General features: G+C 42.0%; 68 protein-coding genes and 1 pseudogene (2 of these 69 running past the window's edge). 54 read left to right on the forward strand and 15 right to left on the reverse strand.

What is annotated here, in order from left to right:
* Positions 1–42: the 3' end of a hypothetical protein gene (locus M1J35_RS14090; protein WP_179126100.1), read on the forward strand. It extends 96 nt beyond the left edge of the window; the window shows 42 of its 138 coding nt (coding positions 97–138); its start codon lies off the left edge, out of view; its stop codon occupies positions 40–42.
* Between the two features lie 35 nt (positions 43–77).
* On the opposite strand, the gene M1J35_RS14095 is transcribed toward M1J35_RS14090, so the two are convergent.
* Together M1J35_RS14095 and M1J35_RS14100 are read right to left on the reverse strand one after the other, a co-directional pair.
* The gene (locus M1J35_RS14095; RefSeq protein WP_229595208.1) at positions 78–464 is read right to left on the reverse strand and encodes a sporulation protein; all 387 of its coding nucleotides are present in this window, start codon (positions 462–464) and stop codon (positions 78–80) included.
* On the reverse strand, positions 464–598 hold the full coding sequence (locus M1J35_RS14100; RefSeq protein WP_079532558.1) for an FbpB family small basic protein: 135 nt from the start codon (positions 596–598) through the stop codon (positions 464–466). Before M1J35_RS14100 ends, M1J35_RS14095 begins: the two co-directional genes overlap by 1 nt.
* A 347-nt stretch (positions 599–945) precedes the next feature.
* Between M1J35_RS14100 and M1J35_RS14105 the strand changes: the two genes are divergently transcribed.
* From M1J35_RS14105 to M1J35_RS14115, 3 genes are all read left to right on the forward strand, one after another.
* Positions 946–1,371, forward strand: a complete 426-nt coding sequence (locus M1J35_RS14105; protein WP_254651518.1) for a DUF1801 domain-containing protein — start codon at positions 946–948, stop codon at positions 1,369–1,371.
* Positions 1,372–1,569: 198 nt separating this feature from the next.
* Positions 1,570–2,205, forward strand: a complete 636-nt coding sequence (locus M1J35_RS14110; RefSeq protein ID WP_254651519.1) for an FMN-dependent NADH-azoreductase — start codon at positions 1,570–1,572, stop codon at positions 2,203–2,205.
* A gap of 121 nt (positions 2,206–2,326) precedes the next feature.
* Positions 2,327–2,512, forward strand: a complete 186-nt coding sequence (locus M1J35_RS14115; RefSeq protein WP_254651520.1) for a hypothetical protein — start codon at positions 2,327–2,329, stop codon at positions 2,510–2,512.
* 64 nt (positions 2,513–2,576) lie between these two features.
* Here M1J35_RS14115 and M1J35_RS14120 read toward each other — a convergent pair whose 3' ends face one another.
* Positions 2,577–3,089 carry a CAP domain-containing protein gene (locus tag M1J35_RS14120; RefSeq protein ID WP_061809276.1) on the reverse strand — a complete coding sequence of 171 codons (513 nt, stop codon included), beginning with the start codon at positions 3,087–3,089 and terminating at the stop codon, positions 2,577–2,579.
* Between the two features lie 339 nt (positions 3,090–3,428).
* Here M1J35_RS14120 and M1J35_RS14125 point away from each other — a divergent pair, with 339 nt between their 5' ends.
* Genes M1J35_RS14125 through M1J35_RS14140 form a run of 4 tightly spaced genes read left to right on the forward strand, consistent with a single transcriptional unit; the run spans position 3,429 to position 5,318 of the window.
* On the forward strand, positions 3,429–3,632 hold the full coding sequence (locus tag M1J35_RS14125; protein ID WP_254651522.1) for a hypothetical protein: 204 nt from the start codon (positions 3,429–3,431) through the stop codon (positions 3,630–3,632).
* Between the two features lie 15 nt (positions 3,633–3,647).
* Positions 3,648–3,818, forward strand: a complete 171-nt coding sequence (locus M1J35_RS14130) for a tRNA U-34 5-methylaminomethyl-2-thiouridine biosynthesis protein (RefSeq protein WP_254651523.1) — start codon at positions 3,648–3,650, stop codon at positions 3,816–3,818.
* A 44-nt stretch (positions 3,819–3,862) separates the two neighbouring features.
* Positions 3,863–4,627 carry an HAD family hydrolase gene (locus M1J35_RS14135; RefSeq protein ID WP_254651524.1) on the forward strand — a complete coding sequence of 255 codons (765 nt, stop codon included), beginning with the start codon at positions 3,863–3,865 and terminating at the stop codon, positions 4,625–4,627.
* Positions 4,605–5,318: a nucleotidyltransferase domain-containing protein gene (locus M1J35_RS14140; protein WP_254651525.1), complete on the forward strand. Its 714-nt coding sequence runs from the start codon at positions 4,605–4,607 to the stop codon at positions 5,316–5,318. The genes M1J35_RS14135 and M1J35_RS14140 overlap by 23 nt, the downstream gene beginning before the upstream one ends.
* A gap of 52 nt (positions 5,319–5,370) precedes the next feature.
* On the opposite strand, the gene M1J35_RS14145 is transcribed toward M1J35_RS14140, so the two are convergent.
* Positions 5,371–5,751: a sporulation protein gene (locus tag M1J35_RS14145; protein ID WP_061809274.1), complete on the reverse strand. Its 381-nt coding sequence runs from the start codon at positions 5,749–5,751 to the stop codon at positions 5,371–5,373.
* 366 nt (positions 5,752–6,117) lie between these two features.
* Between M1J35_RS14145 and M1J35_RS14150 the strand changes: the two genes are divergently transcribed.
* From M1J35_RS14150 to M1J35_RS14180, 7 genes are all read left to right on the forward strand, one after another.
* A complete protein-coding gene (locus tag M1J35_RS14150; protein WP_254651526.1) occupies positions 6,118–8,238 on the forward strand; it encodes a peptidoglycan D,D-transpeptidase FtsI family protein in 2,121 nt (706 codons plus the stop codon).
* Positions 8,239–8,318: 80 nt separating this feature from the next.
* Complete coding sequence (locus M1J35_RS14155; protein ID WP_254651527.1) at positions 8,319–8,483, forward strand: hypothetical protein; 165 nt, start codon at positions 8,319–8,321, stop codon at positions 8,481–8,483.
* Between the two features lie 152 nt (positions 8,484–8,635).
* Positions 8,636–9,202 carry a nucleotidyltransferase family protein gene (locus M1J35_RS14160; RefSeq protein ID WP_254651528.1) on the forward strand — a complete coding sequence of 189 codons (567 nt, stop codon included), beginning with the start codon at positions 8,636–8,638 and terminating at the stop codon, positions 9,200–9,202.
* Between the two features lie 119 nt (positions 9,203–9,321).
* A complete protein-coding gene (locus tag M1J35_RS14165) occupies positions 9,322–9,828 on the forward strand; it encodes a YjdJ family protein (RefSeq protein WP_254651529.1) in 507 nt (168 codons plus the stop codon).
* Between the two features lie 116 nt (positions 9,829–9,944).
* A complete protein-coding gene (locus M1J35_RS14170) occupies positions 9,945–10,355 on the forward strand; it encodes a MerR family transcriptional regulator (RefSeq protein WP_254651530.1) in 411 nt (136 codons plus the stop codon).
* Positions 10,356–10,397: 42 nt separating this feature from the next.
* A complete protein-coding gene (locus M1J35_RS14175) occupies positions 10,398–11,666 on the forward strand; it encodes a hemolysin family protein (RefSeq protein ID WP_034759390.1) in 1,269 nt (422 codons plus the stop codon).
* Positions 11,667–11,729: 63 nt separating this feature from the next.
* Positions 11,730–12,551 carry an EcsC family protein gene (locus tag M1J35_RS14180; protein ID WP_254651531.1) on the forward strand — a complete coding sequence of 274 codons (822 nt, stop codon included), beginning with the start codon at positions 11,730–11,732 and terminating at the stop codon, positions 12,549–12,551.
* 124 nt (positions 12,552–12,675) lie between these two features.
* On the opposite strand, the gene M1J35_RS14185 is transcribed toward M1J35_RS14180, so the two are convergent.
* Positions 12,676–13,068 carry an SET domain-containing protein gene (locus tag M1J35_RS14185; protein ID WP_034759385.1) on the reverse strand — a complete coding sequence of 131 codons (393 nt, stop codon included), beginning with the start codon at positions 13,066–13,068 and terminating at the stop codon, positions 12,676–12,678.
* Positions 13,069–13,170: 102 nt separating this feature from the next.
* Entirely contained in the window at positions 13,171–14,484 is a 1,314-nt protein-coding gene (locus M1J35_RS14190) for a D-alanyl-D-alanine carboxypeptidase family protein (protein WP_254651532.1), read from the reverse strand.
* A 270-nt stretch (positions 14,485–14,754) separates the two neighbouring features.
* Between M1J35_RS14190 and M1J35_RS14195 the strand changes: the two genes are divergently transcribed.
* The 5 genes from M1J35_RS14195 to M1J35_RS14215 all read left to right on the forward strand — a co-directional run bounded on the left by M1J35_RS14195 (position 14,755) and on the right by M1J35_RS14215 (position 18,959).
* The gene (locus tag M1J35_RS14195) at positions 14,755–15,768 is read left to right on the forward strand and encodes a S66 family peptidase (protein ID WP_254651533.1); all 1,014 of its coding nucleotides are present in this window, start codon (positions 14,755–14,757) and stop codon (positions 15,766–15,768) included.
* Positions 15,769–15,865: 97 nt separating this feature from the next.
* Positions 15,866–16,786, forward strand: coding sequence for an alpha/beta fold hydrolase (locus M1J35_RS14200; RefSeq protein WP_254651534.1), 921 nt, complete (start codon positions 15,866–15,868; stop codon positions 16,784–16,786).
* A gap of 12 nt (positions 16,787–16,798) precedes the next feature.
* Positions 16,799–17,344 (forward strand): GNAT family N-acetyltransferase, encoded by a 546-nt coding sequence (locus tag M1J35_RS14205; RefSeq protein ID WP_224519981.1) that lies wholly within the window; start codon positions 16,799–16,801, stop codon positions 17,342–17,344.
* The gene (locus tag M1J35_RS14210; RefSeq protein ID WP_254651535.1) at positions 17,341–18,369 is read left to right on the forward strand and encodes a serine hydrolase domain-containing protein; all 1,029 of its coding nucleotides are present in this window, start codon (positions 17,341–17,343) and stop codon (positions 18,367–18,369) included. Before M1J35_RS14205 ends, M1J35_RS14210 begins: the two co-directional genes overlap by 4 nt.
* Before the next feature lie 200 nt (positions 18,370–18,569).
* A complete protein-coding gene (locus M1J35_RS14215) occupies positions 18,570–18,959 on the forward strand; it encodes a CBO0543 family protein (protein ID WP_254651536.1) in 390 nt (129 codons plus the stop codon).
* A 72-nt stretch (positions 18,960–19,031) separates the two neighbouring features.
* Here the strand turns inward: M1J35_RS14215 and M1J35_RS14220 are convergent, their stop codons facing one another.
* Entirely contained in the window at positions 19,032–19,538 is a 507-nt protein-coding gene (locus M1J35_RS14220; protein WP_254651537.1) for a GNAT family N-acetyltransferase, read from the reverse strand.
* 119 nt (positions 19,539–19,657) lie between these two features.
* Here M1J35_RS14220 and M1J35_RS14225 point away from each other — a divergent pair, with 119 nt between their 5' ends.
* From M1J35_RS14225 to M1J35_RS14265, 9 genes are all read left to right on the forward strand, one after another.
* Positions 19,658–20,089 (forward strand): HIT family protein, encoded by a 432-nt coding sequence (locus M1J35_RS14225; RefSeq protein WP_254651538.1) that lies wholly within the window; start codon positions 19,658–19,660, stop codon positions 20,087–20,089.
* 11 nt (positions 20,090–20,100) lie between these two features.
* A complete protein-coding gene (locus tag M1J35_RS14230) occupies positions 20,101–21,342 on the forward strand; it encodes an aminopeptidase (RefSeq protein ID WP_254651539.1) in 1,242 nt (413 codons plus the stop codon).
* A gap of 222 nt (positions 21,343–21,564) precedes the next feature.
* Positions 21,565–21,945, forward strand: coding sequence for a DUF805 domain-containing protein (locus tag M1J35_RS14235; RefSeq protein ID WP_034760701.1), 381 nt, complete (start codon positions 21,565–21,567; stop codon positions 21,943–21,945).
* Between the two features lie 183 nt (positions 21,946–22,128).
* Entirely contained in the window at positions 22,129–22,686 is a 558-nt protein-coding gene (locus tag M1J35_RS14240; RefSeq protein ID WP_034759363.1) for a glycerol-3-phosphate responsive antiterminator, read from the forward strand.
* A 331-nt stretch (positions 22,687–23,017) separates the two neighbouring features.
* The gene (locus M1J35_RS14245; protein ID WP_061809260.1) at positions 23,018–23,848 is read left to right on the forward strand and encodes an MIP/aquaporin family protein; all 831 of its coding nucleotides are present in this window, start codon (positions 23,018–23,020) and stop codon (positions 23,846–23,848) included.
* 18 nt (positions 23,849–23,866) lie between these two features.
* A complete protein-coding gene (gene glpK, locus M1J35_RS14250) occupies positions 23,867–25,357 on the forward strand; it encodes a glycerol kinase GlpK (protein ID WP_224519974.1) in 1,491 nt (496 codons plus the stop codon).
* Positions 25,358–25,530: 173 nt separating this feature from the next.
* The gene (locus tag M1J35_RS14255; RefSeq protein WP_254651540.1) at positions 25,531–27,195 is read left to right on the forward strand and encodes a glycerol-3-phosphate dehydrogenase/oxidase; all 1,665 of its coding nucleotides are present in this window, start codon (positions 25,531–25,533) and stop codon (positions 27,193–27,195) included.
* 446 nt (positions 27,196–27,641) lie between these two features.
* Positions 27,642–28,055 carry an NUDIX domain-containing protein gene (locus tag M1J35_RS14260; RefSeq protein ID WP_254651541.1) on the forward strand — a complete coding sequence of 138 codons (414 nt, stop codon included), beginning with the start codon at positions 27,642–27,644 and terminating at the stop codon, positions 28,053–28,055.
* A 28-nt stretch (positions 28,056–28,083) separates the two neighbouring features.
* Positions 28,084–28,527, forward strand: a complete 444-nt coding sequence (locus M1J35_RS14265; protein ID WP_082197404.1) for a DUF4064 domain-containing protein — start codon at positions 28,084–28,086, stop codon at positions 28,525–28,527.
* 227 nt (positions 28,528–28,754) lie between these two features.
* Here the strand turns inward: M1J35_RS14265 and M1J35_RS14270 are convergent, their stop codons facing one another.
* Positions 28,755–28,823 (reverse strand): putative holin-like toxin, encoded by a 69-nt coding sequence (locus M1J35_RS14270; protein ID WP_229595285.1) that lies wholly within the window; start codon positions 28,821–28,823, stop codon positions 28,755–28,757.
* 279 nt (positions 28,824–29,102) lie between these two features.
* On the opposite strand from M1J35_RS14270, the gene M1J35_RS14275 reads away from it, so the two are divergent.
* The 8 genes from M1J35_RS14275 to M1J35_RS14310 all read left to right on the forward strand — a co-directional run bounded on the left by M1J35_RS14275 (position 29,103) and on the right by M1J35_RS14310 (position 37,606).
* Entirely contained in the window at positions 29,103–30,200 is a 1,098-nt protein-coding gene (locus M1J35_RS14275) for a M24 family metallopeptidase (RefSeq protein ID WP_305882317.1), read from the forward strand.
* Between the two features lie 150 nt (positions 30,201–30,350).
* The gene (locus M1J35_RS14280) at positions 30,351–30,794 is read left to right on the forward strand and encodes a DUF6376 family protein (protein WP_254651543.1); all 444 of its coding nucleotides are present in this window, start codon (positions 30,351–30,353) and stop codon (positions 30,792–30,794) included.
* A gap of 185 nt (positions 30,795–30,979) precedes the next feature.
* Complete coding sequence (locus M1J35_RS14285; protein ID WP_254651544.1) at positions 30,980–33,142, forward strand: DNA topoisomerase III; 2,163 nt, start codon at positions 30,980–30,982, stop codon at positions 33,140–33,142.
* A gap of 147 nt (positions 33,143–33,289) precedes the next feature.
* A complete protein-coding gene (locus M1J35_RS14290) occupies positions 33,290–33,943 on the forward strand; it encodes a type 1 glutamine amidotransferase domain-containing protein (RefSeq protein WP_371928676.1) in 654 nt (217 codons plus the stop codon).
* A gap of 110 nt (positions 33,944–34,053) precedes the next feature.
* Complete coding sequence (locus M1J35_RS14295; RefSeq protein WP_254651545.1) at positions 34,054–34,434, forward strand: CidA/LrgA family protein; 381 nt, start codon at positions 34,054–34,056, stop codon at positions 34,432–34,434.
* 40 nt (positions 34,435–34,474) lie between these two features.
* Positions 34,475–35,104: an LrgB family protein gene (locus M1J35_RS14300; RefSeq protein ID WP_254651546.1), complete on the forward strand. Its 630-nt coding sequence runs from the start codon at positions 34,475–34,477 to the stop codon at positions 35,102–35,104.
* A gap of 163 nt (positions 35,105–35,267) precedes the next feature.
* On the forward strand, positions 35,268–36,011 hold the full coding sequence (map, locus tag M1J35_RS14305; protein ID WP_224519965.1) for a type I methionyl aminopeptidase: 744 nt from the start codon (positions 35,268–35,270) through the stop codon (positions 36,009–36,011).
* A gap of 308 nt (positions 36,012–36,319) precedes the next feature.
* On the forward strand, positions 36,320–37,606 hold the full coding sequence (locus tag M1J35_RS14310) for a globin-coupled sensor protein (protein ID WP_254651547.1): 1,287 nt from the start codon (positions 36,320–36,322) through the stop codon (positions 37,604–37,606).
* Between the two features lie 47 nt (positions 37,607–37,653).
* Here the strand turns inward: M1J35_RS14310 and M1J35_RS14315 are convergent, their stop codons facing one another.
* Complete coding sequence (locus M1J35_RS14315; protein ID WP_098440347.1) at positions 37,654–37,809, reverse strand: DUF8096 family protein; 156 nt, start codon at positions 37,807–37,809, stop codon at positions 37,654–37,656.
* 405 nt (positions 37,810–38,214) lie between these two features.
* Here M1J35_RS14315 and M1J35_RS14320 point away from each other — a divergent pair, with 405 nt between their 5' ends.
* The 6 genes and pseudogenes from M1J35_RS14320 (at position 38,215) to M1J35_RS14345 (ending at position 45,669) form a co-directional block, all read left to right on the forward strand.
* Positions 38,215–39,027: a 3D domain-containing protein gene (locus M1J35_RS14320; RefSeq protein ID WP_254651548.1), complete on the forward strand. Its 813-nt coding sequence runs from the start codon at positions 38,215–38,217 to the stop codon at positions 39,025–39,027.
* Between the two features lie 305 nt (positions 39,028–39,332).
* Entirely contained in the window at positions 39,333–39,905 is a 573-nt protein-coding gene (locus M1J35_RS22760) for a 3D domain-containing protein (RefSeq protein ID WP_279724037.1), read from the forward strand.
* 742 nt (positions 39,906–40,647) lie between these two features.
* On the forward strand, positions 40,648–42,177 hold the full coding sequence (locus M1J35_RS14330; RefSeq protein ID WP_034759323.1) for a glycine betaine uptake BCCT transporter: 1,530 nt from the start codon (positions 40,648–40,650) through the stop codon (positions 42,175–42,177).
* Between the two features lie 276 nt (positions 42,178–42,453).
* Positions 42,454–42,534, forward strand: a pseudogene (locus M1J35_RS14335) (YjcZ family sporulation protein); the annotation flags it as partial.
* Positions 42,535–42,681: 147 nt separating this feature from the next.
* Positions 42,682–43,323: a lytic transglycosylase domain-containing protein gene (locus M1J35_RS14340; protein ID WP_254651549.1), complete on the forward strand. Its 642-nt coding sequence runs from the start codon at positions 42,682–42,684 to the stop codon at positions 43,321–43,323.
* A 123-nt stretch (positions 43,324–43,446) separates the two neighbouring features.
* Complete coding sequence (locus M1J35_RS14345) at positions 43,447–45,669, forward strand: DEAD/DEAH box helicase (RefSeq protein WP_254651550.1); 2,223 nt, start codon at positions 43,447–43,449, stop codon at positions 45,667–45,669.
* A gap of 53 nt (positions 45,670–45,722) precedes the next feature.
* Here the strand turns inward: M1J35_RS14345 and selD are convergent, their stop codons facing one another.
* On the reverse strand, positions 45,723–46,775 hold the full coding sequence (gene selD, locus M1J35_RS14350; RefSeq protein WP_254651551.1) for a selenide, water dikinase SelD: 1,053 nt from the start codon (positions 46,773–46,775) through the stop codon (positions 45,723–45,725).
* Between the two features lie 279 nt (positions 46,776–47,054).
* Between selD and M1J35_RS22845 the strand changes: the two genes are divergently transcribed.
* Positions 47,055–47,192, forward strand: a complete 138-nt coding sequence (locus M1J35_RS22845; RefSeq protein WP_224521078.1) for an Rdx family protein — start codon at positions 47,055–47,057, stop codon at positions 47,190–47,192.
* A 62-nt stretch (positions 47,193–47,254) separates the two neighbouring features.
* Here the strand turns inward: M1J35_RS22845 and M1J35_RS14355 are convergent, their stop codons facing one another.
* Positions 47,255–47,647 (reverse strand): Hsp20/alpha crystallin family protein, encoded by a 393-nt coding sequence (locus tag M1J35_RS14355; RefSeq protein ID WP_061809248.1) that lies wholly within the window; start codon positions 47,645–47,647, stop codon positions 47,255–47,257.
* Positions 47,648–47,716: 69 nt separating this feature from the next.
* Between M1J35_RS14355 and selA the strand changes: the two genes are divergently transcribed.
* The gene (gene selA, locus M1J35_RS14360; RefSeq protein WP_224519959.1) at positions 47,717–49,159 is read left to right on the forward strand and encodes an L-seryl-tRNA(Sec) selenium transferase; all 1,443 of its coding nucleotides are present in this window, start codon (positions 47,717–47,719) and stop codon (positions 49,157–49,159) included.
* A 44-nt stretch (positions 49,160–49,203) separates the two neighbouring features.
* On the opposite strand, the gene M1J35_RS14365 is transcribed toward selA, so the two are convergent.
* Positions 49,204–49,341 (reverse strand): small acid-soluble spore protein P, encoded by a 138-nt coding sequence (locus M1J35_RS14365; protein WP_034759304.1) that lies wholly within the window; start codon positions 49,339–49,341, stop codon positions 49,204–49,206.
* Between the two features lie 118 nt (positions 49,342–49,459).
* On the opposite strand from M1J35_RS14365, the gene M1J35_RS14370 reads away from it, so the two are divergent.
* A complete protein-coding gene (locus M1J35_RS14370) occupies positions 49,460–49,717 on the forward strand; it encodes a hypothetical protein (protein WP_034759302.1) in 258 nt (85 codons plus the stop codon).
* Positions 49,718–49,892: 175 nt separating this feature from the next.
* On the opposite strand, the gene sspO is transcribed toward M1J35_RS14370, so the two are convergent.
* The gene (gene sspO / locus M1J35_RS14375) at positions 49,893–50,042 is read right to left on the reverse strand and encodes a small acid-soluble spore protein O (protein WP_034759300.1); all 150 of its coding nucleotides are present in this window, start codon (positions 50,040–50,042) and stop codon (positions 49,893–49,895) included.
* 320 nt (positions 50,043–50,362) lie between these two features.
* Between sspO and acnA the strand changes: the two genes are divergently transcribed.
* From acnA to M1J35_RS14410, 7 genes are all read left to right on the forward strand, one after another.
* Entirely contained in the window at positions 50,363–53,074 is a 2,712-nt protein-coding gene (acnA, locus tag M1J35_RS14380; protein ID WP_034759297.1) for an aconitate hydratase AcnA, read from the forward strand.
* Positions 53,075–53,214: 140 nt separating this feature from the next.
* Positions 53,215–53,802 carry a peroxiredoxin family protein gene (locus M1J35_RS14385; protein WP_224519958.1) on the forward strand — a complete coding sequence of 196 codons (588 nt, stop codon included), beginning with the start codon at positions 53,215–53,217 and terminating at the stop codon, positions 53,800–53,802.
* Positions 53,803–53,946: 144 nt separating this feature from the next.
* Positions 53,947–54,093: an FbpB family small basic protein gene (locus tag M1J35_RS14390; RefSeq protein WP_079532604.1), complete on the forward strand. Its 147-nt coding sequence runs from the start codon at positions 53,947–53,949 to the stop codon at positions 54,091–54,093.
* Between the two features lie 104 nt (positions 54,094–54,197).
* Positions 54,198–54,341, forward strand: coding sequence for an acid-soluble spore protein N (locus tag M1J35_RS14395; protein WP_034759295.1), 144 nt, complete (start codon positions 54,198–54,200; stop codon positions 54,339–54,341).
* Positions 54,342–54,421: 80 nt separating this feature from the next.
* Complete coding sequence (gene tlp, locus M1J35_RS14400) at positions 54,422–54,649, forward strand: small acid-soluble spore protein Tlp (RefSeq protein ID WP_034759293.1); 228 nt, start codon at positions 54,422–54,424, stop codon at positions 54,647–54,649.
* 180 nt (positions 54,650–54,829) lie between these two features.
* Positions 54,830–55,246 (forward strand): acyl-CoA thioesterase, encoded by a 417-nt coding sequence (locus M1J35_RS14405; RefSeq protein WP_254651552.1) that lies wholly within the window; start codon positions 54,830–54,832, stop codon positions 55,244–55,246.
* A 56-nt stretch (positions 55,247–55,302) separates the two neighbouring features.
* Complete coding sequence (locus tag M1J35_RS14410; protein ID WP_034759288.1) at positions 55,303–55,608, forward strand: hypothetical protein; 306 nt, start codon at positions 55,303–55,305, stop codon at positions 55,606–55,608.
* Positions 55,609–55,660: 52 nt separating this feature from the next.
* Here the strand turns inward: M1J35_RS14410 and M1J35_RS14415 are convergent, their stop codons facing one another.
* Positions 55,661–55,951 carry a HesB/YadR/YfhF family protein gene (locus tag M1J35_RS14415; RefSeq protein ID WP_224519957.1) on the reverse strand — a complete coding sequence of 97 codons (291 nt, stop codon included), beginning with the start codon at positions 55,949–55,951 and terminating at the stop codon, positions 55,661–55,663.
* Positions 55,952–56,071: 120 nt separating this feature from the next.
* Between M1J35_RS14415 and M1J35_RS14420 the strand changes: the two genes are divergently transcribed.
* Positions 56,072–56,335, forward strand: coding sequence for a hypothetical protein (locus tag M1J35_RS14420; protein WP_224519956.1), 264 nt, complete (start codon positions 56,072–56,074; stop codon positions 56,333–56,335).
* Between the two features lie 64 nt (positions 56,336–56,399).
* On the opposite strand, the gene M1J35_RS14425 is transcribed toward M1J35_RS14420, so the two are convergent.
* Positions 56,400–56,816: the final stretch of a CapA family protein gene (locus M1J35_RS14425; RefSeq protein ID WP_254651553.1), read on the reverse strand. It continues 741 nt past the right edge of the window; 417 of the gene's 1,158 nt are visible here — the last part of the coding sequence; its start codon lies beyond the right edge, outside the window; its stop codon occupies positions 56,400–56,402.

Consider the following 56,816-nt stretch of genomic DNA (forward strand, 5'->3'; position numbering starts at 1 on the left):
ATCATTTCACTACTTGAAGACATTAAGAAAGAAAACACTTGATAAAAATGGCTCGCAGATAATTGCGAGCCAACTTTCTAAACAATTGAAATATAATCTTCATCCACGCTTTCTACCCCCTGATCAAACGTCAGCTTTGTCTTGAATAAATAACGCACGCCATCTTCAGAATATGGGACTCCCATAGGAATTCGATAGGTAAATGACAGTTTGTTGCATTCATCTGCCCGGATGATATCCGATTTTAATACAGTGGTCGAATCAATGAGCATTTCTTCCTTTCCATTCTTATCAATCATAACCAAATCACATTCAACCCGTTTAAGTTTTTGTTCAATGATGCCACCCTCTAAAAAGAAATAACCATGCAGGAGCTCACCTTGTCTAAATGAGGTTTTAGGCAGCACAAGATCAATTTTCGCAGACCCAATACCGAAGAGCGACATATATTTACGCAGTATCATTAGGCATGCTCCTTTTTGCTAGTATATTTCTTATCGATTTTTTCTTCGATTTTATCCATCTCCCGTCGATTTCTAATAATTTCTTCTTTGTTTTCTTCTATTAATTGAGAGAGGTTTGATTTTAATTTTTTCATTGTCCATTACTTCCTTTCAGAGTGAAATAATAAAGAAAAGACCTTTACCAATGGAGGTAAAGGTCTTTTCTGGACATATATAAGCCTTCACCAACTGGTAAAGGTCTCGCTAACAACATGGTTGTCAATAAAGCCGAGAGCGTGCACTCTGTAATGACGACTTTATTGTTACAGCTACTCCCCTTTAGGAGAATATTAAATTATGACACAATCATAATTGAAACAGGGATCGATGTCAACGGATATGAGAAACATATATCATTTCTATATATAAGACTCCATGCAGGAAACTCGAGGACGAAAAGAGAAGTAGTGGGTTAGGATGAAATGGAAAAGGAGCTGGTCATATGTATGAATTGAAAACGAAACAAAATGATGCGAGTGTCATAGAATTTATTGAGGGAGTGGATCACCCCCAAAAAAAGGAGGATGCTTATAGGCTACTGGATATTTTCAGCGAAACAACCGGCTTTGAAGCAAAGATGTGGGGGCCAAGTATTATCGGATTTGGTTCTTATCATTATAAATACAAAACGGGTCACGAGGGAGATGCTCCATTAGTGGGGTTTTCACCGAGAAAGGCCAAGATAAGCTTATATTTTGCCACAGGGGACAGTGAAAGAGAGAAACTTCTAAAGTCATTCGGGAAGCATTCATCCGGTAAGGCGTGTGTGTACATAAATAAAGTAACAGACATTGATGAATCGGTGTTAAAGCAATTGATTCAACAGTCTGTGGCCTTTTTACAAAAAACATATCCTGACAATCATTAAGTTTTTAATAGGGAATCAGTCTTGTTCATGTGACTAATTCCTTATTTTTTTTGAATGAAAGCTTTTTATTTGTAATTAAAGATAATATCCTATAATATTAATCTTGAATTAAAACTATCACGGTTCGAGATACATGATTTCAAATCATTACAAAACCTTGATAAGGATCATTTTACATTCAGAAAGGGACGATTCAACATGACGAAGGTATTATATATTACAGCACATCCACACGATGACACACAATCTTACAGCATGGCTGTAGGGAAGGCATTTATCGATACGTATAAAGAAGCAAATCCTGGTCACGAAGTTATTACTTTGGACTTATACAAGGAAAACATCCCACAAATCGATGCTGACGTATTCAGCGGCTGGGGCAAACTGCAATCAGGTAAAGGATTCGAAGAACTTTCTCAAGAAGAACAGGCAAAGGTTGGCCGACTTGGTAAATTATCGGATCAGTTTGTCGAAGCTGATAAATATATTTTCGTTACACCATTTTGGAACTTCTCATTCCCTCCAGTAATGAAAGCATATATTGACTCTGTGTCAGTTGCAGGTAAAGCCTTCAAATATACAGAGCAGGGACCGGTTGGACTACTGACAGACAAAAAAGCGCTTCACATTCAAGCACGTGGAGGAATCTACTCAGAGGGACCGGCAGCCGCAATGGAAATGGGACACCGCTACCTGGAAGTAATGATGCAATTCTATGGCGTTCCTTCATTCGAAGGATTATTTGTAGAAGGACATGCAGCCATGCCTGATAAAGCGGCTGAAATCAAAGAAAATGCCATCGCAAGAGCAAAAGATTTAGCACATACATTTTAATAATAAAGGGAGTCAACGATTATGTTGGCTCTCTTTTTTCCATTTATTTAAACTTTTTTTAAAAAATGCGAAACTCCTGCCACGATTTATTCGTATAGAGAGAGGAAAGGGAGTGGAATAAATGAAGGATCAGGAATTTATTGATATTGTGTTAGGGGAAGATGAATCACTCGCAGCCCTGTTACAAACGATTGTGACCCATAAGAGGGAAGAATTAGGGACGCATGCCGTTTATGTTCAAGAAGTTATATCTATACATGACAATGGCTTCACGGTTATTCTTGAAATCAGCCGCAGCACTTACTAGATGAAAGAGGGAAAACATTAAAAAGAGACCCCGGTACAGTACCAGGGTCTACAATTATCATTCATTATCTTTTTATGAACATTTGAGTCCAATAATGACCGTACGATCCACCTTTCACATAGCCTACTCCAATTTCTGTATAAGTCGGGGAGAGGATATTTTTTCTATGACCTTCGCTGTTCATCCACGCTTCTACCACTTCAGATGGAGTCCTTTGACCTGCAGCGATATTTTCTCCTGCTGCCTGGTAGGAAATCCCGAAATCCTTCATCATTTGGAATGGGGATCCGTATGTCGGAGATGTATGACTGAAGTAGTTCTTCGCAATCATGTCTTCCGACTTATAGCGAGCGACACGGGACAACTCCCAATTTTCCTTCAATGGGGGTAAACCCACTTTTGAACGCTCCATGTTTACGAGTTTCACTACTTCATATGTATAACTTTCAGCAGTGGCATTTGCTCCTGGGATATTTAAGCTTTGACCAGGATAAATCATATTCGGATTACTGATCCCGGGATTTGCTGAAATCAGCTCGGATACTCCAACCTGATGTTTTACGGCAATCTTCCACATCGTATCCCCATAAGTGACCGTGTAGGTACCAGCAGCAAAAACTTTGGAAGAATGACCAAATCCAATGACAAAAGTGACAGACAACAATAAGATAGATAAAAGTTTTAAAGTTTTCATAGTTCTATTGAAATATAATTCTGTTAATTTTTAAACAGGTAGTTGTTACCACTATGAAGGGAAACCCGTGTTATCAATATATAGTAAATTTTACTAGGATCATTCGACGGTTACTTTCTAATCAGAACAGTACAAATTAATCCCATATTATGGTCTTTCTTTGATATACTTATTAATAATGATGTTTAGATAGCCGGGATACATACTAAAGGAATGTAGCGAATGAACTGGTTGAATTGGAATGATCTTTTAGCCTCGTCCAATCCATATGTTGCCGTTTTTTTCGGGATCATCCTCACCATCGTGGTTGCCTTCAGTATATGGGTTGAAACGCGTCAAATACGACCCCTTTTTATTGCAATGGTCTCAGGCGGTTTAACCACCATCATCGGAGTTGGACTTCTTACGATGGTCGGATTCTATTAGGAAGGATGAAATGATATGAAATCCCTTTTCTTAGTCATATTTGGCGCCATCCTGGGATGGGGAATCACGGGTTTTTTCACGAAAGGTTTTGAAACAGACTATCTGTTTATCCTGATCATAGGAATCGTGATCGGACATAGTTTAGGGCGTAGAAAGGAAAAAGAAGAGTTTACAGAATCCATGTGAAAGGCATGTCTGTTTTTTAAAAAATGACAGGGAAGTATACTCATATGAAGCATTTATCATTGGAAAGATATGATTTAGTGTTATTTGATCTGGATGATACATTGTTCGATCACTCAGCTGCTTATAATAGAGGAGTGTATGAAACTATCCGTCAGTTCCCTATTCTGGAGGAACTCGATCAATTTGAATTTTTGAGGACATTTTCAAACCATAATCATCGTCTTTGGCCAGGGTTTTCCTCTAACGAGTTGAGTTTTCAGGAATTTTCAATCATGAGAATGGAGAACACTCTAGCTGATTTCAATATAAGTGTCACTGATACGGTTACTAAACAAATAGTAAAGACCTTTCAAGCCACCTATCTCCTTTCCATCAAACCTAATATAGAGGTAAAGATGTTCCTAAATGACTTAATGGAAAAGGTAATGATTGGGATTGTGACGAACGGTACTGTGTTTAATGCGTATGAAAAAATTGAGTGTCTGGAATTATCGGATATTTTCCCTGAATCCTCTGTCATTATTTCTGAGAGGATCGGTTACTCCAAACCACATGTAGAGATATTTCAACATGCGCTGGATGTCTTTAACTCAGAGGCTAAGAGAACCCTCTTTATAGGAGATAACTACTTCACTGATATTTTGGGGGCAGATTCCATTGGCATGGATACAGTTTGGATTAATAGATATGATTATGAAATTCCAAAAGAAGTTCACCCTGCCTATACTATCAAACATGTGTTAGATTTGCATGAACTTATCATACAGGGAGAAGGGAAGGCTAGATATGATAAGACTATCACCGATTGAAGCCGCAAAACTTTTCATCCATGAACAATTTCCCACCTGTCAAGCCGCCCTTCTCGGAGGAAGTGTCGTAAGAGGAGAAGAGACAGCAACATCGGATCTTGATATTGTCGTCATCGATGAACACCTCCAGACCGAGTACCGTGAATCCCTTATTTCCAACGGATGGCCGATAGAAGTATTCGTACACAATATGAAAACACTCCGACACTATTTCCAATCGGACTACAAACGGGCCCAACCCTCCTTACAAAAGATGGTGTCAGAAGGAATTCCACTCATTGACCACCCAATCATCGACACAATCAAACGAGAGGCGAATCATATGTTGAGGGACGGACCTCCCGAATGGTCAGCAGAAACCGTTCGGATGAAGAGATATTTTCTTACAGATGCCCTTGATGATTTAATCGGTTCGACGAATAGAGGGGAAAGTATTTTCATTGCGAACTCAATTGGGGAATTGCTTCATGAATTTGTGCTCAGATCGAATCGTCATTGGATAGGCTCTTCAAAATGGATCGTCCGTGCATTACATGAGTATGACCCGCAGTTTTCCAAGGAATTTGTATATGCTTTCGAACAATTTTATAGGGAAGATGACAAAATGGAAATTGTGAGGCTGGTCGATTCTGTTCTCCAAAGACATGGCGGAAGATTATTTGAAGGATTTTCAGTAGGGAAAGATCATTAAACTAGTTAACATTCAAAAGCCCTTCCGAATAGAAGGGCTCACATGTCTATCATTATACAAGAATCTGAAATTCATCGTGATCGACGCTGTTGACACCATCATCAAAGACAAGTCGGGTGACGAACTTATAAGAAACCGTCTCACTGCTTGGTGGAAATGCATCTGAAAGTCTGCACGAAAAGTGAATGGTCCGTTGCTCGTTTGCTTTCATCGTTGATGAGCTTAATATGGTATTCTGATGAAGAACAGAAGAACGTTTATCATCGTATTGTAAAAGATCTGTCTCAATCCTCTTTAATTTCTGCTCTACCCGACCGCCGGTGAGTTCATATTCACCCTTGATGACATCTCCTGGTCGAAACTCCTTCTTATTCAATACCAAATCAATTTTTGTAGCTCCAATACCGAACCTGCACATCAGTTTGCTAAACATAACAGCCTTCAACCTCTCAATCATCTAGTTACCAATTCTACGCATTAAGGAGAGCTTTGGTTTCATTTTTATTGCTTTGAATACGACTATATTCTAAAAGAAACGGAACCGATTTGTCTATACTCCTTCTTCGACATTTTTCGCAGTTAACCTTCACACATATGCATATTAACCCCTATATTTCACCATCAATATCCAACGAAGTAAAATTAATGGGTTTTATTCCATATAGAGGTAGAAATATAGTCGAATTTTCTATAAAATAGGACTAGAACATTATCATATTTTGGTAAAATACGAGCTTAAAAGGGGTTATACAAATTGAAGGAAAAGAAGAAAAAGAAAAAAACCCATGTCCCATTGAGAATGAATTTATTGTTTATTTCGGTCTTTTTTCTATTTTCACTTCTGATTCTTCGTCTTGGAATTGTACAAATCGTGCAGGGAAACCATTATGAAGCAGAAGTCGCAAGAACAGAAAATGTCAAATCTCATAATGGAACACCGCCGAGAGGGAAAATCTATGACCGTTACCGGAATGTCATCGTCGACAACGTTCCACTGAATGCCATTACATACACGAGAACGCAAACGACGAAGCCTAAAGATATGCTGAAGGTCGCTGAGAAATTAGCTGAATTGATTGAAATGGATACGGGTAAGATTACCGATCGTGACCGTCAGGATTTCTGGCTTCTCACTCATCCTGATAAAGCGGAAAAGCTGGTTTCAAAAGAAGAAATAAAGAAGCTGGAAGATGATGAAGAACTGGCGGAGGATGAGAGGAACAAGAAAATTTACGAAATGCAGCTTGAGAGAATCACTGAAAAGGATATCAACTCCTTTTCGAAACAGGAAGAGGAAGTACTGGCAATTTTCCGTGAATTCAATACGGGATATGCCCTTAGCCCACAGATCATCAAGAATAAAGATGTATCGATGGAAGAGATGGCGAGAGTGAGTGAACGATTATCTGAAATGCCCGGTGTGAACGTCACTACGGACTGGGAAAGAAAGTATGTGAATGATAGTACGCTGCGGACTATTTTGGGTAGGGTTTCCACCTCACAACAGGGGCTGCCAAGCGAACTTGTAAAAGAATATAAAGCTCAAGGATATGCTTTGAATGATCGGGTTGGAACGAGTTATTTTGAATCTGAGTATGAAAATATACTTAAAGGACAAAAGGAAGAAATCGAGTACATTACGAAAAATGGTAGCGTCCTTGATACACAGCTTGTAAGCGAAGGACATAGTGGTAAGGATGTTGTGTTGACAATTGACTTGCAGCTCCAGAAAGAAATTGAAAAGATTGTTGAAGAAGAGCTTAGCAAACAAGCCTCAAAATATTGGGAATCTCCGTTCCTGGACCGCGCATTCGTCGTCATGATGGATCCGCACACAGGTGAGATCCTCTCCATGGTAGGAAAGAAGTATGGTAAGGATGAAAACGGAAAGACAGAATTACAGGATTATGCTTTAGGAACGTATACTTCTGAATATGGGGTGGGATCTGCTGTAAAAGGTGCTACTGTGTTGACGGGGTATATGACTGGGGCGTTGAATGTTGGAGATGTACTTTATGATGAGCCGATTCGAATAGGTGATAATGTTAAAAAATCATGGTTTAATTATTCTAAATACTTTTCCGATATTCAAGCGTTAGAGATTTCTTCAAATGGTTATATGTTTAAAACAGCTATAAAGATCGCTAATGCAACATATCGGCCTGGTCAACCAATGGATATTGACGTAAAAGCATTTGACACAATGAGACATTATTATAGTCAGTTTGGTTTGGGTGTAAAAACAGGAATTGACCTCCCGGGAGAAGTTGAGGGATTAAAAGGAACAGAGAAAATTCCTGGTAAACTTTTGGACTTAGCCATAGGTCAATATGACTTATACACCCCTTTACAGCTAGTTCAATATGCATCAACAATTGCAAATGACGGTTATCGAATGCAACCCCATATCATGAAGGAAATTCGCGAACCCAGTCAGGAAAGAGGAAAAGTTGGTCCTCTTTTATATGAAAACTCATCTAAAGTATTAAACAGAATAGATGCAACTGAAAGACAAATTCAACAAGTCCAGCGAGGCTTCTATCAAGTTGCTCATGGTGTACATGGAACAGCAAATAACTTTAGAACAGCACCTTATGACGCAGCAGCAAAATCAGGAACTGCAGAGGCATTTTATTATAGTCCAGAGGAAAAAAGGCAGTATGAAACCTATAACACGACTTTAATTGGCTATGCACCATATGACAATCCTGAAGTAGCATTCTCAGTGGTTCTCCCATTTTCACATCAGGATAAAGATCCGTATGTAAACAAAACCATCGCCAAAAGGGCTATGGACAAATACTTCGAATTAAAAAAGCAATATGAAAAGCAAGGCTACTACAACTCTTCAACAGAAGAGAAAGTTCGTAATGCTGACCAGCTTGAAAACACAGAAGATCCTGAAACAACAGAAGAATAATTCAGTCAAATATGAAACCTGCCGTTTCTTCAAACGTATATATAGGTAAGGAAAGTATTCCTTATGGAGGTGCAGTGCACATGCTATGGTGGATTATAGGAATTGCCGTTGTGTTCGGTGTAATAAGTGGTCTTCTTAGAAGGAAGTTCTCCCAAACTACATTCGAAGCCGGTAATCAACATGAAAGGCAACTGCAGGAAGAAGAACGTGTGAAAGCGAGCAGCTGGTTTAACGGTGGGCAGTGATAGGAAAAATGCCAGGAAAAGTTTCCTGGCATTTTCTTTTGACAACATTGAAGGCTGAACCTAAAAACAATACATATGGTAACTGAATCTGAAATTCAAAGTAGATCGAATAACTTCAAAAGGAAGTAGAAATTGAATGAGGAGAGAAGAATGTGATCAAGTCAGAACATGATATTCTAGAGCTCGTTGAACAAGATTCCTGCATGATGGAAGTTCTTAAAACAGCACATAAACTGCACCTGCCTGACTGGTGGATCTGTGCAGGTTTCGTCAGGACGAAAGTGTGGGATACACTGCATGGGTATTCAAACAAAACGAACTTGCCTGATATTGATGTCGTGTATTTTGATGCTTCGAATACAGATGAACAATTTGAAAAATACGTAGAATCCAGATTGAAGGAGGAAGCTCCCTTCGAACCGTGGTCTGTGAAAAACCAGGCAAGAATGCATATAAAAAATGGAGAGGCGCCATATACCTCCACGATTGATGCCATTTCCCGTTTTCCGGAAACTGCAACCTCTATTGCTCTGAAGCTGAACGAGAAGAATGAGCTTATATTGGCAGCCCCTTGGGGGATAGAAGACTTGATTTCTTTACAAATAAAGCCGACTCCACCATTTAAAGAAAAAGAGGCACTGTCATCCATTTATGAAAAAAGAGTGCTGGAAAAACAATGGGATACCAAATGGCCAAAGGTGAAAGTTCATAGTATCTGAATTGAGGGACGGACCTCAATTGGGCACTTTATGTGGGGTTGAACCCTTAGTATAAAAGGACTTCCTTACATAAATACAGCAATTATTGAGTTCCGTCCCTCAAAGGAAAGGAGAAGGTTATGTCTATTAAAGATTGGTCACAGGTAGGAATCGGATTACTTGTCCTCGGTTTTTCGACTCTGGTTAGTTGGTATGAGGGGAGTGCTTTGTTGGACCATTCCTGGGAGTGGAGGTATTCGGCTCCTTTTAGTGAGATGATTCATGGAAGTGTGACGGGTTCGAGTGATATTGTAGGTCTTGATTTCTTTGTATATGCGGCGAAGTTCTCGCCACTTTACCCGGGGATGATGATAATCAGCGCCAGTTATCTTTTCATACTGATTGGATTTAAGTTATTTAAACAAACAGGTTTCCGGATTTTCCTCGCTCTGCTTGGTGCGATCTATCTTACGTTAAGTGTTGTCATTTCATCATCACCTACTGAGGGTGGGAACACATTATTCTGGTTGTTCCTAGTGGTGGGAGTATTGATGATAGTAGCAGCATGCGTCATGAAGTCCTTACAACCAATAGAGGGACGGACCTCAAAATACTTCACCATTTCAAGTGAAAATCCCTTGATATAAAGCATTTACCTCTAAAAATAGATAGATTATTGAGGTCCGTCCCTCAAACCGTAACGTTTAACTGTACGGTTTTGTTAAAATGCAGTATACTACTCTAGAGGTGATCACTTGGGAAGTTGTATCGAATAGGCGAGCTGTCGAAATTAAGTGAAGTTTCAAAGCGAACGATTGATTATTACACGAAAATGGGTTTATTAAAATGCGGCAGGTCCCGTAATAATTATCGATATTATCATGAAGAGGCATTAGCTGACTTGAAACTGATTGAACAATGTCAGCAGATGAAAATGACCTTACATGAAATCAAAGATCGTATGATTTTATTGAAATCCAATCAGGTGGATCAATCCGTGCTTGAAAAGCAGGTAAAACATATACGAAATGAAATGAAGCATTTGCATAATGAATTGCATGAAGTCCTTCAGGTGATGGATACATTAGGGGATGAAGATAAGAAGCGCATGCTGAAGCAGGTTTCCCCACAGGCTTTAGCCTTATTTCAAACATTAATGGTTTTTTCTGGTTAATCCAGCATAATAGATAAGCAACTACAGGAGAGTGACTTTTTTTTGGACGATATACCACTGAATTCATTAGTATTACTGGGAGCATTAATCCTTTTATCTGCCTTTTTCTCATCGGCGGAAACGGCTTACTCAAGTGTAAATAAGATCAGACTTAAGAATTTCGTAAGTGAAGGCAGAAGAGGAAGCATTAAAGCGCATTATATTGCTGAGAATTTTGACAAAGCCCTGTCTACGATATTAGTCGGGAACAATATCGTGAACATCGCGGCAGCTAGTATTTCAGCAAAGCTTGCGACAGATATTTTCGGAGGGAACACGGGTCTCGTCATCAGTACGTTTGTCATGACGCTGTTAATTTTGATTTTCGGAGAAATCCTCCCGAAATCCTTGGCTAAAGAAAACGCAGAAACGTATTCCCTGACCATATCCGGCGTGCTTTTTTTCTTAATCAAGGTCCTTACACCGATCAACTTCTTTTTTATTAAATTAAAAGAGCTGGTTTCGAAATTCTTCTCGAAAGATCACGAGATGCCGTCTGTCACAGAGGAAGAGTTAAAGGTGATGCTTGATATTAGTGAAGAAGAAGGAGTCATCGATAAAGAAGAAAGGGAGCTGATCCATCGCTCCATGGACTTTGATGATATCCTTGCTACCGAGGTCCTGACTCCCCGTATCGATGTCAAGGCCGTTGAAGTGAATCAGCCGATTGAAGAAATCAAGGAAATGTTCTTTGAAGAACGATTTTCGCGGATTCCTGTATACGAGGATCATATCGATAACATTATCGGAATTCTCTCGGAAAAAGAGTTCTTTACTCACTTGATCAAGTTCGGTGAAGTAAACATACGTGAATTGATCCGGGAACCAATGTTCATTTTTGAATCTGTTAAAATCTCTTCCCTTCTTACTAAGCTTCAAAAGAACAATGTGCACATGGCCATTGTAGTGGATGAATTTGGTGGAACCACCGGAATCATCACCCTTGAAGATATCCTGGAAGAGATTGTAGGGGAAATCTGGGATGAGCAGGATGAGAAAACTCATTCCATGAGGAAAATTAGCGATAAAGAATATCGATTCGATTCTCAATATCAATTGGATGAATTTACAGAGTTACTCGACGTACCAGAGCCTGAAAGCTCTTACCATACACTTGGGGGATGGGTCGTTGAAAGTTTCGAAGATCTTCCTTCAGAGGGTGACAGCTTCGATTATGAAAACTTAAAGGTGAGCGTAGAAGAAGTGGATAACCGCCGGGTACGCACAATCAAAGTGGAAATCTTAGAAGAAAAGACCGGTGACCTGGTTTAAAATACGTTAAAAAAACAGGCTTAGATGCCTGTTTTTTTATACGCAATCGAAAGGAGCTGTAACATGCATCAAGAAGAAACGAAAGAGGTCCTTTTAAAGGAACTGGAGGTGGTCAATGGATGGGCAGATGATCAAAAAGGATTGTGGTTCTGGGAGAAACTCGGCAGGATTCCATTCATGATTCTTGATCGGATCACCCCTCAAATGGTACATAATAAAATCGGGCAGGCCTTGGATGAGATAGGAAGCTACATCCAAAAAGGCGGGAGTCATCTCACAAGTGAGAAGGAAGTCCTAAATCGATTCATCAAAAAAACGGGAGAGTCTGATTTAACCCTCAAGAACATAGAAGCTCTTCCCCTTAGCTACATGGATCAAGTGAGCGAAGGAATTGTGGATCTGAGGAAAAAGGTAGCAATGACTCAAGGTGCCACTACTGGGATCGGTGGTTTTCTTACATTAAGTATCGATATCCCATTCATTCTGGGCATATCACTTAAAACCCTTCAAGAGATAGCCCTGTGCTACGGTTATGATCCCAATGATCAAGAGGAGCGCATTTTCATCATCAAATGCCTACAATTTGTTTCATCAGACATTGTCGGGAAACAAGCCATCCTTCAAGAACTGGAAGATTTTAATGGCGAGAAGAAGGATAAAAGAGAGCAAACCCTTTCCCAGCTGCAGGGGTGGAGGGAAGTGATGATCAGCTTTCGTGACAACTTTGGATGGAAAAAACTCTTTCAGATGATTCCCATCGCCGGTATCCTCTTCGGCTCCTTCATCAACAAATCCATGATCAAAGACATAGGAGAGACCGGTCGCATGCTATACCGTAAACGAAGGATCGTCGCGAAGCTGGAAGAGGGACGGACCTCTAATTAACATACTATTTTTATGATGAATTCAGGTTTTATCGGAATTCTTAATCGCATCTTTCGCATTTATTGAGGTCCGTCCCTTTATAAATGCAAAAAGGGACCTCCACATGGAAGTCCCTTTTTCTTTATTATTCTTCTTCATTCTTATCTTTATTAAACCAAAGTGGTTCATCATTATCCACTTCGCCATTGTAATTAATAAGCAGTTCTTCTCCGGCTTGAATATCTTTATAAGCATAAAAGTCGAAAGTATGATTATCAAAATTGATTTCGTAAACTGTATTCGGTGTATATGAATGGTTGAACAACATTCCGTATCCCAGTAGAAGTGCTGTGTGGTTGATTCCATATTCAAATACGTAATCCGCCAGGAACGTCTTCTCAATATGTTCATGTTCCTCGTTTGGGTATGGGATGACTGGTGCTTCATGAACCAGTTCTCCTTTGGCTATATCTCTTTTTGCAAAAACTCCACGATTAAGATCTCCGTCGCTAAGAGACGATAGTTTTACTTCGATCATTATGCCACCTGCTTTCTAAATCCTTGACTAAATAAGTTTGACACGAACGGGATAGAAAAGCAAACACTAAATCTAACCCGTACAATAAGGTTGGCCTGTCCGTTAGAAGAGATTACCGAAAAAATCCTGGATGCCACGTGCACTTCGGACAATCCAGCTCGCTTTCTTAACGGCTTCTGCAGCATATACATCCACTTTATAATCTGAGGTCTTCCTGTCAAAGATATATTCTTCTTTTTCATTTGTATCAATAACCAATTCCCCAATTTTTTCTCCTTTTTCAATAGGAGCTTGAAGGGACCCATCCTCGTTGACTTTTTGTTCATCAAGATTCAGTGTGGTTTTCACTTTGTCTTTCTCCTCATCCGTTAAGCGGATAGAGAGGGGTTTATCAACCTTTATTGTCACTTCCTGCTCTTTACCGTTCGGAACTGGTAGGCTATGCTTCTTTTTCTTTTCGATGCTGTCCAAGTCATAGGTTACAGTCTTAAATTCATCAAAACCGTAATCGAGGAGTTCTCTTGCTTGAATAAATCGTTGTGCACTGCTTGGCTGTCCATACTCATCCTTGGCGTCAAGAATGACAGTAATGTAACGAACACCATTTCTTTTTGCCGTTCCGGTAAAGGTGGAACCGGCAAATGGAGTCGTACCGGTCTTCAGACCGTCTGCGCCCTTGTAGTGATAGGATTTACCCTTTAACAGACCATTTGTATTTTTCATCACCAGTTCTTCACTCGTCCCAGGTCTGAATACTTTAGAAGTGAGACTTGATGTTTCCAATACTTCCGGAAAATCATGAATGAGGTAATAGGCAAGGGTTGCCATATCTTCTGCTGATACCATATTTTCATCATTCACATCGGTTCCTTCAGGATACATCCCCAGCATATCGTAGTTACTGAGCCCGGAGGAATTGACGAATTGATAATGTTCAAAGCCAAGTTCCTTCGCCTTGGCATTCATCATCTTCACAAATTTCCCTTCAGAACCTGCCACAACCTCAGAAAGCGCAATCGCGGCACCATTGCCGGACTTGATGACCATGGCATCATACAATTCCCTTACTGTATATTCTTCATTTGCCCTCAATGGAACATTGCTTAATCCCGGGGCATTGGCTAATTGATAAACTTTATCGCTTACTTTATACGTTTGATCCCATGTTATCTTTCCTTTTTCAATCGATTCTAACACAAGGTACTCCGTCATCATTTTCGTCATGCTCGCGATACCGAGTGCCTTGTCCTCATGTTCACTATAAACTATCTTTCCTGTATCTGCTTCTACTAATATTGCAGCATCTGCATTGATTTCAACTGTTGATTTACCATGCGCCGTCTGCTGAAAGGGCGTCATGGCCATAAATGATATCATCAAAACCGCCAGGCTTTGTTTCACCGTCTTCTTTTCCAAAATAGTACCTCCATAAAACCAATTTTACGCAACCAAATCATTCTACCATACAAACCTCCCAAACACCCCAAATCCCATGAACCTTTTCAAATCGTTCAAATTATTGTAAATAATTGTTGTACTGAGTGTACTGGGGGACGGACCTTCATCTATCAATCTGGGTTTACCATAATATGAACGGAGAAGGTCCGTCCCTCAAAATGGAAAATAATTCTTGTCCCCTTTCTACCAATCTGGTAAAATCGGGTAAACCACTGGGAGGGAATAAAGTTGATTACATATCCAATACTTAAGAAACATTCTAATGTGGGCGTAACAGCACCTTCTTCTGGCGTGCCACATGAGCTCCACGATTCACTGAAGAAAGCGATAGCAAAAATGGTTGAAGAGGGGTACAGGATAGAATGTGGTGAAACCGTTTGGAAGCAGCACAAGGCAAAGTCTGCTCCTGCTCACGAGAGAGCGGCCGAGTTAAATAAAATGCTTCAGGATGATTCAATCTCACTCATCATTCCTCCATGGGGAGGAGAGCTCCTTATAGAGGTCCTAGACTTAATCGATTATCAACAAATCAAGCCTAAGTGGGTACTCGGATATTCCGACATCAGTGCCCTCTTACTTGCATTAACTTTAAAGACAGGGATGGCGACGGCACATGGGACCAACCTCATTGACTTGAGAGGAGAGGCAACTGATCCTACAACTAAACAATGGGAGAATGTCCTTTCCACAGAAAGAGGCTCTTCAGTCACCCAATTCTCATCCCAGAAGTATCAAAAAGAATGGAATCATGAAAAGCCTTCACCACATGTATTTCATTTAACGGAGCCCACGGTCTGGAAAACGATTGGAGGCGGGAAGGTAGAAATGGAAGGACGAGTTCTTGGAGGCTGCATTGATGTGACCAGAAACCTTATCGGTACACCGTATGGGGATGTGGCTTCTTTCAGGGAGAAACATATAATCAATGAGCCGATTATGTGGTATTTCGAAAACTGTGAGATCAATACGGCAGATTTACGCCGTACACTGGTACAAATGAAACTCGCAGGATGGTTAGACCATACTGCGGGGTTGTTATTCGGAAGAAGTGCCGCAAATACCACGGTGGACGGCTATACAGCAGAAGATGTTTATCATGAAATCTCCGACGAATTACAAATTCCGGTTGTATATGATATCGACTGTGGTCATCAGCCTCCACAGATTACATTCATCAATGGGGCTTACGGGAAAGTAGAAGTTCAAGAGGGACAAGGGAAGGTAACACAAACCTTCCGATAAACATTCAATTAGAGGGACGGACCTTCATGAAACGGTTGCAGTTTACCATAATTAAAAGTATGAAGGTCCGTCCCTCTTAAAATAGGAGGTTTATGAAATGAAGGCGAATATGATGAGGGTCCGGGGAAAGGGTCTTCATGTTGAAACGTACGGATCTATTGAGAACCCGGCTTTGTTGTATTTACATGGTGGACCGGGGGAGAGCTGTTATGATTTCTCGTTTCATCAGGGTGAAAGGCTCGGAAAGGATTTATTTGTTGTCGCAATTGACCAGCGGGGTGTCTGCCGGTCGGAAGCCATTGAGGAAGGAGAACCTTTTGGCTTTCAAGATCTTGTTGAAGACTGTGAATCACTGAGGAGGGAGCTGGGAATAGATCGCTGGTCTGTCCTGGGGCATTCATTTGGAGGGTTCCTTGCTCTTGCTTATGGATCAAAGTATCAAGACTCCATCGACAGCCTTATCTTTGAATGTCCGACATTCGACTTTACCTTGACTTCCAAGGGGCTGCTCAAGAAAACGGCAGGCTTATTCGGAAAGTACAATCAACCTGAGCTTCAAGATAAAGCGATGAGTCTGGTGGATAAAGAGCTTACTCCGAAAGAATTCACAGAAATCTATATGAGTCTCAGTGATGAGCTCAAAGAACACAGAATGGAAATCTACACCCATAATTTTGATAACACAACAGATTACTATTCTACCTATACAGATGAAGAGTGGGATACCTTCTACGACCGTTCGGATTATCACTACCAACTTCTTCGTGAAGAAGGAATCATCTTTTCTAACTTATTAGAGAAGATTAAAGCCATCAAACTTCCTATGCTCCTTCTAACAGGGGAATATGACCCGGTCACATGTGATGAACATATACAAACGTTTCAACTGGATGCCGTTAACGGTAAAAGGGTCCATTTTAAACATAGCGGTCACACACCGCATTACGAAGAAGCAAATCACTTCACAGAAGTGGTGAAGAGGTTCATAAACACCAATAATCTTATAAAACAAAGATAAGGGGAAATAAAGATGTTTACGTATCAATTAAGCGATAAACTGGAATTAAGACTGCTTGATGTACAAGACGCAGAAAGGTTATTCGAACTGACAGATGGCTCCCGCTCCTATTTACGCGAGTGGCTCCCTTGGGTGGACTACTCAAAAACGGTGGAGGATTCGAAGGAATTCATTAAGGCGACCCGTCAAGGTTTTGCCAATAATAAGAGTTTGACAACTGCGATCGTTTATCAAAATGAAATCGTCGGTGTTGCGGGATTCAATGAACTGAATTGGTCTAATAATGTCGCCTATATCGGCTATTGGCTGGGGGAAGGCTATCAAGGGAAAGGAATCATGACGACCGTTGCAAAAGGGCTGACGAGCTATGCCTTTGATTATTATAAAATGAATAAAGTCGAAATAACTGCTGCTGAATTTAACAAACGGAGCCGCAGCATCCCGGAAAGGCTCGGATTTGTAGAGGAAGGGAAGCTGAGACAGAGGGAATGGCTTTACGATCACTATGTAGATCATGTTGTTTATGGAATGTTAGCGGAAGAATGGGGAAGAGAGTGAATGAAATCGAACACCGTGCAGAGGAACTGATTTCCTGGGTGGAAGATATCAAAGAAAAAAATGGAAGCTCTGCCGGCGCACTCTATATCCTTAAAGATAATCATGTAGTCGTTGAGCATTATAGCGGACATCATTCCCACGAAGAGGATGCGAGGAATGTCCAAGCCGATTCACAATTCAATGTGGCTTCTGCACGAAAGAGCTATTTAGGACTTGCCGTTTCCCTTGCGTTGTTTGAAAAATACATCGAGAGCTTAGACGATCCCATTTCTAATTACATGCCTGAATTGGATCCTGACAAGGTGAGTGGTACGACCATCAGGCACCTTGTCACTCATTCTCACGGACTTCATATCGATGAGAAGGGGGATTGGTACAGAGAATTCGAGGCAGGGACCGGCTGGGCTTATCGTAACATCGGAGTGGAGATTTTGACCGAAATGATTCAGCGACTTTACGGAAAAGGGTTTCCTCAACTATTGGACGAACGGATATTTTCACGTATCGGATTAAAAGAAACGGGCTGGCGGACTGAACCCGCCGCAAACCTTGTGAACATTATCGGAGAAGTAACGGAACCATCTCTTTCCGGACTGGGGACGACCAAAGATGGTAAAGAAAAAAATCTATTCGTTTCGGCGCGGGAATTTGCCCTTTGGGGACAACTCCATCTGCAAAAGGGCAGGATGCACGATGAACAGGTTGTTCCACCCCAGGTGATCGAGTTATCTACCTCGATCCAAAATGGATCGTATCATGACCCGTCGCTCCCCGATAATGGCCTTTTTTGGTATGTACAAGGAGATGCACGAGCGAGAAGCGAAATGGGGGAACGGGTACCTCATGATTCGTATCAAATACTTGGTGTGACGGGACCAACACTTCTTGTCATCCCATCTTTAAACGTTGTGGTGGCAAAGATGTATAATAAGCGCTATAACTACGGTGGGGAGGACTATCTTCACTACCTAAGAGAGTTCAGCAACAAAGTAGCGGATTTATTTACAGGCAGCGGGCAGCCGTGAAAATAACCCAAATTCAAATTTGGGAATGAATTTCCATATTGAAGGGTACACTATGACCAATTATATGTATCATACTATGGGGGGATCCCATGTTTCATATTGCCGTGATTGTATTGGTTGTTCTTAGTTCCTTGAAATGGGGATCTTGGAGTAGGTGGAGGGAGTTTCTTCCCACCATCTACTATTTTAGTTTTTTTAATATGTTTTATCAGTATCTGAGCTACACAGTGAAGGCCGTGTGGGAATTAGACGGTTTTTTTGTCAATATGTTTGTGACGGATACGCTTTATACAATGGTTGCTTATCCTTGCCTTGTCGTTCTGTTCTTGAGCCATTATCCTGAAGAATGGAGAATCAAGTTCGTCTATTATCTGAAATATATCGGTGTTGCCACGTTGATTGAATGGGCTGCGGGGAAAACCGATTCCATAGAATATTTTGAAGGATGGAATCTATGGTGGACGGTGCTCTTTTATTGTATTATGTTCCCAATGCTTCGCCTTCATTACCTGAATCCGATAAAGGCCTTTATTGCATCCATTTTCGTTGTCACTTTTCTTTTAATCAGCTTCGATTACCATGTATTATGAAAAACGGTGAATCTCTTTTTTGAGACCCACCGTTTTAAAAATGATGCACCATCCGCTTTTTCAATCAGAGCATCACGATAAAAACATAACCATCAACTCTTCATCGTAGTACTCCTCATTATATTTCAATGCTCTCTTTTCAGTACCATATGGTTTGAAACCACACGAATGATAAAGTCCTTTTGCTGTTTCATTGGTGGTGACGACTGTGATCATCAGCTGTTCAATGCCTTCTGTTTCCTTTGCAAGGTTTATGGCCCTTTCCAGAAGTCGTCTTGCCAATCCTTGCCCCCTTTGTGCCGGTGTGACATACATGGCATAAATGGAAGCTTTATGGTTCATTTTTAATGCCGATTCCCGTACCATCGTAACTGCCCCTGCCAATTTTTTTTCAACAAAGAGGCCAAAGGTGAAACTTTCATTGCTCGAAAGCCTCTTTTTTGTCATTTCTATTGGATTTTGACGCTGGAGTGCCTCTTCATAGCTGCTGCCAAAGCTAGAAGGACTCTCCTTCAGCATCTCTAACCTAAGGTTCCAATAGTCTTTCGCATGTGTTTCATTAAGTAATGTAATTTCCATTATTTTCTGATATCCTTTCCATTACGTGATATGATGATAGAAGAAATGCTGCTATGCAACAATGTTCGACACTGTTTATAAAAGTCCTTTAAAATCCACTGTGTATTGGAGGAGTCCAAATGAAAAATTGTCTCGGTTGCCGACTTTCAAATCAGGAAGAGAACGTACATATCATATATGAAAATGAATTTGTCACCTGTATACTGGATCATGTTCCCCACCATGCAGGTCATACACTAATCCTTCCAAAGAAACATAAAGTGGAAGTGACAGAACTGGATGAACAGGAAAGTCTCTCTGTTATCACAGCCTCACAATTGGTTGCACGTACCATCCATGCATTATATGAACCGAATGGCGTGACAATTTGTCAAAATGGGGGTACCTACAATGAGTTAACACATTATCACATGCATGTGATTCCACGAAATGAAGAAGCAGATCACTTTGGTGATATGTTTTATGGACATGCCCGGGTAGAAGAACCCAACGAATCGTTGGAGGAAACACACGGAAAAATGAAAACATACATCACTGGATTACTAGAATAGGAGAATTCAAAATGGCTATACATAAAGATTTTCAAGAAAAAGTTAAACAATATGCAGAGCTTGCGGTTAAGGTCGGGGTGAACGTACAAGAAGATCAACCGTTGTGGATCTCGGCACCGCTCGGAACAGAAGACTTTGTTCGCCTTGTGGTAAAAGAAGCCTATCTTGCTGGCGCAAGAATTGTACATGTTCAATGGTACGATGAAGAAATTATGAGAATGCATTATGAATCTGCACCACATGATGTGTTCCATGAATATCCGAGCTGGCTGGCTGCTGCTCATGAATGGGTAGTGGATCTAAAAGGAGCGTTCCTGCAAATAGAAGCCAATGACCCGGACCTTCTGAAAGGTATCGATCCTGACCGGATCCTCAATTACGAGAAAGCGAGTGGGGATGCACTTGATCGATTCTATGAAGCGATTGAAAAGGATGAAATCAGCTGGTCCATCGTCGCCATTCCCTCACAGAAATGGGCGGATAAAGTGTTCCCTGAACTTCCACCATCAGAAAGGGTCCCCAGTCTGTGGGAACGGATTTTCACTTCGGTTCGCATCGATCGTCCAGACCCTGTTTCCGCATGGAAATCCCATATCCAAACCTTGACCGATAAAGCCACCCAACTGAACGCACTCCATCTAGAAAGCCTTCACTACAGCGCGATAGGGACGGACCTTTCCATTGAACTGCATGAAGATCATATTTGGCTAACCGGCGCAAGCAAAACCCCACAGGGGACAAGTTTCATTGCCAATATGCCGACAGAAGAGGTATATACAGTTCCTGTGAAGACTGGAGTGAATGGGACCGTTACAAGCACCAAGCCACTTGCTTACAATGGAAATGTGATAGACGGTTTCACTCTCACATTCGTTGACGGAGAAATTAAGGAAGTCTCCGCTGAAGAAGGAGAAGAAATACTACGTAAATTAATCGATACCGATGAAGGGGCAGCTTATCTTGGAGAGGTAGCGCTTGTTCCTCACCATTCACCCATCTCAGACTCCGGTGTCTTATTCTTTAATACATTGTTTGATGAAAATGCATCAAATCATTTAGCGATCGGTTCCTCATACCCGACTTGTATGAAAGATGGAAACATATTATCCGACGAAGAACGCGAAGAAAAGGGTCTTAATGAGAGTGTCGTGCATGAAGACTTCATGATCGGTTCTGCCACTATGAATATTGACGGAGTTTGTCGCGATGGAAAAAAGATCGCCATTTTCCGTAATGGGAATTGGGCGATATAAGTTTAGTACGTTCTTTATGTTTCGGTATGCGTCGAAAAAATTGAAGAAGAGCAAAAACCCTGTCCTAAAGTGACAGGGTTTTTCAATTGATTTTCAATACATTCTATAAAAATGGTAAAAAAGGTTTATATTATTATTAAAAGAGGTAAATTGGAAATAATTCAATTAATTGTAAATTTCGTTAACTCTATTAAACAACAAATAAGGAGGAAGGATTTGAAAATGCATTGGTACTTAACCGCATTAAAGAAGTATGCTGATTTCACAGGTAGGTCGAGGAGAAAGGAATTCTGGATGTTTTCATTGGTCAATTTCGTTATTATGTTCGTACTTAGTTTTGTAGCTAACTTAGTCGATTCCTCAGGCACTATCTTCATGGTACTGTACGGGATTTATGCATTAGCTGTTTTCGTCCCTTCTTTGGCCGTCTCAGTCAGGCGTCTGCATGATACAGGCAGGAGTGGTGCGTGGTACTTCATTGCTTTTGTTCCTTTTGTAGGAGCTATCGTTTTACTTGTCTTTATGTGTTTTGATAGTGATCATGGGAGCAATCAATACGGACCGACTCCGAAAAACTTTGAGAACATCACAGTCACGACGTAGGTTTCGAAGGGAGAACCCTAAACCATGTGGGTTCTCTTTTTTGTTTATTATTCCATCTAGTACGTTTATGAACAGTTGTTTATATTCATCTGGTTAATAGCCTATAATGATTGAGCCTACACCCCATGACATTTGTGGTAAAATCAATTTAAATGCAAGCATATACATAAGGAGTGAAAGACATTGAGTTTTGAAGGTCAAAACATATTACCTGCCATAAGGTCCATGAAGGACTTTGATAAAATGCTCGAAACCTCTTTCCAGTACGGGGTGTTCCTCGACCTTCATGTCGGGATGTTGAAAAGTGTTTTTGAATATGCCCGGAACGAAAATCGGAAGATGTTTTTGCATCTGGATCTCATTCATGGTTTATCCAGTGATGAATACGCAGCAGAATATGTCTGTCAGGAAATCAAACCATACGGGATCATATCAACTAAGGGAAACGTCATAAAAAAGGCAAGGCAAAAGGGCGTTTATGCCACCCAGCGAATGTTTGTCATAGATTCGAGCGCCATGAACCGAAGTATTGAATTAATCCAAAAGACGGACCCGGATTTCATTGAGGTCCTTCCTGGTGTGGTTCCGAAAATCATTAAGGAAATAGGCACCAAGACAGGTAAGCCCATCTTTGCCGGCGGGCTCATTGATACAGTGGAAGAAGTGGAAGCAGCACTTGAGGCAGGAGCGACGGCCATTACTACCTCTGATCGAGTCCTATGGAAACATTTTGACAGATAAAAAATCATGAAAACCCATTGACACCGCTTTCATAGTGGAGTAATATGAATGACAAGTTAATACGTTGTGAAAGAGATGAAGAGACTCACGTGAAGTGCCTGCAATTGAGGGGCATATTCCGTGAGTCTCTTTATTTTTGATTCAACGGGCTCTGATGACATGGTGAGTGACTGATAGGATTATCATAAGCATTTATGGGGTAAACGAGCTAAAAAGCCCCGTACAAGCACGAAAATCGATGGTAGTGCAAGTTCTTCGTGTATGGAAAGAGATTGATGATGTCGGCTCATCGTGATTCAAAGCAAAATCTAATTGAAATGAGGGATGATGCATGAATGCATTTATAGGAGAAGTGGTAGGTACAGCATTGCTCATTATTTTCGGTGCCGGGGTTTGCGCCAATGTAAACTTGAAGAAATCATTTGCGTATAACGCCGGTTGGATCGTCATTACATTTGGCTGGGGATTGGGTGTGGCCATGAGTGTATACGCCGTAGGGCAGTTTAGTGGTGCACATTTAAATCCTGCCGTCACATTGGGACTGGCGTTCAATGGTGATTTCCCATGGAGAGATGTACCAGAGTATATCCTCGCACAAATGATCGGGGCAATCATCGGGGCAACCATCACATATTTACACTTTCTACCCCATTGGCACGCAACAAAGGACCCTGGCGTGAAATTAGGAGTTTTTGCTACAGGTCCAGCCATTCCGCATTATTTTTCAAATTTATTGAGTGAAATCATTGGAACTTTTGTATTAGTAGTAGGATTATTATCCATAGGGGCGAATACCTTTACAGACGGATTAAATCCATTTATCGTCGGATTCCTGATCATCGCGATCGGTATATCACTTGGCGGTACAACAGGATATGCGATTAACCCGGCTCGTGATCTTGGACCGCGTATCGCTCACTTCATCCTTCCGATTCCCGGAAAGGGACCATCCAACTGGGGATATTCATGGGTTCCTGTAGTAGGACCGGTATTAGGGGGATCTTTTGGAGGCGTCTTTTATAAAGCGGTTTTCATTGGACAAGTAACGACAAGCTTCTGGGTGGTTCTTGTGATTCTTCTAGCCGTGCTTGGACTTGCCTATGCAAGTGACAGAAAGACCAGTTTAGCTAAAAAAGTACATCAATTATCTACTGAAAATTAATCATTGGAGGGGTTATCAATGGAAAAGTTTATTTTATCTTTGGATCAGGGAACTACAAGCTCAAGAGCCATCCTTTTTAATAAAAAAGGGGAAATCGTTCATACTGCTCAAAAGGAGTTTACTCAGCATTTTCCTAAACCGGGCTGGGTAGAACATAGTGCAAATGAAATTTGGGGATCTGTCCTTGCCGTCATTGCAAGCGTTTTATCGGAATCCAGTGTGAAACCCGATCAAATCGAAGGAATCGGAATCACGAACCAACGTGAAACAACCGTTGTATGGGATAAAGAGACAGGCGACCCGGTATATAATGCGATCGTGTGGCAATCACGACAAACAGCCGGGATCTGTGAGGAATTAAAATCACAGGGACTAAACGATACCTTCCGTGATAAAACCGGATTGCTGATTGATGCCTATTTCTCCGGTACGAAGGTGAAATGGATCCTCGACAATGTCGAAGGTGTAAAGCAAAAGGCGGAAGAAGGAAAGCTTCTGTTCGGAACGATCGACACGTGGCTGATCTGGAAAATGTCTGGTGGAACGGCTCACGTAACGGACTACTCAAACGCTTCACGTACCCTTATGTATAATATCCATGACTTGAAATGGGACGAAGAGCTCCTTGATATTCTCGGTGTACCTGCAAGTATGCTTCCAGAGGTCCGTCCCTCATCAGAAGTGTATGGGAAAACGGTTCCGTATCATTTCTTTGGTAGAGAAATCCCGATTGCAGGTGCTGCAGGGGATCAACAGGCCGCATTATTCGGACAGGCCTGTTATGAGAAAGGGATGGCGAAGAATACGTACGGGACAGGCTGCTTTATGCTCATGAATACAGGTGAGAAAGCGGTGAAGTCTGACAATGGTCTATTAACGACCCTGGCATGGGGAATCGACGGAAAGGTGGAATATGCCCTTGAAGGCAGTATTTTCGTTGCCGGTTCTGCCATCCAGTGGCTTCGCGATGGACTCCGGATGCTGAAAGATGCGAAGGATAGCCAGGAGTATGCAGAGAAAGTAGACTCAACAGATGGCGTATATGTTGTCCCTGCATTCGTTGGCCTGGGCACTCCTTATTGGGATAGTGACGTCCGGGGTGCAGTGTTTGGATTAACCCGCGGTACCTCTAAGGAACATTTTGTAAGAGCCACTTTGGAATCCCTTGCTTATCAGACAAAGGATGTATTGACAGCCATGGAAGCCGATTCAGGAATTTCCCTTAAGAAACTGAGAGTCGATGGAGGGGCAGTCAAGAATGATTTCTTAATGCAATTCCAAAGTGACTTACTATCCGTACCGGTAGAGCGTCCAGTGGTCAATGAAACCACCGCATTAGGTGCTGCCTACCTTGCAGGGCTTGCCGTCGGTTTCTGGAAAGATCGCGAAGAAATCTCCAAACAGTGGAATAAAGATAAACAGTTCGAACCTGAAATGGCCGTTGAGACACAGGAAGAACTATATGGCGGCTGGAAAAAAGCTGTAAAAGCAGCTATGGCTTTTAAATAATTAGAACTTATGATATAATGAACCCAAGTTAATAAAACGGTTAGAGATCAAGAGAGACCAAACTCGCATTATGGCACATTTAGGCCATGATGTTAGTTTCGGTCTCTTTTTTTATGGTTAAACAGTAGAGTAAGAGCAGAAATCATTTCTTTAATTCTTAGGAGGAACCAACTATGACATTTTCAAGTACTGCACGAGAAGAAGTAAAACATACACTGTCATCCAATCATTTCGACCTGATTGTAATCGGGGGAGGTATTACAGGTGCAGGGATTGCCCTTGATGCATCCAAGCGTGGAATGAAAGTCGCCCTTGTGGAAATGCAGGATTTTGCCGCAGGTACATCCAGCCGTTCCACAAAATTGGTTCACGGCGGACTTCGTTACTTAAAACAATTCGAAGTCAAAATGGTGGCCGAAGTGGGAAAAGAACGTGAAATCGTATATGAAAACGGGCCACATGTCACTACTCCTGAATGGATGCTGTTACCCCTTCATAAAGGAGGAACATTCGGTAAATTCAGCACATCAATCGGCTTGAAGGTCTATGACTATCTTGCGGGTGTCAAGAGAAGTGAAAGGCGATCCATGCTGTCGGTATCAGAAACATTAACGAAAGAGCCACTCGTCAAAAAGGATGGGTTGAAGGGCGGAGGTTATTATGTAGAATATCGTACCGACGATGCCCGTTTAACCATTGAAGTCATGAAGGAAGCAGTTGCACATGGGGCAACGGTTCTAAACTACATGAAATCCCAAAGATTCCTGTATGACAACAAGAAAGTTGTCGGGATAGAAGCAGAAGACCTGGTATCAGGGGAAACGATCGACATTCGCGGATCAAAAATCGTCAACGCTGCCGGTCCTTGGGTCGATGATGTCCGTGGCAAGGATTACAGTACGAATAATAAACAACTCCGCCTGACCAAGGGAGTCCACCTTGTCATCGATCAAAGCAAATTCCCTCTCCAACAGGCCGTCTATTTTGATACACCTGATGGACGTATGGTATTTGCGATTCCTCGTGATGGGAAAGCGTATGTAGGGACTACGGATACATTCTTTGACTCTGATAAAGCATCTCCTCATATGACATCAGAAGACAGGGATTATATCTTGAATGCGATTCACTTCATGTTCCCCGATGTGTCAGTGGGGAAAGAGGATGTGGAATCCAGCTGGGCAGGCGTGCGCCCACTGATATTCGAAAAAGGAAAGGACCCTTCTGAGATTTCGCGTAAAGATGAAGTGTGGGAAGCGGAAAGCGGACTGATCACCATTGCAGGCGGTAAGCTGACAGGGTACCGTAAAATGGGGGAACATGTTGTCGATCTTGTTTCTAAACGGCTAAAAGAAGAGAGAAAACAGAAATTCCCTGCTTCTGCGACGAAGCATATGCCGATATCCGGCGGTCATGTAGGGGGCTCGAAGAATTTCCAATCCTTCATTGACCAAAAGACAGGGGAAGCCCTTCAATATGGTTTATCAGAGGCCGAGGGCAGGAAGCTCGCAGGAATGTACGGTTCTAATGTGGATCAACTATTCAAGCTAGCTCATGCCTACAGTGGATCAACGGATGAAAGGTCCGTCCCTCCTTACTTGTACGCCCAGCTGATTTATGCGATTCAGGAAGAGATGGCTGCGACACCCGTGGATTTCTTCATTCGACGGACGGGCGCATTGTTCTTTGACCGTGAGTGGGTAGAGAAGTGGAAGGAACCAGTCATTGAGATGATGTCCAAATTGTTGAATTGGACTTCGGTACAGAAGGACAAATACACTGCTGATTTAAACGAGGAATTAAAAAATGCAGTAGTTCCAGTAGATTTGCAGTCATAAGGTTAAAAAACGGCAGAAAAAATTTTCTGCCGTTTTTTTAGTCATTCGATCACTTTCATCAAACATGCATGATGAATTATGCTTACAATTATATAAATATATGAAATGAAGCTGAAACCGCCTAAACCGTGCATTTCATTTATTGAGAGAACTTTAGATCCGTGCAGAGGGAAGTTGAGGGAGCGGGGGCGTTACGGTAGAGTAAGAGTAGAAATTGACACGACTCCTCGTTAAAAGGCAGGCTTCAATGGGATGAAGCCTGCCCTTTTTTTGTATTCTAACTACTAACGTATCCCAGTGAACGAACCAGTAATGGCTAAATTAATAAAGGGATGAAAAGGAACAGGTTGAAGTCTGAAAATAAAGAATTTTATCCTGATAAAGGAGAATTTTGTCAATAGGGCGAATATGAATTAAGGAGATTCAATCTGAAGTGAGGTGAATGAATGAACGAATGGAAAGGGGCATCTGCCCTATGTATGAATGATGGGCGTTTATTAATGGTTTTACAGGGAAAAGAAGAGGAAGAGAAACAATGGTCGGTCCCTTCTGGTGGTCTTGAAAAAGGGGAAACCCTCAGGGAGTGTTGTAAGCGGGAAGTTTGGGAAGAGACCGGCTATTGGGTGGATGTAGGAAAACACCTTTATACCAAGTGGGGGTGTGAAGGCAGAATTTCCACTACCATTCACTATTATGAAGTCCAGCTTCTTGGAGGAGTAGCCACGCTTCAAGATCCCGATCAATTAATACATAGAATTGAATGGATCTCCCTCCAAGAGTTAAAAGATCTGCCCCTGGGCTTTCCTGAGGATCAATCCATCCTGGAGGCCTATATGAGCAAGAAACACAATATACTATAGAGAACTCAATTATTAAGGAGAGATTTGAATGGTGAAGCGTACTGGTGAAGTCATTATGGGAGTGATCGGAATTGTCTTATCCGCATTATTTTCCATCATTGGAATCGTACTGAACATGGGCATGAACAGCCCGGAAGTGATGTCCCAAATCGAAGAAGGAATGGAAAGTGACCCGAATTTGCAGGAATCAGGGATGACTGCAGGGGATATGAGTGCCATCATGGAAACGGCTGAATCAATGGGTTCTTATCTGGTGATATTAGGAATCATTGCATCCATCCTAGGTATCATTGCTGTTATGACCATTGTCAAAAATAAAAAGCCTGTACTATCCGGTATCATGTTTATCCTTGCCGCACTTGTGGTCGGACTTGGAACAATAGGATTCGGGTTCATTCCTGGACTTTTATTCTTAATCGCCGGCATCATGGCCTTTGTTCGTAAACCCAAAAGAACCGAAACTGTTTATTAAAGTGAATAGCTTAGGGAATCCTCTCTGAGCTTCTTTTTTTACTCGTCCATATCTTGCTTTCCGTTAGAAAATATACTATCTTAAAAGGAGAGTATAAAGTAAAACAAGAGACACTGGCGGCAACCAATGTCTCTTGCTACACAGCAAACTGCAAGGAAAGCAGTGGCCCAATAGAGAAAGGAATATAACTCTACCCTTCAAAGTTTAGGCGCTTCATGAGGGTGGGGTTATTTCTTTTTGTCATGTGAAATAACTATGGCAATGATGGAGACAATTAAAGAGCCAAAGGTAATCATTAGCGTTAACGCCTCATACGTTGTCACTATAAGCACCACCTCCTTCTATAAGGAAGTGGCCACTCCCACCCTACATTCACTGTATAATCAGATTATATCACAAACGCCCTCCATCCTTTATAGGCAAGAGGTAGGAAAAGCCTGCCCCATCAAAAACACACACCCGGCAAGACCTTTTCCACACTAGAATCATTTCAAACTTTCTTCGAAATATGTTAGCATAGAAATGCTCACATTAAACGATTACATAACATCATGACACTCAAGGAGGAATACACATTGAAACACCGCATAGAAATGGTGAAAAATTGGTTGAAAGAAGAGAACATTGATGCAGCATTTATCAATTCAACTGAAAACGTATTTTACTTAACAAATTTCCACACAGATCCACATGAAAGATTAATGGGATTGTTCGTATTTCCGGAAGCCGAACCTTTTGTAGTGGTTCCAGGAATGGAAGCGAGACAGGTGAAGGATGCCGGTTGGGATAACGAAGTAATTGGCTACTCAGACCACGAAAATCCCTGGGACTTTATTGCGGATGCCATTCAGGCAAGAAAAATCACCGGCAAAAAAGTGGCATTTGAGAATGAGGTCGTCACTTATGGACGCAGTCAGGCGTTTTTAAACATATTCGATTCACCACATGTGGTGAACGTTGAAGACAAATTAAATGAAATGCGCTTAGTCAAGGATGAGGGTGAGATCGCGATCATGCGCCGAGCAGCGGAAATGGCTGACTATGGGGTAGAAGTAGGTGTGAGTGCACTTCAAGAAGGCATTACTGAAATGGAAGTCCTTGCGAAGATTGAGTATGAATTAAAGAAAAAGGGAATCCGTGAAATGTCATTCTCTACTATGGTTCTCTTCGGTGAGAAGGCTGGAGATCCACATGGTAATCCGGGAGACCGTAAACTGAAAGCAGGAGACTTAGTCCTGTTTGATCTAGGGGTTGTCCTGGAAGGATATACGTCTGATATCACCCGTACAGTCGCTTATAAGTCAGTGTCTGATAAACAGAAGGAAATCTACAACACTGTTTTAAAAGCGGAGCTCGCTTCCTTAGAAGCAAGCAAGCCGGGTAATCGCATAGGCGATCTGGATCAAGTTGCACGTGACATCATTACAGATGCAGGGTACGGTGACTACTTCCCCCATCGAATCGGGCATGGATTAGGTATCAACGTCCATGAATTCCCTTCCATGAGTCATTTAAATGATGGCATATTAAAAGAAGGCATGACATACACAATAGAGCCAGGTATTTACGTGCCGGAAATCGGTGGTGTCAGGATTGAAGATGACGTCCTCATCACAAAGGACGGGCATACTACTTTAACCAACTACCCAAAAGAACTTCAAATCATTGAATAAACACAGAAGGCTAACGTATAAGCGTTGGCCTTCTTTTTTTGCGTGACCCCGAATCTTCATTTAGATCGACCTTACAACAAAAAAAGTGAAACTTTTAATGAGAACGTGCGTATATACAGGGGAAGGAACATAACAGGGAGGACCGAGTACATGAAAAAATTACTGATTCTCATATCATTCAGTTTCATTACACTGACTGGCTGCGGCATATTGGAAGAGGCCAATAACAGTTTAACCTATGTAGACGAAATGACCGACTACCTGAACGAGGCAGAACAATTTGCCAATGATCTTCCCGCTTTAATGGAAAATGCTGCTGCTGATTCATCTTCTATTCCGGAACTTGAGACGAGACTTATTGATATGAAAAATGAAATCAAGGAAATCAATGATTTAAATCCTCCTAAGCTAGCTGACGATATTCACCAAAAAGTGGAGGGATATAACCAACAAGCGTTGGAAGGAATCGATCGGGCTCTAGTGGAAATTGATAAAGGGGAAGTTCAAATATCCGAGCTCAAGAATCTTGAAATCGTGAATACATTCAACCAATTACAAGACATCAAAGGAAACTTGGAAAATCTAGGGCAATAATGGACGGGTGTTACAGATACAAAGTCTGTAACACCTTTTTACATACTGAATGAACAGGTAGAACCCTCATATGGAACAACGGGCTTATGATTCATGACATACACGTCTGATTTTCATTTTTATAGAACAGCCGTTCTTAAAAAATGGTATAATGATAAAATCAATAAAGTGAAAAGGAGAATGTTATGAAAGTCGTAATAGCTGAAAAACCCGACCAGGGAGCGACCCTTGCCAAGCCTTTTTCTCATAGGAAACGACAAGGATATATCGAGATCCATCCAAACGATGTGTTCCCGAAAGGTGCTTATATTACGTGGGCAGTAGGACATCTTTTTCAGCTTCAAGCCCCTGAGAAGTATGAAAGCAAATGGAAGAAATGGACACTGAACGACCTTCCGATCATTCCTATCAGGTTTCAATATGAGTTGCAGAGGGCGAAAGCGAAACAATTCTCCGTCATCAAAGAGCTTCTTAAAAAAAACGAAGTCACAGAGATCATTCATGCAGGTGATGCGGGGCGTGAAGGGGAATTAATCATCCGGAATATCATTTCCATGTCCAAGGTTCAGAAGCCCATGAAGCGACTATGGATTTCATCCCTGACTGAGAAAGCCATCATTCAAGGATTCGAGAGTCTGCGGGAAGAAGCAGAAATGAGAAGCTTATATTATGAAGCCTATTCCAGGGCATGTGCCGATTGGCTTGTGGGTATGAATGCTTCAAGGGTGTACAGTATCCTGCTAAAAGAGCAGGGTATGTCCGATGTATTTTCTGCAGGCAGGGTTCAAACTCCCACTCTGGCCCTCATCGTGAGAAGGGAAGAAGAGATTGACCGATTTAAGAGCGAACCCTTTTGGGAAGTGAAAGCAACCTTTCACATCGGCGATCACACTTATGAAGGGGTATGGCAGAAAGATGGAGAAAGCCGGATTCAATCACGGGAGCTTGCTGAAAGAATCGCTTCTTTTTGTCAAAACAAACCTGCAACGGTCAGTAAATTGAACACCGAGAGGAAAGAGTTCGCACCACCCTTACTATTCAACCTTTCAGCCCTGCAGGCAACCATAAATAAAATGTATAAGTTCTCCCCTAAGAAAACATTAGATGTGCTGCAGAAACTGTATCAAAAAGGGATCGTCTCTTACCCAAGATCTGATTCCCAATATGTCACGAAAGGTGAAGCTGAAAGCTTTCCTGAAATATTGAACAAACTGAAAGAGTTCAGCCCTTACAATCATTGGATCCCGACTCCCCATGCAAGCATCATAAACAATAAACGTTTTGTGAATGAAGCAAAGGTATCGGATCACTACGCGATTATCCCTACTGAGCAAGTAACTGATCCCGATTCCCTATCAGAAGATGAACGGAAGATCTATGATGTCGTTGTTAAACGCTTTATCGCGGCTCACCACGACAAAGCGATCATCCATTACACGACCATCTCAACGGTGGTAGATGAAAGGGCTGAGTTTGTTTCGAAAGGAAAGCAGATTTTACAGGAAGGCTGGCGTAAGGTTCTCATGCAAAACGAAAAAGATGAGGAACCCCTCCTGCCACCTGTTGAAGAACAGGATAAAGGCGTCGTAAAGAAGGTCGTGACCAAAGAAGGGAAAACACAGCCCCCGAAACGCTACACAGAAGGACAACTCATCACCTTAATGAAGACGGCCGGGAAATATATGGACAATGATGAGCTTGAAAAAGTGTTGAAACAAACAGAGGGCCTTGGGACGGAAGCGACACGGGCAGGCATCATCACCATGCTCAAAGATCGCAAGTACATTGATATCCAAAAAAATATAGTCTTTCCCACTGATAAAGCGAAGGTATTGATACGAGCCATAGGGGATAATGTGTTAGCTTCTGCAGAAATGACGGCTAAGTGGGAGCAGCGCCTCCAGGAAATAGGAAAAGGACGGGCATCTGCACCTGAATTCATGGAGCAAGTGAAGAAATTAAGTGAACGACTCGTTCAAAACGCCCTCCAGGAATCCACCGCATGGAAGTTTGAGGATTTGGATACAGATTCTATCCAGAGAACGAAGGGACGAGGCGGAAAACCAGCTTCCAAAACAAGTATCGGCAGCTGCTTGAAATGTGGCGGGAAAGTGATTGATAAAGGAAAATTCTATGGATGCTCCAATTATCAACGAACGAAGTGCAGCTTTACCATCTCCAAAACCATCTTATCAAAAAGAATTACCCAGAAAATCGCAAAACAAGTATTAACCGAAGGCAAATCCGATCGAATAGACGGATTTAAAAAAGGAGAAAAGGAATTCTCCGCTTACCTGAGCTGGGATGCCAATCAGAAAAAAATCCAATTCCAATTTGATATCAACTAGTGTAAAACGACTCCTTCTTGCAAGGGTCGTTTTCTTATATCAGAACCCCTATAAAGTCACCAATGCTTCAAAAGAAGTTTAATTTTATGTGAAATGGATAAAACAATAGAGTGATAAGAAAACAGAGAATTAAATGGAGGGTATACATTGAAAAAGATATTAATGGTCTTAACAAATGAAAGTAAGATTGATGACGAACACGAAACTGGTCTGTGGTTATCCGAGTTCGCAGAACCATATGAAGAATTTAAGAACCAAGGTTTTGGAGTGGATGTGGCAAGTTTAAAAGGTGGCCGCATCCCGTTGGATCCGAACAGCCTTGATGATGAACAGGTGGAGAAGTGGAAAGGGGTCACGAAAGAACTGGATCAAACGCTGGTCCTTTCCCAATTAAATGTAAATGAATATGTCGGTATCTTCTTACCAGGTGGCCACGGGACGATGTTTGACCTGCCTGAAAGCCCTGAACTTCAACAGGCATTAGTCCACTTTGCTGAGAATGATAAAGCGATCGGTTCCGTCTGCCACGGTCCGGCTGGGTTTGTCGGGACGAAATTATCCAATGGTAAATGGCTGGTTGAAGGAAAAAGCTTGACTGCCTTCACAAATGAAGAAGAACAGCAAACCGGTCTTGATTCACTGATGCCGTTCTTATTAGAAACAAAATTGAGGGAACAGGGAGCTCAATTCGAAAAATCGGATGCATGGAGCAATCATGTCATCACTGACGGTAAGTTTGTGACAGGACAAAATCCACAATCGAGTCAAGCAGCAGCAGAAGCGTTCATTAAAGTATTATAATACATTACGATTACAGAGCATGGACCAGGTCCATGCTCTTTTTTATTACACTCATACTCCCCATCAATGTGATAAAATCAGGAGAAGAATATAGTTGAAGGGTGAAGCATATGCAGGCAATCCGGGTCCTTATCCAAATGGCGATTCTTTGTTTATTTTATGAAGCAGGAAAATGGTGTACCGCCTTCTTCCATTTACCGATACCCGGCAGCATTATCGGGATGCTATTATTATTCCTTCTGTTAGTAACGGGTGTACTGAATGAACGGCTTCTATTGGACGGTTCAGGATTCTTTCTAAGGCACTTCTCCTTCTTTTTCCTGCCTTTATCTGTCAGTGCGATTGTTCTTGGACCCTATTTTATCGACTATGGCTGGAAACTCCTTATCATCCTCATTGTCAGCGGGGTGATTGGCTTTTTGGCCACTTCCGTTTCAGCAGAAGGGTTCATTAAATGGAAGGAGAAAAGAAAATATGACCGGTCTTTTTAATTCTCTACTTACAATAGGTATTACTCTCCTTTATTTTTCTTTGGGTGTAAAGATTCATAAACGCTGGCCGAATCCTTTAACGATTCCAATATTTTTAAGTACGATTGCGATTATTGCCACATTACTTACTTTAGATATATCCTATAAAAAATTTGCCCACGACACTTCATTCATCACGTATTTGCTTGGCCCTGCGACAGTATCTCTTGCATATCCCCTTTATCAACACCGGCAATTGCTTATGAAAAACTTCCAGCCGATCCTGGTGGGCATCCTGTTTGGAAGCGGCTTGTCCATGCTAGTATCCTATACCTTCAGCATGTGGTTGGGGATTCCGGATGAGTGGAACCGTTCATTGCTGATCAAGACCATTACGACGCCTGTCGCAGTTGAGATCGGAAGCGTAATCGGGGCTAAGATCGAGGTCATCCCCACGGTCGTCATCGTTACAGGGATGATAGGGGCCATGACCATCCCGTCCTTCTTGAAGGCGATGGGAATCAAGCACCCCATAGCAAGGGGACTCCCATTCGGAGTCATTTCCCACGGGGTTGGTACGGCACAAGCCATCAAAGAAGGGGAAAAAGAAGGAGCCGTCAGTGGTGCCGCCATGGCGTTGACCGCTACCATCATGTCCTTTGTCATTCCCTTACTCTTTCTATTGATTTAATCATTCTCCACGGAGGAAGCTACTGATAGAATGCACCTCAAAGCAGGAATCAGGGCTTGCCAGGGAGTGATACATATTCATCAACACAGGGGCTTTCCCTTTAAAAATGGATGAGGTTTCTGTATAGTAAGGGGAGGAAATTCAAAAAGAGAAGGAAGATATTATGATAGTAAAAACTGATGAAGATTTACAGGCATTAAAAGAAATTGGCCGTATTGTCGCAATGATCCGCGATGAATTGCGCTCTCAAACAAAGCCCGGCGTAACCACGAAGGAACTTGATGATATCGCAGGGAAAATGTTTGAAGAAAATGGTGCGATTTCAGGTCCTAAAGGAGAATATGACTTCCCGGGGTATACATGTATCAGTGTGAATGAAGAAGTTGCCCATGGGATTCCCGGAGAAAGAGTGATAAACGAAGGGGATCTTGTCAATATAGACGTTTCAGGATCAAAAAATGGATATTATGCGGATACAGGCATTTCATTTGTTGTCGGAATGGGTGATCCCAAGCTTCAAGATTTATGCGACGCTGCATTAAAGTCTTTCCAGGCAGGTCTTCAAAAGGCAAAAGCCGGTTCTAAACAAAATGGGATTGGAAAAGCCGTGAATAATGAAGCCAGAAAAAATGGCTATACGGTCATCATGAACCTGACCGGTCATGGTGTGGGGCGTTCCCTGCACGAGAAGCCTGATCATATCCTTAATTACTTCGATCCATGGGATAACGCTCTCTTGAAGGAGGGCATGGTCATAGCCTTTGAACCATTCATCTCCACCAAAGCGCAAAACGTAGTGGAGAAAGGGGACGGTTGGACTTACATCACACCAGACAACAGCCTGGTCGCCCAAATTGAACACACCATCATCATCACCCAAAACGAACCCATCATCATCACAGAATAAGGCGTGAGGGACGTACCTCGATTCCCAGGAGCAGCTCCTGGGAGTCAAGGTACGTCCCTCTCTTTGTATATGTTTTGTACAACCCTGCACGGGATCGTGAGGCAAGTGGGGAATCCTGCCCTATAAATGTCCCCAGGGTATCATGAAGGGTGGGGAGGACTAATATAATCCATTGTATCAGGACATTGAAATTTTTGAAATTTTACAAACAAAATGATTGTCATAGGAAAAAAGTTGGGGTAAAGTAAAGATATCGATATTGTACAAAATTTATACATACTAACTGAAAAATCGGAGGCACCCCCAAAATGGCTGTATTATTTTCAAGAAAACCTAAGACCGAACCCGTAGTGATACCTGAATCAAATGTCATTGTCTTAACCAATCAGAAGCTGAATGAACGGCTTCATTACATGCAGTTTCAGGAGCACCATTTACAGGAATTAAAAGAAATCCTCCCTGTCTACGATCAAATTTCCGATACCCTGCTCGATACTGTACTTGATCATTTATACAAGCATCCAAGCTTAGTGGAGATTGCCGAGAATCATTCAAGCCGGGAGCGATTAAAATCCGTATTCAACGATTATTTCCGTTCTTTATTTTCAGGTGAGTTGAATGAAGAGTATTTCTCAATGAGGGAACGTATGGGAAAAACCCATAATCGGAATGGGGTTACAATCGATTGGTTTATTTCGACTTACACTACCATTCAACATTTACTCATCCCAAAAATTGTAGAACTGTACCAAAACGAACCCTCTAAACTTGCATCTGTCCTTGTAGCAATCGACCATGGTATCCATTTGGATGCAAGCATTGTTTCAGAATACTATATTCAGAGCAGGATGGACGAGCTTGAAAAGCTGCATCAGGAAAACCAGGCATTGCAACTGGAAATGCTCAATATGAATACAGAACTGGGTTCATCACTCAGCCAAACGGAACAAAGCCTGAATGAAACTGCCAAAAAAGCTGAAAGCATACGTGCAGAATCGGAAAATACCGAAAAAAGCAGTAAAAATCTTCTTCAACTTTCAAAAATGAATAAAGATCAAACGGATCACATGATAGAAAGCTTTGGCGTCATCACAGAGCAAATCAACACGCTCCTCAAAGAAATTCAGGGGGTAAAAAACATTGCAGAACAAATCACGCCTCTCTCCAACTCAATCCAGCAAATTGCTGAGCAGACGAATCTACTAGCATTGAATGCATCCATTGAAGCAGCACGTGCAGGAAATGAGGGCAGGGGATTTGCAGTCGTTGCATCGGAGGTGCGAAAGCTTGCCGAAGATTCCAAAGAACTCAGCACGTCCATACATCAATTGGTGAATGAAAGCAATAAACAAATCGGAGTTGTCTCAAATCGTGTTCGGAACATGACCGACCTGACCGAAAACTCCCGCAAGGAAATCGGAAATGTGCAAAGCGGGATCATGACGGTCCAGATGGAAATGGAAAACTATATGGATATGTTTAAAAGAAACCAATCAGAATTAAATCATATCGTAGAAGCAATCAAGAAGATCAATCATACTACAGACGAGTTGGTTCAATTTGCTTCAACCATCATTCAGAAAATAAACAAATAGAAAGAAAGGGGAAACCGGATTCAACCGGTTTCCCCTTTCTTTCCTTGCTATACGATTTTGGTTTTCCCGCATTCCTGGCACTTACGATAAAACTTCCCATCCAGTACTCTTGATTTGAAAATATTATTTCCACACTCGCAACGGCCACTATGCTCGTCGGGATCATCTTTATAAAGAACTACAATCTCTTCTTGGTTTTCCATTCCAGTACTCCTCCATTGCAAACCATTCTTCTTTTTATAGTATAGAGGGAACAGTCAAGCTTGTTAAGGAAAAATCGTCACGATCCGCTAATAAATGCGTTTCCTTCAAAGATTTTTATGCCGCTAAGCGGCCTTGTCTCTCCTAATTCCCAGTTAACTAAGTACGAATACTCCACCAACAGTAAATCCATAAATATCCTTAATATCTATATTATTCTAACCATTTTTCCATAGTATTCCTCTACATGATAGTTTATACAGGAAATCGCTTTCTATTACAGTAGTGAAATATTCTTGACGCACGATGTTAAAGTTCCTGTTATTGAATTGAGATTTTACTATGTTAGTATTTTCCCTGTTAGCAAAAATAAATAAACCGCTAGCTACATAAGGAGGAATTTTTCTATGAAACTAAAAAAATCGATTATTTCTGTGGCTGCATTTACAACACTTGCAGTATCTGGTGGAGCTAGCGCTTCAGCACAAGACATAGAAGTAAAAAAAGGCGACACTTTATGGGGACTTGCAAAAGAATACGGAACAACTGTTGATCAACTCATGACATGGAATAACCTGGGTTCATCCATCATTTATCCTGATCAGGAATTACAGGTTTCTTCAAAGGAATACTATACAGTGAAAAAAGGTGACACTCTTTGGGCAATTTCATCTCTATATGGCATTTCAGTAGACAGCTTAAAAGGATGGAACGCACTTGAAAGTGACCTGATTGTCCCTGGACAAGAATTAGTCATCAACTTAGACGATAAAGCACCTTCAGCTACTGCACATACTTCTGAGAAGGCAGAAGCTCCTGCTCCAGAACCAAAAGCAGAAGTAGCTCCAGAAGCTGAAGCACCTGCAGCGGAAACAGCAGAAGCAAAACCAGCACAAGCTGAACCTGCTACAGAAGATAAGGCAGTAAAAGAACTAACAGTAGAAGCAACTGCCTATACGGCCGATTGTGCAGGTTGTTCAGGTACAACAGCAACCGGTGTGAACCTTAAAGAAAATCCGGATGCGAAAGTGATTGCAGTAGACCCTAATGTCATCCCACTTGGATCTAAAGTATATGTTGAAGGCTACGGCTATGCTACTGCAGAAGATACTGGTGGAGCGATCAAAGGGAACCGAATCGATGTTTTCATCCCATCAAAGGATCAAGCTGTTGATTTTGGAAGAAAAACAGTAAATGTAAAAATTCTTGAAACAAACTAATAGATGACAAACCACCGGGACATGTCCCGGTGGTTTTTTTTTATTTATTCCCGCATGGTGTTTTTTCAACATTCCTTCTATTATATTTCTTCTCAAAGAAACGCCTCTGATTCCAACATTTATTCCCTTTACATGAAATAAGTAGGGAAATGGCTGCCGTTTTCTTCGGAATAGTAGAAATATTACACGCTTGTCATCTAATTGTTATTGCTTTATAAACAGTTTGTTATGTGTATGAGGTAAGGCTATGTTACTATTTCAACTGTTGGTCCAAGGACTAAACATAAAAGGAGGAATTTGACAAGATGAAAAAAGGTTTATTTTCCATTTTTTCCTTCGCAGTTTTTCTTTCAATCGGACTTGCTTCTGCTTCTGCAGAGAGTAATGATACTGCTATCAATGATTATCATAATATAGAAGAAGGCGATATCCTTTGGGAAATCGCCAACCGATATCATGTTTCCGTCGACGAGGTCGGCACGCGCAAACAATTGTTAGAAGAAGGGTATTCTGTGAATGATGATTCTAAAAACGGGGAAGCAGTAAAAGCTGCAAAGACTCCCGATCAAGAGAAAAATAATGTCGTGAAAGAATTAGATATCACAGCAACCGCTTATACCGCTCATTGTGAAGGGTGTATCGGTATTACGAAGACAGGTGTGGATCTGATTGAGAATCCTGATGCCAGAGTCATTGCTGTTGATCCAAGCGTCATTCCACTCGGTTCCAAAGTATATATTGAAGGATACGGTTATGCCCGTGCCGAAGATACCGGTGGAGCGATCAAAGGGAACCGCATCGATATCTATATGGAAAAAGAAAAAGATGCCCTTCAATATGGTGTAAGAGATGTGAAAGTCAAAATCATTAAAGAATAGCCAAAAGGACGCTGATCAGCGTCCTTTTTTATTGATTTTCTTTTCCTACATGCTTTACTTAAGTCCTTTTTTAGCGGAGGGAGCGACGGATTTCAATTCGATTTCCTCACCCATCTGCTGTTGTGCCAATTTTTTTGCTGCTTCATGCTGTGTTCGTTTGTTATTATTTTTCATCGGATTTCCTCCTCACATTGTTCTTTTTATTTGTTCCACCAAGAGAGAGGTTTCACCACACTAAATTCATGTCAAAATTACCAATTCATTCTTTTCAATATCCGGCACTGATTGTGTTCCCTTTCGCTATAGACCACCCTATATAGCAATAAACTCTCACCAAGTCATAACAATGACCATTGTTTATACAGCGTTTTCATTTCCAATCAAACGCCATTTAAAAATAGTGATAATAAGACGGAAAGCCATCTAAAAGAAAGGGAATGAAAACGAGAAATTGACAAATACTAATAAAAATAATGATGGTTTTCACTTGCAAAGTTAAACTTCTTTCTGATAGGGTAACAAATGTTGGTTTTATAAGAGAGTGACAAGGGAATAGGTAATAAGTAATCATTCCCTCATCCTCAGAATGCACATTTTCCCATTTGCATTAACCGGGGCTCTTCGATGAGGGGTCTAGTACAGTAGGTGTACATACAGTTTCCAGAACACCTCGAATCCCACTGTAGTTCCCTTCGTTAGGAAAGAGCCAAAACAAAAACCTGAATATGGAAAGGAGAATTTTATGAAGAGGATATCAAATGTTTTTTGGATTACCGTCATTTTGGTTGCTGCTTCCGTTGCATATGGAGCCATCGCACCAAATTCGTTTGAAACGGTAACAGCAAAAATGCAAACTTTCATCACTTCAACTTTTGGTTGGTATTATCTTATTTTAGTTACAGTGATCGTCATCTTCTGTGTGTTCTTAATCTTTAGTCCAATGGGAACGATTCGATTAGGAAAACCGGATGAGAAACCAGAGTACACAAGAGGAACATGGTTCGCCATGTTGTTTAGTGCAGGAATGGGAATTGGTTTAGTATTCTGGGGGGCAGCCGAACCGCTGTCTCACTATATGACCCCGCCAACGGCAGAAGGGGGAACCGACCTTGCGATCAAGGAATCGATGCGTTATACGTTCTTCCACTGGGGGATTCACGCATGGGGGATCTATGCGATCGTTGCTTTAGCACTTGCATACTCTAAATTCCGTAAAGATGAGCCTGGTTTAATCTCGGCGACTTTGAAGCCGATCTTTGGCGATAAGATGAATGGGCCACTTGGGACAATCATCGATGTTCTGGCTGTATTTGCTACGGTTGTAGGGGTAGCCACAACCCTTGGGTTTGGGGCGGCACAAATCAACGGTGGATTATCTTATCTATTGGACATCCCGAATAACTTCACAGTCCAGGCAATCATCATCGGGGTTGTGACAGTGCTGTTCATGATTTCTGCATGGTCAGGGTTAAGTAAAGGAATCAAGTACTTATCCAATACAAATATGGTTCTCGCCGTATTACTTCTCGTATTGGTATTCTTTATTGGACCTACTTTATTAATCCTCAACATGTTTACTGACACAATCGGAGCCTATATTCAAAATATCGCAGCAATGAGCTTCAGGATCGCTCCATTAAATGAAGAGCACCGCACATGGATCAATGGTTGGACCATTTTCTACTGGGCTTGGTGGATTTCATGGTCACCGTTCGTGGGTATCTTCATCGCACGTGTCTCAAGAGGTAGAACGATTCGTGAATTCCTGATTGGGGTATTATTATTACCGGCTCTAGTCAGCTTCATCTGGTTCGCAACCTTTGGGACATCCGCCATTGAAGTTCAGCAAGCCGGCGCGGCTCTTTCTGATTTGAAAACAGAAGAGGTACTGTTTGCCGTCTTTAACGGATTTGAATGGTCAACGATCCTTTCAGTCATTGCCATCACACTGATTGGAACTTTCTTTATCACATCTGCCGACTCGGCTACATTCGTGTTAGGGATGCAAACGACTTATGGTTCATTAACACCTCCAAACTATGTAAAATTAACTTGGGGACTGGCACAGTCTACCGTTGCATTAATTTTGCTTTACAGCGGTGGGTTACAGGCTTTACAGAATGCATTGATCGTCGCAGCACTGCCATTCTCTGTGATCATGGCACTTATGATGGTTTCTCTGTACAAGTCACTGAACCAGGAGAAAAAGGAACTTGGTTTATACATTAAACCGAAGCCAAGAAAAACAAAAGAACCTAAGGAACATATGTAAACGACTTAAAAGCGCCTGGATATTTCCAGGCGCTTTATTTATGTCCTGATAAGGTTCAACTAGACATTTTACTCATTTTTTCATTCAATAATAGATTAAAAAGCCTTTATTCATGCATACTTTAAGCCGTTTACAGAACATTGATAAAAAGTGGTGGATGATTTTAATTAACCTACATTTTGTCCACTACATACATTAATATCGTAGTAAGATAACTGGAGGTGACTGATGATGTATGGATATGGATACCCTGGATATGGATATGGCTGCGGTGGTGGTGGCTACGCTGGTGGTTTCGCGTTAATCGTAGTTTTATTCATCCTTTTAATTATCGTTGGAGCAGCGTTTGTTTGTTAACAATAAATAGATAATGGATAGATGCCCCTTAGCTGCAGAGAGCCTTCTGCTTAGGGGCATCTTTTTTTATACATAATGGATTGTCATAAATGCATTCTCATATTAGAATACAAAGAGCAGCCAAAACCTTGTAAAGGATCGACTTCAATGACAAAAAAACCGGCCAGAAAAAAGCAGTCCAGTAAAAAAAAGCAATCATCACCCTTTAGAATCCTTCTCATCCCCATCACCATTTTAGCTATTTATTATGCCCTCAATTATGACGACCCATCATTTAATCTCTCATCCATCGGAAAAGATGAGATACCTTCTGAGTATATCCCCATCTATAAGGCAGCTGAAGAGGAATACGGAGTACCCTGGTATCTACTAGCTGCCCACCACAGGGTTGAAACGAAATTCTCGACCATGAAGTCCCTCGTCTCTCCAGCGGGGGCAGAGGGCCACATGCAGTTTATGCCCTGTACCTTTGTGGGCTGGTCCCATCCTAGTTGTTCTGGACTTGGAAAAGGGGATATCCCACCAGATCAAAAAACGGACCCTGCCGTCATAGAAAAATATGGCGGATATGGCGTGGATGCAAACGGGGATGGAAAAGCCGATCCTTTTCAGATGGAGGATGCCATATTCAGTGCCGCCAACTATCTCGCTCATAACGGAGCCGCTGACGGAAAGCTTGAACAAGCTGTATATGCATATAACCACAGCGAACAATATGTGGAAGATGTCCTGTATTATGCAGACCGATTCGTGGAAGAGGAAGAGGAAAATACTGGACAACCAATGTAATGGGGGAATCATCAGAAAGAATCATTTCTTTGAAATGGTTCTTTTTTGAATTCCTATACACTCTCTCAATAAATTGTTATGATAAAGGTCTTGAACTTTTATCGGATGACAAAGGTGATTACAATGAAGATAACAGACATGATAGAAGAGTGGAAATCTGCTTTGGATATGGAGATCCTGCAGTTGAAAAAACGGGAAACGAACGGGATCCTCATCGAGGAGGGAAGATGCATCCGTAAAGAAGAAGGTACCTATATTTACTGGTTCACCCTTCACTATCCCACCTCGCTGCCTGAAGGTGGAAGCGTCATATATAAACGGAAACATTCTTCAACCCAGGGGGTCGTGATTAATTCAGAGGAACGGGAATGCATCATAGAGCTCGATCAGTTCCTCGGGGATACAGTATCATACGGACAGATCCTTCACGAACCCTGGGATATTCTTGAGAAGCTGATGGAACGGTTGGATGAAGCAAGGGAACGACACGGGAAAACCCAGCGAATCCGGAAGGTGATGTTTCCAGATCATGCTCAAAGGCATCCAGCAGTCGAATACAAGACCCCATTGCATGAAGCTTTTGTAAGAAGTAAATATAATCCTGTAACGTATCTGTGGGGACCACCTGGAACAGGCAAAACTTATACCCTGGCAAGAGTGGCGTCTTATCATTATTCAGAAGGGAAGAAAGTGCTGCTTCTCTCCCATAGTAATGCAGCAGTGGATGTATTAATAGAAGAAATGCATCACTTTCTAAGCAGCCATGACCGTTGGACCCCTGGAGAGGTGATCCGGTACGGTACAAGCAGGAAAACCTATAGTGCCGATGTGACGGATTTAAGCGCCCTTCAATTACTGGAACAACAGGATCCGACTCTTTCCGAGGAAAAAGAGAAGGTAGAAAAGTACAGGAGAAGGTTAAAAAACAAACTGTCGAAAACCTATTCTTCCTATGATTCAGAGAGATTGTCCCATCTAGAGGTACACTATCAAAAAATCAAGGAAACGTTTAAGAGAAGGGAAGGAGAGTTGATTTCGGAGGCAAAAGTGATCGGAACCACCCTCTCAAAGGCGGCCATTGACCGACTTCTGTATGAAGAGGAATTCGATTTAGTGATTGTGGATGAGGCAAGCATGGCCTATATACCTCAAGTTGCATTCGCTGCATCCCTGGGGAAGAAGATCATTATATGTGGAGATTTCAAACAACTTCCTCCCATCTCCACTTCCTTTCATCCCCTTGCAGCCAAATGGCTGAAGGAAGACATCTTTCATGCAGCCGGAGTGGCAGGATCCGTAGCAAAAGGGTTGGATCACCCGCATCTCTTACTACTCCCGGAACAAAGGAGGATGCACCCTAGCATTTCGGCATTCACCAATCGATATATTTATCATTCAAGGGTGGGGGATCATCATTCGGTCAAAACGATTCGGGAGAACATTACAAATAAGAAACCTTTCCCGTCACATGGAGCGGTGCTATTTTCCCTGAGAGAAGGGACGGAGTGGGCAGATACTCAAAAAGGATCAAGATGGAATCTGTTGTCCAGCTTAGTCACGATTCAGCTGGCGCTTCAGTCCATCCATGATGGGTTACTTTCCGTTGGGATTGTGACCCCGTATCGGGCCCAAGCCAAATGGTATAATCTATTACTGGATGAACTGGTAAAGAGTATTGCCCCTTCAGCCGACTTATACGCCGCCACTGTGCATGGATTTCAAGGGTCGGAAAATGATATGATCCTATTCGATTTAGTCGACGGGGAATCCCATAGCAGTCCGGGTACGTTGATTACCCGGAAGGGCAGCGAGAGGCTGATCAACGTAGCCGTCACCCGCGCCAAGGGGAAATTCATTTTAGTGGGGAATGATGGATTCATTCAGGAAAAGACTCATCCTTCTAAAGCTGTACATCAATTCATTTCTCACCTTAAGCAGGAAGTCCATAACGAAACGAGCGCATCACTCATTCCAACTTCTATAAAGAAAATGAAGTGGTTCAGAAGTGGTGACCATCATAAGCTCAGTAAAGATATGGAAGCTGCGAAATCTGAAATCATAGTGAATGTCAGGGATTTAGAAGAAATCCCACATGATATGATGCGTGTTTTACAAATGGCAGCAAAGGATAAACAGGTGACGATCTTCAGTCAAACAGACAGCGGTTCCCATTTGTCTTCAAGTGTCAAAATAAAAAAATCCACCACCCAGATACCATTCATCGCTTTCGATGAAAAAGTAATCTGGTTCAATTCTTTCACAAAGGAAGCGAATCGATTTCCTTTCCAGGTGAGAATCTTATCAAAAAAAATAATCCGCCAGTTCTTCAAAATGATTGAAGAATAAATAAACGGTGATCCTCCTGAGTTGCTTTCTTCCTCAAAGGAATCACCGTTTTCTTATCTTTCTACCGCTATACTCCATGTTTGCTGTGGTCGGACATGACCAATGACCCCTGCGGAGATGGAATGGCGCTGAAGGTCCTCTACATATTTTTGCCCTTCAGAAATAGGCAGGCTGACAAGTAAACCTCCGGAAGTGATGGCATCAGAGAGGATCCATCGTTCTTCCTGGGTAAGACCAGCTTCATAATGCACCATGTCTTGAAGCCAAGTGGCATTCGCTTTCGATCCCCCGGGAATGACTCCCTGATCTGCTAATTCCTTCGTCCCTTCTAATAGCGGGATGGAGGAATAAGAGAATTCGATTGATACGTTACTTCCTTTCGCCATTTCATATGCATGTCCCATCAATCCAAACCCTGTGACATCGGTCACGGCATTCGGATGAAATTCCTGAAGCAATTCTGCAGCCGTTTTATTCAGCATGCTCATCACCTCGATGACAGCCGCTTCCTGGGCGGGAGTCACTGCCTTTCGCTTGATTCCCGTTGTCAGGATTCCCACACCCAAAGGTTTGGTCAATACAATGACATCCCCTTCCTGTGCACCCGTATTGGTCCAATACTTTTTCGGATGAACGATTCCTGTCACGCTCAGGCCGAATTTAGGCTCTTGATCATCAATGGAATGTCCTCCCACGGTCACGGCACCGGCTTCGATCACCTTGCTTTGTGCCCCTTTAAGGATAGCCGCAAGCATCTCGCTTCCCAGCTTTTTAATGGGGAAGCCTACTATGTTTAAAACGGTTTTCGGTGTTCCACCCATTGCATACACATCGCTTAGAGCATTTGCTGCAGCAATTTGACCAAATTGATAAGGGTCGTCCACAATCGGAGTGAAATAATCAACCGTTTGAACCATGGCTAGGTCATCTGTCAGCTGAAAGATGCCGCCGTCATCGGATGATTCATTCCCTACTAATAATTCTTTCGTAAATGGTTGAGGGGGTAGTTGACGCAAAACTTGCGTCAAGTCACTAGGACTAAGTTTACAGCCTCAGCCAGCTTTTGAAGAAAGTTCTGTTAAGCGGATGATCTCTTCCTTGCTCATTCTATTCACCTCTTTATGTATGGATAAATTCATTGTACAGGATAAAAATACAATTGAGCAAAGAAGAAGTAAGGAGAGATGGGAGTGATGGAGAGAACTGAATATTTGCACAAGTATTCTCACCTATAATAAAATGAACATACACGTGGGAGTGATCCTAAAAGGAGGCAGATATTGATGAAAGCTGTGAAAATGACGATTGAATTCTGTATGATGTGAAACTATGCACCTAAAGCCGCGAGTTTCGCGGAACAATTATTCAACCATTTCAGATCCGATATCAAGGAACTGACGTTAGTACCGTCTTCCGGAGGGGCATTCGAAATTACTGTAGACGGGAAAAAGATTTACTCCAAACTCGATACAGGCGTTTTTCCCGATATCAACGAAACCATTTCAATCATTGAATCGCAGTAAAACACATAGAAAAGGTCATCAGCACGGGCTGATGACCTTTTCTTCTATTTAAAGAGTGAAGGTTATTCACTCGACAATCCCTGAACTCGAATCACGATGGATGAGGGGGTGGAACATGCCTTTTTAGGCACATTGATTTCGATTGTATGATGCTCAATGGAATAGGTAATGGCCCGCTGTTTTAAGCAGAAAGGAAAACGAATGGAGCGTTTTCTGATTTTACTTTCGTCTTTCAGCATGATCAATACCAGCAATTGCGTATCCTTTTTTTTAATAATCAACTCTTCGGGACAAATATTTTCTGTCTCGATCTCCACTATGAACGATTCCGTCGTATCAAGAAAATCCACACGGAATTCTTGTTCATCCAACTGAACCGTTGCAGGATCCAATAACCAATCCTTCATACTCTCCTCCCATTTCTCTAAATAGAAATCCTCCTTATCCTTACTCATTTACACCTGACCCCCAACAACTCTTTTACATATAGTATTCTTTCTACTATAAATGGTGAGGGTGTTATAATGAGGGAAAAGAAAGAAGGGGCAAAAGACATGAACCATCCTGTCAGGCACATTCCATCCATACACGAACTGAAGCAGACCAAACAATTCCATACGTTCCTGCATCATCACAACCTTTCGACGGAAAGAGGGACGGACCTCTTGAAAAAGGTGATCGCGATTAGCAGGGCGAGCATCCTGAATGAAGAGTGGGAGGGACCTCATCCATCTTCAAAAGATTTCATTGATAAGGTATTTGGCCAAACTGAAGTTTTGGCAAGCAAATCTCATTCCCTGTCTCTCAGGAGGATCATAAATGCAACGGGGACCATCTTACATACGAACCTTGGGCGGGCACGGCTAGGTCAGGAAACGATGAACCACGTCCTGGGTGCATCTTGTCATTACAGCAATCTCGAATATAACATCGAGGAAGGGGGCAGGGGATCCAGACATAGTCATGCAGAAAAGCTCATATGTGAATTGACAGGGGCGGAGTCAGCCATGGTTGTCAATAATAATGCAGCCGCCGTTTTTTTTATCCTCACTGCTCTTGCCAAGCAAAAAGAAGTGATTGTTTCACGGGGTGAACTGGTGGAGATCGGCGGATCATTTCGGATATCTTCCATCATGGAAGAAAGCGGTGCTCTCCTTCGCGAGGTGGGGACAACGAACAAGACCCATTTAAGGGACTATGAAGAAGCGGTGACGGATGAAACAAGAATGATCATGAAGGTTCATCAAAGTAATTTTGTCATGAAAGGATTTACTGCTTCTGTACCGACGGAAGAATTGGCTGAATTATGCCGCCTTCATTCCCATGTCCATTATTATGAAGATTTAGGAAGCGGTGCCCTTTATGATTTCGCCCGATTCGGTATCGGTAATGAGCCTCTGGTTAAATCGGTGCTGGATAAAGGGGCAGACATCGTCTCATTCAGTGGAGACAAATTATTGGGGGGACCTCAGGCAGGAATCATAGCAGGGCAAAAGAGTTTGATCGATCAATTAAAGAAACATCAGCTTGCCCGCGTCCTCAGGGTCGATAAAATGACATTGGCAGCCCTGGAGATGACCCTCTTACACTATATAAAGGGGGAGGAACAAGAGAAAAATCCAACCATCGCTGCCATCACACGGACCAAAGAAGAAATCCTCCTTCAGTCCCGGACGTTTGTTGAGGGTGTCCAGGGACTCGGGAACGGTTACACATCCACCATCGTTGAGGGTCAAAGTCAAATCGGGGGAGGAACAATGCCGGATGTGGAATTAGACACGTACATTGTCGCAGTCTCCCACGCTTTTGATTCGCCACAGCTCATTCACGAAAAGCTCAGAAGGGGGAATCCTTCCATTCTTACAAGGGTACAGGACGGTGTCGCCCTCTTTGATCTGCGGACCGTTTCCATGGACGAGCAGATGGAAATCCTCCACGCTTTAAAGACCATACAAGGAACAGACTGAAAGGGAGTGCAGGCATAAAGCGCCGGCACTCCCTGTATCATCTCTTACATATCGTGGTTACTATTATTTTTCTGACGGGTATGATTACGGTTCTTCACTTTATGTGAACCACTTAACGGCTCCGGCTGTCCTGATTGCTTCGGAGCATTCTTACGCATATCTTTGCCATCATTTTTGTTCATGTATCATCCCTCCTACCCATTAGGATGCTAAGTTGATGATCCGTTTATTCACGCGTATAGGTTCCTGGTGGTTTGGTTAAACTAAAGAAGCTAATTTATGAATAAGGAGAGATCATCAATGCCTTACAATAAAAATAAACAACAAGCCTTCCAGGCTGCCGAGCAAAGCGTGACGGAAGTACAGCATACCATCAACGAACTGGTACTGGATGGAGCAAGCTACGGCTCTCAATTGGCCCATCTCAAAAATGAGGTGAATGAGGCTTATCAACAAATAGAAAATGCACTTGAAGTGGCATCGGATACTCAACGGGCACAACTTCAACAATTCAAATCCGACTTGTCATCCATTGTGAATGAAGTGAATGAACAATAACAGAATCAACCTTCTGGCTCCGCCCAAAAATTAAACCCACCCTGCTGAATGATAAGGGTGGGTTTTATATTTGAACGAAGAGGGTAGGGGAAGATAGATGAAATAGTTCCAAAGGAGGGAGGGTGACCATATCTACAATTTTTTTGCAGAACGAAAATAGCCACCCTATTATTTCTTACTGATTGGTTTTTCTTTTTTTATTGAATTGACGTTGTGCTGCAGTCAATGGTTCATTCGAATATTCTTCATTGTAACCGGCACCTTGGCCTTGTCCTTTTGCTGCATTCATTCCATTTATTACATGGTTTGCTTTACGTTTTGCCATTGTAGAACACCTCCATAAGGATAGAATGCCACCATCTGTGACCATCTATAATAGGGAATCGCTAACAGATTCACTTTTTTAAAATAATGTTTTAGACAAGCTGACACGATTTGACAAGGCCAGAAATGTTGTTATACCAATATTTTTCTAGAAACCTTAAGGAGTTTAATCATTTAGATAAGTAAAACTTATCAAAAACAATAACTTTATTGTTATTTACTTATGTAATCGCTTGTATTAAGATGTAAATGTGAGAAAAGTTCGTTTAGAACGAAAACTTTTCGACTTATTGTTTGATGCAGTTTAGAGGGGGAATCGAAATGGCAAAGAACGATGTATTTAATGCACGATCTTCTTTCGAACTAGAAGGAAAACGTTATCATTATTATCGTTTAAAAGCGCTTGAAGAAGCAGGAGTAACAAAAATTAACCGCTTACCTTACAGTGTGAAGGTACTCTTGGAAAGTGTACTTCGTCAATTTGACGGACGTGTCATTAACAAAGACCACGTTGAAAATCTGGCAAACTGGGGATCAACTGAAGTGAAGGATGCAGAAGTTCCTTTCAAACCTTCACGTGTTATCCTTCAGGATTTCACCGGTGTTCCGGCTGTAGTTGATTTAGCGTCTCTACGCAAAGCAATGGCAGATATCGGTGGAGATCCACAAAAGATCAATCCTGAAATCCCTGTAGACCTGGTAATCGACCACTCAGTACAGGTTGATAAATATGGTACGGCTAACGCACTGCAGGCCAATATGGACCTTGAATTTGAACGAAACGCTGAGCGTTACCAGTTCCTTAGCTGGGCTCAAAAAGCATTTGAAAACTATCGTGCTGTCCCACCGGCAACAGGTATCGTTCACCAGGTAAACTTAGAATATCTAGCCAATGTCGTTCACGCTGTTGAAACAACAGAAGGCGATTTTGAAACATACCCTGATACATTGGTCGGTACTGACTCTCATACAACTATGATCAATGGAATCGGTGTACTTGGATGGGGTGTTGGCGGTATTGAAGCGGAAGCTGGAATGCTTGGTCAGCCTTCATACTTCCCGATCCCTGAAGTTATCGGGGTCAAAATGACTGGTGAGCTTCCTAATGGAGCGACCGCTACAGACTTAGCCCTTAAAGTGACACAAGTACTGCGTCAAAAAGGGGTAGTTGGGAAATTTGTCGAGTACTTCGGTACAGGTGTAGCAACTCTTCCACTTGCCGACCGTGCAACGATTGCCAACATGGCTCCTGAATATGGTGCGACTTGCGGATTCTTCCCGGTTGATTCAGAATCATTGGATTATCTGCGTCTGACTGGCCGTGACGAAACACATATCAAAATGGTTGAAGAATACTTAAAGAAAAATGAGATGTTCTTCACTCCTGAAAAAGAAGAACCAACTTACACGGATGTAGTGGAAATCGATCTTTCAGCAGTGGAACCGAATCTTTCAGGACCAAAACGTCCACAGGATTTAATTCCTCTATCTGATATGAAAGAAGCTTTCCATAAGTCCATCACGGCTAAAGAAGGCGTTCAAGGCTTTGGGCTGGACGCATCTGAAATCAACAAAACGGCCAAATATACAACTGAAGATGGTAAAGATGTCGAGATGCCAACTGGTGCAATCGGAATCGCTGCCATCACATCTTGTACAAACACATCGAATCCATATGTTATGTTGGGTGCCGGTTTAGTTGCGAAAAAAGCAGTGGAACTTGGTATGAATGTTCCTGATTATGTCAAGACATCTCTTGCACCGGGATCTAAAGTTGTAACAGGATACTTAAGGGATTCAGGTCTTTTATCTTATCTTGAAGATATCGGATTCAACCTTGTCGGATATGGTTGTACGACTTGTATCGGTAACTCCGGTCCACTTCGCCCTGAAATCGAAAAGGCTGTTTCAGATGCTGACCTATTATTAACATCCGTCCTATCAGGTAACCGAAACTTTGAAGGTCGTATCCATCCACTTGTGAAAGCAAACTACCTTGCTTCACCACCACTCGTTGTTGCATATGCACTGGCAGGTACTGTGGACATCGATCTTCAAAAAGATTCTTTAGGTAAGGACAAAGATGGAAATGACGTGTTCTTCAAAGATATCTGGCCTTCACAGGATGAAGTGAAAGATGCTGTCAAATCAACCGTTACACCTGAATTATTCCGTAAAGAATATGAGCACGTTTTCTCTGAAAACGAGCGCTGGAATGAAATTAAGACAAGTAACGAACCACTTTACAGCTTCGATGAAAATTCGACTTACATCCAGAATCCAACGTTCTTTACAGGACTTGCGACTACTCCTGAAGACATCCAAGGCTTGAACGGACTTCGCGTAGTCGGTAAATTTGGGGATTCTGTCACAACGGACCATATTTCTCCAGCAGGTGCAATCGGTAAAGATACACCAGCAGGCAAATATCTTCGTGCGAACAATGTAGAGCCACGTGACTTTAACTCCTATGGTTCCCGTCGTGGTAACCATGAAGTGATGATGCGCGGTACATTTGCAAATATCCGTATCCGTAACCAAATCGCTCCTGGTACAGAAGGTGGATTCACCACTTACTGGCCGGAAGATGAAGTGATGCCGATGTATGATGCATGCATGAAGTATCAACAAGATGGAACTGGATTAGTTGTTCTTGCAGGAAAAGATTACGGTATGGGATCTTCTCGTGACTGGGCAGCGAAAGGGACAAATCTACTTGGTATCAAGACTGTCATCGCTGAAAGCTATGAGCGTATTCACCGTTCGAACCTTGTGATGATGGGCGTTCTTCCACTTCAATTCAAGAAGGGTGACAGCGCTGAATCATTAGGATTGACGGGTAGAGAAACAATTTCCGTAAATGTAACAAACGATGTAAAACCTCGTGATATCCTAACGGTGACAGCTGTGGCTGAAGACGGTTCTAAGACTGAATTCGAAGTACTGGCCCGTTTTGATTCCGATGTAGAAGTAGACTACTACCGTCACGGTGGTATCCTACAAATGGTTCTTCGTAATAAATTACAAGCATAATACATGCTGAAAGCCCCGGGGAAATACCCGGGGCTTTTTCTCATTTCCTCATAAAGAAGGGCAAAAAAATATATGACTAAAGGGAGACAAGCCTACATATGATGATAGTAAAATCATTTACATGAGAGGAGAGCACTCCTTTGAAATCCGTATTTGGCGTTTTACTTGTCACCTTATTAGTCTTCTCATTCTATATTGAGAATAAATCCGACCCCTCATCATTATCAAAAAGCGCGTTTCAACAAGCCGAGGCTTACGACCAATTAATCGACATTGAAGAAGGAGAGGTTTCTGAAACCACTCCAGTGGAAAATGTACCTGGACCGAATGTCGGGGAACGGGCCATTGACTTTAAGCTGGATACCTTGGATGGTAAATCGATTACCTTATCTGAACTGAAGGGAAAGAAAGTGATTGTGAACTTCTGGGCTACATGGTGTCCTCCCTGCAAAGAAGAAATGCCTGTCATACAGGAGTTTTATACGAAATACGGGAAGGATGTTGAAGTCCTTGCCATCAACATCGATCCACAATACAACGTCAAGGAATACCAGAAATCACTGGGACTCTCATTCCCGATCCTATTGGACAATGATGACAAAATCAATAATGCCTATGACATCCTGACCGTCCCCACCACGTTCGTCATCAACGAAAAAGGCATCATCACCCACAAACAAATCGGGGCAATCACCAATATTGATTCCCTCACTTCACTGATTAAGTGAGGGACGGACCTCTAATCAATGGGAACCGCTTATCTCGAGCAGGCACCCAATCAATCCCCACTCTCAATTGTGACCTTTGTTTAAAATATCTGACATTTGGATATACTATTTATACAAACCACAATAGAGAGCGAGGGGATTGTATTGCGCAGACCACGCAAAAAATCATTTGCAGATCTGGTGAAAGAGAACAAACAACAGCTTCTGTTGGATCAGGATGCCATTGATGCCATTGAAGAGCGCATTGATGCAAGACTTGAAATAAAGCGTCCAGTAAGCAAAGCCGAGTAAGAAATTACGAGGCTTATTTTTTTTGCCCTGACATTATTACTGCCAATTATTACGCCTATTCTTCCTTGTCATTTTGGTAATCATACTAGTAAGGGGGGATATTCATGAGTAACTCAAAGGGAAGTCCGAATCACTTCGCACCTAACCATATCGGGACACAATCGAGGTCTGCTGGAGGCAACAAAGGGAAACAAATGCAGGATAAATCAGGTAAGCATGCACAAGTGATTCAAACGAAGGGTGAATAATTCACCAGCTTGAAGAGGGAGCAGCCATAGAGGTCCGTCCCTCATACTACTCATACTATTAGACACAGGAGGAATGCAGGATGGCATGGGATAAACCGAATCCGGATGATCGCAGTGATAATGTAGAGAAGCTTCAGGGTATGGTTCAGCATACGATTGAGAATATGGACCGGGCTGAAGAGTCGATGGCCTGTACGGACAGTGAAGAGCAGCTTCAATCCATCCAGGCAAAGAATGAACGCCGCCGCGAGAGTCTAGAGGCTTTCCGTAATGAAATAAAAGATGAAGCGAATCAAACAAAGCAATAAAGGATAAAGTTTCAATGACCCGGACAGAAAGGTGCTTATATACCTTTCTGTCCGGGTCATGATGTTCATTGACACTTTGTCCTCACCTATCTGACTTTCGTTCGAGCCGATTAATTCTATGCCTGTGGCTTGTATGATAAAATGGGTTAGGATACTGATTAGATGAAGAGGGTGTAAAGAATGCAAATTGCAGAAAAAACCATTGAAGTGCGATACGCCGAGACGGATCAAATGGGGGTTGTCTATCATGCGAACTACCTTGTTTGGATGGAGCTTGGTCGTACACAATTGATTGAAGATCTGGGCTTCAGATATGCTGATATCGAAAAAGAAGGAATTCTTTCTCCAGTCATTGACCTGAATGTAAGCTATAAGTCACCTGTTCGCTACGGTGAAAAAGCATTTATTAAAACATGGATAGAAGAATATGATGGACTCCGGATTACATATGCTTACGAAATTTATAACGGACAGAACCAACTGGCCATTACCGGGCAGTCGAAACATGTGTGCGTCAAGCAAGAGAATTTCCGCCCGATTTCCATTCGGAAGATGTTCCCGGATTGGCACGACGCCTATGAAAAGGCAAAAAAATAAAGATTACATAGTGGATTTTACGGAGAACTTTTTTAAAGTGGGAAAGGAAGAGGGCCATGGCATTCGGATTAACCAAACAAGAGCTAAACGGATGGAAACAACAGGTGAGGAATGGGCAGATTGCCTTCCTTACCCACTACTGGCTGGATGACCGATTTCCCGATGTGCGCTCTGTAACGAAAGTGGGCTGCTGTAACATTGATGCATTATCCCGATGGGGAAAGAAGTATGGCTTGAAAAAGGAATGGATCCATCAAAGGAAAGATGGCTTTCCACATTTTGATTTGTTAGGGGATATACAATATGAAATCCTGATGAAGGAAGGCCTGCAGGACCATATTTCCAGATTTGTTAAAAGGTAAGGGGCAGACCCTAAAGTAGAAAGGCTGGCATATGCCAGCCTAAATTCATTCCTTATTTCTTGTACTCATATGATGGTTCTTGAAGTTTTTCATCAAACTCAACGTATAAATCATGACCATCAAAGAACCATAAATCTCTTTCCTCTATAAAAAATTCCCGTTTGTCGATTTCAATCCGTTCACCAGCATCCACTGGTTCGTCTTTGTTCACTCCTAATGAAAAACCATCGTGGAGAGGACTGGAACCCCCATATCTTACATAAAAACGGACTTGTTCGCCTTCCTCCACAAGCATCTCGTCTTTAAACCACGTAAGAGCTTCTTCTGAAATATGTATGTTCATTGGTGAGACTCCTTTCTCTACTTGGTATTTTTCCAGAGTGATCCTGGACAAAGAAAGTTTCATTTCCTATTATAAACATAATGAAGCAGGAACATCTACTAATACGTACGAAGGGTGAGAATGATGAAAACACAAACATTATTATATTACATTGGTGCCTTTATCTTTGCCGGATTAAGTATTTTAACCCTATTACAATTGCATGAAGCCAAATACCAGATCGAAGCAGGGACCTTTATCGTCATTGCTGCAGTCATTTATTATGGAATGGTGACTCTGTACTTTAAGGGTACCCGTAAAACGTTCTTGGTGGCTAATACTTTGTTGGCTATTGTAGCTCTAGCTGGCATATTTTTCAATTCAATGATATTCGGTGGACATTAAAAGAACGAGCTTCCTTATGAGCATAAGGAAGCTCGTTCTTTCCGTTCATACATAAACCTGTCAGCTATTCCGGCACCCCGTTCACCATATGGGATACCATTTCTTCTTCCGTATATGCAATCATGCCATTTTTCCTGGCAAAATCGAGAGGGTAGATGCGGTAGTTTTTATAATGATTCTCTGACACAAACGTAGGTTGGAATCCAATGGACGGGAAGTTGATTTTGGAACCCGTCGGATTCATTGTTTTCTCAACCTGAACCGTCACCATGCCACCGATATCCTTGAAATCATCCTTTTGACCGGAAAGAAAATTCCCAAGAGAATAAATGACAACCGCTTCCCGTCCATCACTCGTTTTATAGGTTTGGATCGGCTGCAGGACATGTGGATGGTGTCCGAAAATGATGTCGACCCCATTATTCGTCAGCACCTTGGCAAGTCTTTGCTGTTCCTCCGTAGGGAATCGTTGGTATTCATT

This window comes from Rossellomorea sp. KS-H15a, assembly GCF_024195245.1.
Classification (GTDB): Bacteria; Bacillota; Bacilli; order Bacillales; family Bacillaceae_B; genus Rossellomorea; species Rossellomorea vietnamensis.

Excerpts from the sequence above, each read along its gene's own strand:
- M1J35_RS14095 (WP_229595208.1), bottom strand. The coding sequence starts at position 464 with ATGATACTGCGTAAATATATGTCGCTCTTCGGTATTGGGTCTGCGAAA.
- M1J35_RS14100 (WP_079532558.1), bottom strand. The coding sequence starts at position 598 with ATGAAAAAATTAAAATCAAACCTCTCTCAATTAATAGAAGAAAACAAA.
- M1J35_RS14105 (WP_254651518.1), top strand. The coding sequence starts at position 946 with ATGTATGAATTGAAAACGAAACAAAATGATGCGAGTGTCATAGAATTT.
- M1J35_RS14110 (WP_254651519.1), top strand. The coding sequence starts at position 1,570 with ATGACGAAGGTATTATATATTACAGCACATCCACACGATGACACACAA.
- M1J35_RS14115 (WP_254651520.1), top strand. The coding sequence starts at position 2,327 with ATGAAGGATCAGGAATTTATTGATATTGTGTTAGGGGAAGATGAATCA.
- M1J35_RS14120 (WP_061809276.1), bottom strand. The coding sequence starts at position 3,089 with ATGTGGAAGATTGCCGTAAAACATCAGGTTGGAGTATCCGAGCTGATT.
- M1J35_RS14125 (WP_254651522.1), top strand. The coding sequence starts at position 3,429 with ATGAACTGGTTGAATTGGAATGATCTTTTAGCCTCGTCCAATCCATAT.
- M1J35_RS14130 (WP_254651523.1), top strand. The coding sequence starts at position 3,648 with ATGAAATCCCTTTTCTTAGTCATATTTGGCGCCATCCTGGGATGGGGA.
- M1J35_RS14135 (WP_254651524.1), top strand. The coding sequence starts at position 3,863 with ATGAAGCATTTATCATTGGAAAGATATGATTTAGTGTTATTTGATCTG.
- M1J35_RS14140 (WP_254651525.1), top strand. The coding sequence starts at position 4,605 with ATGATAAGACTATCACCGATTGAAGCCGCAAAACTTTTCATCCATGAA.
- M1J35_RS14145 (WP_061809274.1), bottom strand. The coding sequence starts at position 5,751 with ATGTTTAGCAAACTGATGTGCAGGTTCGGTATTGGAGCTACAAAAATT.
- M1J35_RS14150 (WP_254651526.1), top strand. The coding sequence starts at position 6,118 with ATGAATTTATTGTTTATTTCGGTCTTTTTTCTATTTTCACTTCTGATT.
- M1J35_RS14155 (WP_254651527.1), top strand. The coding sequence starts at position 8,319 with ATGCTATGGTGGATTATAGGAATTGCCGTTGTGTTCGGTGTAATAAGT.
- M1J35_RS14165 (WP_254651529.1), top strand. The coding sequence starts at position 9,322 with ATGTCTATTAAAGATTGGTCACAGGTAGGAATCGGATTACTTGTCCTC.
- M1J35_RS14180 (WP_254651531.1), top strand. The coding sequence starts at position 11,730 with ATGCATCAAGAAGAAACGAAAGAGGTCCTTTTAAAGGAACTGGAGGTG.
- M1J35_RS14185 (WP_034759385.1), bottom strand. The coding sequence starts at position 13,068 with ATGATCGAAGTAAAACTATCGTCTCTTAGCGACGGAGATCTTAATCGT.
- M1J35_RS14200 (WP_254651534.1), top strand. The coding sequence starts at position 15,866 with ATGAAGGCGAATATGATGAGGGTCCGGGGAAAGGGTCTTCATGTTGAA.
- M1J35_RS14205 (WP_224519981.1), top strand. The coding sequence starts at position 16,799 with ATGTTTACGTATCAATTAAGCGATAAACTGGAATTAAGACTGCTTGAT.
- M1J35_RS14215 (WP_254651536.1), top strand. The coding sequence starts at position 18,570 with ATGTTTTATCAGTATCTGAGCTACACAGTGAAGGCCGTGTGGGAATTA.
- M1J35_RS14220 (WP_254651537.1), bottom strand. The coding sequence starts at position 19,538 with ATGGAAATTACATTACTTAATGAAACACATGCGAAAGACTATTGGAAC.
- M1J35_RS14225 (WP_254651538.1), top strand. The coding sequence starts at position 19,658 with ATGAAAAATTGTCTCGGTTGCCGACTTTCAAATCAGGAAGAGAACGTA.
- M1J35_RS14230 (WP_254651539.1), top strand. The coding sequence starts at position 20,101 with ATGGCTATACATAAAGATTTTCAAGAAAAAGTTAAACAATATGCAGAG.
- M1J35_RS14235 (WP_034760701.1), top strand. The coding sequence starts at position 21,565 with ATGCATTGGTACTTAACCGCATTAAAGAAGTATGCTGATTTCACAGGT.
- M1J35_RS14245 (WP_061809260.1), top strand. The coding sequence starts at position 23,018 with ATGAATGCATTTATAGGAGAAGTGGTAGGTACAGCATTGCTCATTATT.
- glpK (WP_224519974.1), top strand. The coding sequence starts at position 23,867 with ATGGAAAAGTTTATTTTATCTTTGGATCAGGGAACTACAAGCTCAAGA.
- M1J35_RS14255 (WP_254651540.1), top strand. The coding sequence starts at position 25,531 with ATGACATTTTCAAGTACTGCACGAGAAGAAGTAAAACATACACTGTCA.
- M1J35_RS14260 (WP_254651541.1), top strand. The coding sequence starts at position 27,642 with ATGAACGAATGGAAAGGGGCATCTGCCCTATGTATGAATGATGGGCGT.
- M1J35_RS14265 (WP_082197404.1), top strand. The coding sequence starts at position 28,084 with ATGGTGAAGCGTACTGGTGAAGTCATTATGGGAGTGATCGGAATTGTC.
- M1J35_RS14280 (WP_254651543.1), top strand. The coding sequence starts at position 30,351 with ATGAAAAAATTACTGATTCTCATATCATTCAGTTTCATTACACTGACT.
- M1J35_RS14285 (WP_254651544.1), top strand. The coding sequence starts at position 30,980 with ATGAAAGTCGTAATAGCTGAAAAACCCGACCAGGGAGCGACCCTTGCC.
- M1J35_RS14295 (WP_254651545.1), top strand. The coding sequence starts at position 34,054 with ATGCAGGCAATCCGGGTCCTTATCCAAATGGCGATTCTTTGTTTATTT.
- map (WP_224519965.1), top strand. The coding sequence starts at position 35,268 with ATGATAGTAAAAACTGATGAAGATTTACAGGCATTAAAAGAAATTGGC.
- M1J35_RS14310 (WP_254651547.1), top strand. The coding sequence starts at position 36,320 with ATGGCTGTATTATTTTCAAGAAAACCTAAGACCGAACCCGTAGTGATA.
- M1J35_RS14315 (WP_098440347.1), bottom strand. The coding sequence starts at position 37,809 with ATGGAAAACCAAGAAGAGATTGTAGTTCTTTATAAAGATGATCCCGAC.
- M1J35_RS14320 (WP_254651548.1), top strand. The coding sequence starts at position 38,215 with ATGAAACTAAAAAAATCGATTATTTCTGTGGCTGCATTTACAACACTT.
- M1J35_RS22760 (WP_279724037.1), top strand. The coding sequence starts at position 39,333 with ATGAAAAAAGGTTTATTTTCCATTTTTTCCTTCGCAGTTTTTCTTTCA.
- M1J35_RS14330 (WP_034759323.1), top strand. The coding sequence starts at position 40,648 with ATGAAGAGGATATCAAATGTTTTTTGGATTACCGTCATTTTGGTTGCT.
- M1J35_RS14340 (WP_254651549.1), top strand. The coding sequence starts at position 42,682 with ATGACAAAAAAACCGGCCAGAAAAAAGCAGTCCAGTAAAAAAAAGCAA.
- M1J35_RS14345 (WP_254651550.1), top strand. The coding sequence starts at position 43,447 with ATGAAGATAACAGACATGATAGAAGAGTGGAAATCTGCTTTGGATATG.
- M1J35_RS14355 (WP_061809248.1), bottom strand. The coding sequence starts at position 47,647 with ATGAGTAAGGATAAGGAGGATTTCTATTTAGAGAAATGGGAGGAGAGT.
- selA (WP_224519959.1), top strand. The coding sequence starts at position 47,717 with ATGAGGGAAAAGAAAGAAGGGGCAAAAGACATGAACCATCCTGTCAGG.
- M1J35_RS14365 (WP_034759304.1), bottom strand. The coding sequence starts at position 49,341 with ATGAACAAAAATGATGGCAAAGATATGCGTAAGAATGCTCCGAAGCAA.
- M1J35_RS14370 (WP_034759302.1), top strand. The coding sequence starts at position 49,460 with ATGCCTTACAATAAAAATAAACAACAAGCCTTCCAGGCTGCCGAGCAA.
- sspO (WP_034759300.1), bottom strand. The coding sequence starts at position 50,042 with ATGGCAAAACGTAAAGCAAACCATGTAATAAATGGAATGAATGCAGCA.
- acnA (WP_034759297.1), top strand. The coding sequence starts at position 50,363 with ATGGCAAAGAACGATGTATTTAATGCACGATCTTCTTTCGAACTAGAA.
- M1J35_RS14395 (WP_034759295.1), top strand. The coding sequence starts at position 54,198 with ATGAGTAACTCAAAGGGAAGTCCGAATCACTTCGCACCTAACCATATC.
- tlp (WP_034759293.1), top strand. The coding sequence starts at position 54,422 with ATGGCATGGGATAAACCGAATCCGGATGATCGCAGTGATAATGTAGAG.
- M1J35_RS14405 (WP_254651552.1), top strand. The coding sequence starts at position 54,830 with ATGCAAATTGCAGAAAAAACCATTGAAGTGCGATACGCCGAGACGGAT.
- M1J35_RS14410 (WP_034759288.1), top strand. The coding sequence starts at position 55,303 with ATGGCATTCGGATTAACCAAACAAGAGCTAAACGGATGGAAACAACAG.
- M1J35_RS14415 (WP_224519957.1), bottom strand. The coding sequence starts at position 55,951 with ATGAACATACATATTTCAGAAGAAGCTCTTACGTGGTTTAAAGACGAG.
- M1J35_RS14420 (WP_224519956.1), top strand. The coding sequence starts at position 56,072 with ATGATGAAAACACAAACATTATTATATTACATTGGTGCCTTTATCTTT.